The 57,671-nt window shown below is 37.9% G+C and carries 39 protein-coding genes (2 of these 39 only partly in view); 32 read left to right on the forward strand and 7 right to left on the reverse strand.

The window, feature by feature from the left end:
• Positions 1 to 456: the 5' end (the start) of an alpha-L-fucosidase gene (locus HQN83_RS12870; RefSeq protein ID WP_173090753.1), read on the reverse strand. The gene continues 957 nt to the left of window position 1, outside the view; 456 of the gene's 1,413 nt are visible here — the first part of the coding sequence; the start codon lies at positions 454 to 456; the stop codon falls past the left edge of the window.
• A gap of 164 nt (positions 457 to 620) precedes the next feature.
• Here HQN83_RS12870 and HQN83_RS12875 point away from each other — a divergent pair, with 164 nt between their 5' ends.
• The 3 genes from HQN83_RS12875 (at position 621) to HQN83_RS12885 (ending at position 3,621) form a co-directional block, all read left to right on the forward strand.
• Positions 621 to 2,051: a sensor histidine kinase gene (locus tag HQN83_RS12875; RefSeq protein WP_173090754.1), complete on the forward strand. Its 1,431-nt coding sequence runs from the start codon at positions 621 to 623 to the stop codon at positions 2,049 to 2,051.
• Between the two features lie 21 nt (positions 2,052 to 2,072).
• Positions 2,073 to 2,777 (forward strand): response regulator transcription factor, encoded by a 705-nt coding sequence (locus tag HQN83_RS12880; protein ID WP_173090755.1) that lies wholly within the window; start codon positions 2,073 to 2,075, stop codon positions 2,775 to 2,777.
• Between the two features lie 148 nt (positions 2,778 to 2,925).
• Entirely contained in the window at positions 2,926 to 3,621 is a 696-nt protein-coding gene (locus HQN83_RS12885; protein ID WP_173090756.1) for an alpha/beta hydrolase, read from the forward strand.
• A 467-nt stretch (positions 3,622 to 4,088) separates the two neighbouring features.
• On the opposite strand, the gene HQN83_RS12890 is transcribed toward HQN83_RS12885, so the two are convergent.
• The 5 genes from HQN83_RS12890 to HQN83_RS12910 all read right to left on the reverse strand — a co-directional run bounded on the left by HQN83_RS12890 (position 4,089) and on the right by HQN83_RS12910 (position 7,525).
• Positions 4,089 to 4,937 (reverse strand): helix-turn-helix domain-containing protein, encoded by an 849-nt coding sequence (locus HQN83_RS12890; RefSeq protein WP_173090757.1) that lies wholly within the window; start codon positions 4,935 to 4,937, stop codon positions 4,089 to 4,091.
• A gap of 80 nt (positions 4,938 to 5,017) precedes the next feature.
• Positions 5,018 to 5,620 carry an NADPH-dependent F420 reductase gene (locus tag HQN83_RS12895; protein WP_173090758.1) on the reverse strand — a complete coding sequence of 201 codons (603 nt, stop codon included), beginning with the start codon at positions 5,618 to 5,620 and terminating at the stop codon, positions 5,018 to 5,020.
• A 21-nt stretch (positions 5,621 to 5,641) separates the two neighbouring features.
• On the reverse strand, positions 5,642 to 6,298 hold the full coding sequence (locus HQN83_RS12900) for a hydrolase (RefSeq protein ID WP_173090759.1): 657 nt from the start codon (positions 6,296 to 6,298) through the stop codon (positions 5,642 to 5,644).
• Between the two features lie 57 nt (positions 6,299 to 6,355).
• Entirely contained in the window at positions 6,356 to 6,811 is a 456-nt protein-coding gene (locus HQN83_RS12905) for a nuclear transport factor 2 family protein (RefSeq protein WP_173090760.1), read from the reverse strand.
• 129 nt (positions 6,812 to 6,940) lie between these two features.
• Positions 6,941 to 7,525, reverse strand: coding sequence for a Crp/Fnr family transcriptional regulator (locus HQN83_RS12910; protein ID WP_173090761.1), 585 nt, complete (start codon positions 7,523 to 7,525; stop codon positions 6,941 to 6,943).
• A gap of 120 nt (positions 7,526 to 7,645) precedes the next feature.
• Here HQN83_RS12910 and HQN83_RS12915 point away from each other — a divergent pair, with 120 nt between their 5' ends.
• The 29 genes from HQN83_RS12915 to HQN83_RS13055 all read left to right on the forward strand — a co-directional run bounded on the left by HQN83_RS12915 (position 7,646) and on the right by HQN83_RS13055 (position 57,641).
• Positions 7,646 to 10,018 (forward strand): alpha-amylase family protein, encoded by a 2,373-nt coding sequence (locus HQN83_RS12915; protein WP_173090762.1) that lies wholly within the window; start codon positions 7,646 to 7,648, stop codon positions 10,016 to 10,018.
• 571 nt (positions 10,019 to 10,589) lie between these two features.
• The gene (locus HQN83_RS12920) at positions 10,590 to 13,445 is read left to right on the forward strand and encodes a SusC/RagA family TonB-linked outer membrane protein (RefSeq protein ID WP_173090763.1); all 2,856 of its coding nucleotides are present in this window, start codon (positions 10,590 to 10,592) and stop codon (positions 13,443 to 13,445) included.
• A 2-nt stretch (positions 13,446 to 13,447) separates the two neighbouring features.
• Positions 13,448 to 15,007: a RagB/SusD family nutrient uptake outer membrane protein gene (locus tag HQN83_RS12925; protein WP_246254491.1), complete on the forward strand. Its 1,560-nt coding sequence runs from the start codon at positions 13,448 to 13,450 to the stop codon at positions 15,005 to 15,007.
• Positions 15,007 to 16,119: a fasciclin domain-containing protein gene (locus tag HQN83_RS12930; RefSeq protein ID WP_173090764.1), complete on the forward strand. Its 1,113-nt coding sequence runs from the start codon at positions 15,007 to 15,009 to the stop codon at positions 16,117 to 16,119. The genes HQN83_RS12925 and HQN83_RS12930 overlap by 1 nt, the downstream gene beginning before the upstream one ends.
• Before the next feature lie 28 nt (positions 16,120 to 16,147).
• The gene (locus tag HQN83_RS12935) at positions 16,148 to 17,254 is read left to right on the forward strand and encodes a DUF5007 domain-containing protein (protein ID WP_173090765.1); all 1,107 of its coding nucleotides are present in this window, start codon (positions 16,148 to 16,150) and stop codon (positions 17,252 to 17,254) included.
• A 20-nt stretch (positions 17,255 to 17,274) separates the two neighbouring features.
• Entirely contained in the window at positions 17,275 to 20,424 is a 3,150-nt protein-coding gene (locus tag HQN83_RS12940; RefSeq protein ID WP_173090766.1) for a SusC/RagA family TonB-linked outer membrane protein, read from the forward strand.
• A gap of 11 nt (positions 20,425 to 20,435) precedes the next feature.
• Positions 20,436 to 21,974 carry a RagB/SusD family nutrient uptake outer membrane protein gene (locus tag HQN83_RS12945; protein WP_173090767.1) on the forward strand — a complete coding sequence of 513 codons (1,539 nt, stop codon included), beginning with the start codon at positions 20,436 to 20,438 and terminating at the stop codon, positions 21,972 to 21,974.
• Between the two features lie 11 nt (positions 21,975 to 21,985).
• Entirely contained in the window at positions 21,986 to 22,705 is a 720-nt protein-coding gene (locus HQN83_RS12950) for a fasciclin domain-containing protein (protein WP_173090768.1), read from the forward strand.
• 37 nt (positions 22,706 to 22,742) lie between these two features.
• Entirely contained in the window at positions 22,743 to 24,365 is a 1,623-nt protein-coding gene (locus HQN83_RS12955) for a DUF5008 domain-containing protein (protein WP_173090769.1), read from the forward strand.
• 39 nt (positions 24,366 to 24,404) lie between these two features.
• The gene (locus HQN83_RS12960) at positions 24,405 to 26,099 is read left to right on the forward strand and encodes a LamG-like jellyroll fold domain-containing protein (protein ID WP_173090770.1); all 1,695 of its coding nucleotides are present in this window, start codon (positions 24,405 to 24,407) and stop codon (positions 26,097 to 26,099) included.
• A 30-nt stretch (positions 26,100 to 26,129) separates the two neighbouring features.
• Positions 26,130 to 27,164: a hypothetical protein gene (locus HQN83_RS12965; protein ID WP_173090771.1), complete on the forward strand. Its 1,035-nt coding sequence runs from the start codon at positions 26,130 to 26,132 to the stop codon at positions 27,162 to 27,164.
• Positions 27,161 to 28,282, forward strand: coding sequence for a DUF5013 domain-containing protein (locus HQN83_RS12970; protein WP_173090772.1), 1,122 nt, complete (start codon positions 27,161 to 27,163; stop codon positions 28,280 to 28,282). The genes HQN83_RS12965 and HQN83_RS12970 overlap by 4 nt, the downstream gene beginning before the upstream one ends.
• Positions 28,283 to 28,546: 264 nt before the next feature.
• Positions 28,547 to 30,715, forward strand: coding sequence for a glycosyl hydrolase family 95 catalytic domain-containing protein (locus tag HQN83_RS12975; RefSeq protein ID WP_173090773.1), 2,169 nt, complete (start codon positions 28,547 to 28,549; stop codon positions 30,713 to 30,715).
• A gap of 285 nt (positions 30,716 to 31,000) precedes the next feature.
• Positions 31,001 to 33,556, forward strand: coding sequence for a hypothetical protein (locus HQN83_RS12980; RefSeq protein ID WP_173090774.1), 2,556 nt, complete (start codon positions 31,001 to 31,003; stop codon positions 33,554 to 33,556).
• Positions 33,556 to 34,464: an AraC family transcriptional regulator gene (locus HQN83_RS12985; protein ID WP_173090775.1), complete on the forward strand. Its 909-nt coding sequence runs from the start codon at positions 33,556 to 33,558 to the stop codon at positions 34,462 to 34,464. The genes HQN83_RS12980 and HQN83_RS12985 overlap by 1 nt, the downstream gene beginning before the upstream one ends.
• A 40-nt stretch (positions 34,465 to 34,504) precedes the next feature.
• The gene (locus tag HQN83_RS12990; protein WP_217277386.1) at positions 34,505 to 36,709 is read left to right on the forward strand and encodes an alpha-galactosidase; all 2,205 of its coding nucleotides are present in this window, start codon (positions 34,505 to 34,507) and stop codon (positions 36,707 to 36,709) included.
• Positions 36,710 to 36,719: 10 nt separating this feature from the next.
• Positions 36,720 to 39,428: a glycoside hydrolase family 38 N-terminal domain-containing protein gene (locus HQN83_RS12995; protein ID WP_173090776.1), complete on the forward strand. Its 2,709-nt coding sequence runs from the start codon at positions 36,720 to 36,722 to the stop codon at positions 39,426 to 39,428.
• A 130-nt stretch (positions 39,429 to 39,558) separates the two neighbouring features.
• On the forward strand, positions 39,559 to 40,173 hold the full coding sequence (locus HQN83_RS13000) for an RNA polymerase sigma factor (RefSeq protein ID WP_173090777.1): 615 nt from the start codon (positions 39,559 to 39,561) through the stop codon (positions 40,171 to 40,173).
• A gap of 51 nt (positions 40,174 to 40,224) precedes the next feature.
• Complete coding sequence (locus HQN83_RS13005; RefSeq protein WP_173090778.1) at positions 40,225 to 41,400, forward strand: FecR family protein; 1,176 nt, start codon at positions 40,225 to 40,227, stop codon at positions 41,398 to 41,400.
• Positions 41,401 to 41,574: 174 nt separating this feature from the next.
• Positions 41,575 to 44,898: a TonB-dependent receptor gene (locus tag HQN83_RS13010; RefSeq protein WP_173090779.1), complete on the forward strand. Its 3,324-nt coding sequence runs from the start codon at positions 41,575 to 41,577 to the stop codon at positions 44,896 to 44,898.
• A 19-nt stretch (positions 44,899 to 44,917) separates the two neighbouring features.
• A complete protein-coding gene (locus HQN83_RS13015) occupies positions 44,918 to 46,561 on the forward strand; it encodes a RagB/SusD family nutrient uptake outer membrane protein (protein WP_173090780.1) in 1,644 nt (547 codons plus the stop codon).
• 108 nt (positions 46,562 to 46,669) lie between these two features.
• Positions 46,670 to 48,097, forward strand: a complete 1,428-nt coding sequence (locus HQN83_RS13020) for an aryl-sulfate sulfotransferase (protein ID WP_173090781.1) — start codon at positions 46,670 to 46,672, stop codon at positions 48,095 to 48,097.
• 11 nt (positions 48,098 to 48,108) lie between these two features.
• On the forward strand, positions 48,109 to 50,046 hold the full coding sequence (locus HQN83_RS13025) for a glycoside hydrolase family 97 protein (protein ID WP_173090782.1): 1,938 nt from the start codon (positions 48,109 to 48,111) through the stop codon (positions 50,044 to 50,046).
• Between the two features lie 72 nt (positions 50,047 to 50,118).
• Positions 50,119 to 51,072: an Rpn family recombination-promoting nuclease/putative transposase gene (locus HQN83_RS13030; RefSeq protein ID WP_173090783.1), complete on the forward strand. Its 954-nt coding sequence runs from the start codon at positions 50,119 to 50,121 to the stop codon at positions 51,070 to 51,072.
• A gap of 159 nt (positions 51,073 to 51,231) precedes the next feature.
• On the forward strand, positions 51,232 to 53,553 hold the full coding sequence (locus tag HQN83_RS13035; RefSeq protein WP_173090784.1) for a hypothetical protein: 2,322 nt from the start codon (positions 51,232 to 51,234) through the stop codon (positions 53,551 to 53,553).
• A gap of 2 nt (positions 53,554 to 53,555) precedes the next feature.
• Complete coding sequence (locus tag HQN83_RS13040; RefSeq protein ID WP_173090785.1) at positions 53,556 to 54,446, forward strand: aldo/keto reductase; 891 nt, start codon at positions 53,556 to 53,558, stop codon at positions 54,444 to 54,446.
• Positions 54,447 to 55,619 carry an enolase C-terminal domain-like protein gene (locus HQN83_RS13045; RefSeq protein ID WP_173090786.1) on the forward strand — a complete coding sequence of 391 codons (1,173 nt, stop codon included), beginning with the start codon at positions 54,447 to 54,449 and terminating at the stop codon, positions 55,617 to 55,619.
• Positions 55,620 to 55,633: 14 nt separating this feature from the next.
• A complete protein-coding gene (locus tag HQN83_RS13050) occupies positions 55,634 to 57,202 on the forward strand; it encodes an SLC5 family protein (RefSeq protein ID WP_173090787.1) in 1,569 nt (522 codons plus the stop codon).
• Between the two features lie 7 nt (positions 57,203 to 57,209).
• Positions 57,210 to 57,641, forward strand: a complete 432-nt coding sequence (locus tag HQN83_RS13055) for an L-rhamnose mutarotase (protein ID WP_173090788.1) — start codon at positions 57,210 to 57,212, stop codon at positions 57,639 to 57,641.
• Here the strand turns inward: HQN83_RS13055 and HQN83_RS13060 are convergent.
• On the reverse strand, positions 57,631 to 57,671 hold the 3' end of the coding sequence (locus HQN83_RS13060) for an AraC family transcriptional regulator (RefSeq protein WP_173090789.1). It continues 826 nt past the right edge of the window; 41 of the gene's 867 nt are visible here — the last part of the coding sequence; the start codon falls outside the window, past its right edge; the stop codon is at positions 57,631 to 57,633. The two genes, HQN83_RS13055 and HQN83_RS13060, sit on opposite strands and share 11 nt — an antisense overlap.

Here is a 57,671-nt window from a genome sequence, read left to right on the forward strand (position 1 = left end):
AATGCCATGATGGGTATCCAAAATAGAATAGTATAGCATTACTTTTAAACCATTTTTACGGAAAGCATTGGCGTACTCTTTTACTACATCACGTCCAAAAGGGGTGTTCTTTACATTGTAAGAAGTAGTTTTTGTGTTCCATATCGGAAATCCGCTATGGTGTTTGGTAGTTAAGCAACCATAGGTCATATTTGCTGCCTTTGCAGCTTTCGCCCATTGATCTGCATCAAATTTAGGCGATTTGAAGAGAGAAAGAGCTGCATCAGGGTCCGACCAATCCTGGTTCATAAAAGTAGGCATTCCATAATGAATGAACATGCCAAACCCAAGGTCAACAAAATCCTGTTGAAGCTGAGGAAGTGCCTTGTTTGCCGCTTTTTGCTGCGCCTGTACTGATTTCAAGCTAGATAGCCCTGAAATCAATAACATGAAAACTAAAATTCTTCTAATAGTCATTTTTTCTGTTTTGATATCGATTTATTAAATAGGTACAAATACAAATCTATAGCGAATAAGGAGTAAACTTATCGAATAGAAGCATAACAGAAGCCTAACAAAAGCTTAATGGTGAGAAAAATAAAAAAACTTACCCTACTTTTAAAGCAAATTGGATTATTGAAATGACAAGTCGCCTTTATAAGAGCATAGTTTTAGTCAGCTTTTTGATCTTGATCATTGTGCAGTTGAGGTTAATTTACAATACGTACACTTTGCGGGATAGGGATTTCAACTTAAAGGAGAAAACCTTACTCAACGATGAATATGGAAGAAGCATTCCTGCTGATAAAGTGTATCCCGGGGGCGGAAAGATTATTGACGCTATCTTAAGTCGAAATATGCCCAATTTACGAGATGCTTACCTTAACGACAGGAAAGCATTTGATCAATTAGCTAAGCGGGTAAGTGATACACTTTTTACCGTTTTACGAAAAGAAAGTAATATGGATAGCGTTTTCAAATCGATCGTTGCACGGAACGCTCTCGATACGAATATGCATTATTTGCTAACTTTTCAGTCTATAGAAATAAACTTCGACAACCGTATTGGAGACATTTCCATCTTTGATAGTAAAAAGGACAGCACGTTCCTTAAAGAAAATAATCAAACTGATTATGGTGTTGTAATAGCCGGTAATCTCACTAACCCAACTCCCCAAAATAGGGTCACTAACCTTTCAGTAAGCGGGAATTTGAATTATGATTACAGGGTTACATTTAGTTTGTTTGCTGATCATCCTTACCGCATGTTAAAAGTGGCTTATCAGATGCTTCCAACATTTTCATTGGTAGCCATATGTATTCTCATTACCGTTGGCATTAATTATTATACATACATCAATTGGATGAAGCAGAAAAAGGAGGCGGAGATAAAATCTGATTTTCTAAATAGTATTAAGCATGAATTCAATACACCAATTACTACTATTTTAGTCGCTAGTAAAAGTCTGGATGATGAGAGTGTACTGAACGATAGAAATCGTGTAAAAGCGCTTGTGCATATTGTGGAAAGGCAGGCTCGCCGACTGGAATCGCACATTAATCAAATGTTGGAGATATCTGTTATCAAAAAGAAAGTGAATTTGGTAGAAACAGATTTAAACTATTCTGTTATGATACTCATAAATGATTATAGGGTAAAGCTTCAAAAAACTGACCGTATTACTTTTGATCCATATGCTGCTGAAATACTGGTTATGATTGATTCGTTTGTTTTTACAACGATGCTCAATAATATGTTGGATAACTCCTTTAAATATAACAACAGTGCGCTTAAGCATGTAGAGGTATTTATTGACGAACAGGAGGGTGATTACGTACTACATGTTGTAGATAATGGAACAGGTATTGAAGATGCTGCTAAAGAGAAAATATTCGATAAGTTCTTTCGATCAAATCAGGACAATACGATTCCCGGACTTGGGCTTGGTTTATATTACGTGAAGGAATGTTTGGATATTCACGGCTGGAGAATGGATATGAAAACAAAAATAGGTGAGGGTTCTGAATTTATGGTGTATATTCCAAAGCACTTATCAAAAACAGACCAATAATTTTTTGCTTAAGGCCTTTGTATGGTTTATGATATTGTTATAATAGAGGATGAAATAGATTTAGGAAACGTTGTTTCTGAATACCTTAAGTTAAGAGGCTTTAGTGTGCTATGGTTTAAAACTGCCAATGAGGCATTAGCCTATTATCTGTCAAATCAATTGGCCAATAAATTGATTATTATTGACGTTCAATTACCAGACCTGGATGGATTTGATTTAGCCACCGAGATCATGAAAATCAATAAGAACCAAGCCTTTTTCTTTCTAACAGCACACAACGAGAAAGATAATCGCCTCAGAGGTCTTAAGATAGGGGCAATAGATTATATTGCCAAACCCTTCGAGATTGAAGAATTGGTATTGAGAATTGGAAATATTATCGATAAATTATCAAATACTTCTCTTGATAGATCCAATGACCAGCCTGAATTTATCAATATTGCAGATATCAAATACAATAAAAAGCAATTGTATGTTCTGTTACCTGATCACACAGAGGTATCTCTCACCCTAAGAGAATCAGAGTTATTGGATTATTTGGTTGGTAACCTGAATCAGGTGGTGAAGAAAAAGGATATTCTGATGGCGCTTTGGGGAAACGACGATTATTTTAATGGAAAAAGCCTTGAAGTATTCATTTCTCGGCTTAGAAGGTTGTTTAAAACATCAAATGAGATCTCCATTGAAAATGTATATGGACTCGGTTATATGCTTAAGGTTAAGTAATAAAGTCTTACTCAAAATCAGGAATTCAATTGCAATAAGTTAAAAAGGGAAAAAATTACAACATTTTGGGAAGACATCCCATTCCCTGAGCCTACATTAAGCCCCATCTTTGTATTGTTAAATCAATCCTAAACAATTAAAAATCAAAATGATGGAAAATTTAAATGTTAAGAATGTTGTCTTGGTACATGGTGCATTCGCTGATGGTTCTGGTTATAAAGCACTTTATAACGAATTGACAAAAAAAGGATTCAATGTAGTGGTAGTGCAAAACCCACTGACCTCATTAGAGGATGATGTTCTGGCTACCCACGTTGCATTAGACAGGGTAGGTGGGCCAGCTATCCTTGCGGGCCATTCATGGGGCGGTGCAGTAATTACCCAAGCAGGTAATCATCCAAATGTGGCAGCACTAGTTTACATCGCTGCATTCCAACCTGATAATGGCGAATCTGCCTTGCAATGGTTACAAACTGCTCCTCCGGCACCGGAAAATGGTGTTTTGCCACCGGATGATAAGGGAATCGTTTACTACGACAAAGATAAATTCCATGCAGGTTTCTGTGCTGATATAGATAAAGAAGAAGCTGAGTTTATGTATGCTTCTCAAGGTGCTTTTTATGCAAAAGGTTTTGTAACCCCTATTACAGATGCGGCATGGAGACATAAACCAGCTTATGGATTAATCGCAACTGAAGACAAGAGTATTGCCCCTGAGATTCAACACGCAATGTACAGCCGTTCAAATACCATTGTTAAAGAAATTAAAGGAAGCCATGTAATATTCATGTCTCAACCAGAGCTTGTTGCAGAAATGATCATTAAGGCAGCAGAAAATATTTAAGAATAAATTTTGTATAATCGATCGTCATCCTGAATTTATTTCACTGTTGTCCGGAGAAAGTTTTATAATAAATTTTAACCGGACAGCCGACTTACAAATGGCTGCAATATTTGGCTTCTGAAATATTATTTTCCTGAATATTGCAGCTATAAAGAGTTAAGAATGCTAAAACACGAATTATAATCTAATTTTCTCCGGACAGCCGGATTTAAATAGGAATTTTAAAAATGGGAAAAACAGAGGGCTTGCTTTTTCAAAAGACAAAAAAAACACTGTTTTTAGCTTAATTTAAATGATTTAATGGTGTGTTTAGATTTTAACCGGACAACAGTGAATTTATTTCAGGACCTCGCACTAGTTAGGCTGCTTGTCTTTCGAGAGGTCCTGAAATAAATTCAGGATGACGATGAGCAGAATCAAATAGTAAATAAACCTTTTTGAGCACCCTCTTTTTTATTGCTCCCCTTTTAAAGGACTTCTTTTTTGTTTCTAAAGCCAATGGGAGAGTAAGAAGTATGTTTTTTAAAGAAATTACAGAAATAAGCAGGGTCTTCAAAGCCGAGTTCATAGGTGATTTCCTTGGCAGATTTATCTGTATAGTATAAGAGCCGCTTTGCTTCAATAATTATGCGCTCCTGAATAATCTGAATAGGGGTCTTTTGATTAAATATGGCAAAGAGATTTGAAAGTGTTTTTGGGGATTTGTTTAGCTGTTGAGCATAGAAATTCACTGAATGCTCATTGTGAAAATTACCTTCGACCAGTAAATTGAATTTACGGATAGTGTTGAACCTGTCATTCTGCATTTTGGGATCCGGGATGTATTCCGATTTGGCTAATTGGGTTACTGTAATGATAAGTCTCTTCAATAACATAACCAACATGTCGTTTTGTACATTGTCACTCGTGTTCATTTCAGAAACAAACATCTGGTGCAATAGCAATATTTTTTGCTGGGCAGTTTCACTAAGATTGATAAACAAATTACGACTTATACCAAACAGAAACCCTACACAACTTACTTCTGAATCATGATCGATAATACAGTAAAACTCCCTATTAAATTGCCAGGCTATTAGATTTGAGGTTCGCTCAAAGAAAAACGATTGATTAAACATCAAGGGTAAAATGGTCTGTGCCGGAAAATCAATTTCCTCTCCATCTATAGTTACCTTTTGTTGCTCTCCGCGGTTCCACACTATAGTGAAGTATTTATTATCGCGGTCTTTACTATAGAAAAGACGGTCAAAATTCTGCTCCCCGCTTAGGAGCAGTAAGTGTGCGCCGGAATTTGGATCGGTGAGCAGTAGTTTCATTTTTACAGCTGATTTGACCAGGATTTAATCCTGGTCTGGGTAATCATTTTAGGTAAAAATAAAGTTTAACTGATTAATTTTTACATTTTCACGAGATTTAAAGTGGCGAGGGGTCCTTTTGCCTGTTGGAGTTTACTTCCCTCATTTAAAGAACCTAAATCTATCGGAGCAAAACCAATTGAGGTTATAATGTCTGCAATTTCAGTTTTCGCTGGTTTGTCGTCCCCAGAAATAAACAAAACCCTGTTACCTCCGGCCACTTTTGGATCTGCAGCTAGTATTTTGAAGAAAATCGTATTAAAGGCCTTAACTACTCTTGCTCCAGGTAGCAATTCTGCAACTACTTCACTTGAGGCCCGGCCGCCAAGGTCTTGCACTTCAAAATCAGGTGCATAACTGATAAAGTGATTTGTTGCATCAATTACAATCCGGTTGTTCCAATCTGTAATTTTTGTAAGTGTGGGAACTTGCGACCAGGGTAATGATAACAACACAATGTTTGCTTTTACTGCTTCTTCAACTGTTGTTGCTGACGCCGCCTCACCCAAGGCGGATATGATGTCTTTTAAGGTATCAGGGCCGCTGCTGTTGCTTAGCATTACGGGGTGTCCTGCTTTTAAGAGGTGGCGGGCAACTGTTTGTCCGATGTTGCCCGCACCAATTATACCAATAGTCTTTTTCATAAATATGTTTTTAAAGATTGTTTATTCAGTTACTGGGGTAGCCAACAATTGGAATTCCCATGTTAGGCTTGTTCCCACATTTCCCATATGGTCTACCAGCATTTCAGCTAAAGCAGGTACAGTGTCGGTACGTGCCCAATCGCGTTGAAGTTCTGAGCCAAAAACAGTCCAGGTAATTGGAACGGCACCTGCCTGAACCATGCGCATTACCGCCATTTCATGTGCTTCAAGACTTACACCACCCGAGGCATCAGTAACAATATACACCTCATATCCTTCGCCAAGTGCCTGTATTACTGGCATAGCAAGGCAGATCTCTGTCCACAATGCAGCCATAACAATCTTCTTTTTTCCAGTCGCTTTTACCCAATCTACAATACGAGGGTCTTCCCAGGTGTTGATAAAAGTTCTGTCGATAGGTTTTTGGTCGGGGAATATCTCTTGTAGCTGTTTAATCAGTAGTCCACCACGTTGTTCTACCACGGTAGTGAAAAGTGTGGGTACTCCAAATACTTTTGCTGATTTGGTTAATCCAACAACATTGTTAATGATGGTTTGGGTATCGTGACTGCGCAATCCAGCGAACTGGAAAGGTTGGTGGTCAATCAATATCAATACACAGTTGTCTGGGGTCAACAGGGCATCAAGTCCTGCTTTTGGGTTTTCTTTTGCTGACATTTTCGATTTAAATTAGGGTTAATGAAATTTTTATGGAGTGATGAAAAGGAATGGCTATTAATCGTACATAGACGAGGGTGTAATGTCTTTTGGAATGTCCTGTATGATATCCCAGTGTTCGGCAATCTTGCCATCTTTGATGCGCCATATGTCCATAGACATCTTACCATGATCACCCGGAAAATCCTGTGTATAACATTGGATCCATACCAGGTCATGCTCAGCAGTAATACGTTTGATACTGACTTTAAACTCAGGAAACTTCCCAAACAGATGCTTGTTAACGGCATTAATTGTAGCCTCTACTCCTTTACCGGAATAGGGGTGATGGTTTATAAAATCAGGATGCATCATCTTTTTGGCTTTTTCAAGATCTTTATCATTGTAAAAAAGGAGAAAGAAATCGGAGACGATCTTTTTATTCTTTTCTTCCTGAACCAGGTTTCGTTTTGGTTGAGATGCGGCAACCAAAGAGCCGCCGAACAGGGTAAGTAGTAATACTAGCTTTTTCATTTTTCTTCTCTATTGGTGTTAAATTGCTGAATTGTTTATCGTAACAATCACACCTAAAGATACAGGGCAAATTCGGGGTTGAAATTGATCTGAAGTAAGAAAATGGCTTGATATAGATCAATAATTCTATTACTTTCCCAGCAAAGATTTCCGTACCCTGCTTAGGGTTTCGGGGGTGATACCGAGATAGGAGGCCAGCATGTTCTGAGGGAAACGCTTAACGAAAACTGGATTGGTTTCCATGAGATAGATAAATTTCTCTTCGGCGGTATAGCTAATTGTAGCTTCTACTCTTTTTTGCGAGGCTATAAAACTATTCTCATCTAAAATATGTGCCATCTTTAAAAACAATGGTGAACTTTCTTTAAGGGAGTTGATTTCGTCGCGCGTAGTAACCAATAAATTGGTGTCTTCAATTGCGTCAATATTATATCTGGAGGGGGTAAGGTTGGTAAAACTGCCGCGGTCACTAATCCACCATTCTTCAATTCCGAAACTAATTATGTGCTCGTTGCCTTTATCATCGATATGGTATTGCCTCATAGCTCCATTGATAATAAAGCTCATAAATTTACAAACGCTTCCCTCATGTAATAGGAATTGCTTTTTCTTTAAGGTTTTCATTTTAAAAGCCGCCTCCCCATACTTGAATTCTTCATCAGAAATGGTTGAAGAAGTGATTCTGTTGATATAATTTCTAAGTGAATGGAGCATAAGGAGCTATGATTATAAAATTAACACAAAAGTTATGTAAAATAATCCATTGTATTTGTAGAATACTCTATTGTGTTTTGAGCTATTAATTAATAGTTTAGTTACTTATTCTAAAAGTTTATGATAAGAAAAAAACAACTCTTGTTTTTTATTGCATTAATATGCTCAGTAGGAGCGTTTGCAGGGCAGGAAAGAATACATAAAATAGTTGTTCAAAAAGCAAAAGAGCAACCAGTAATCACTAATAAGTTTCTCACCATAAATTATAATGTTGCCGGAAAGAATTTAGAGGTGATCTTTAAATCGGGCAATAAGACTTTTTTGAAAAATGTTACCCCAAAAGGTATCAATGGAACAGTAACAAAGAAGGAGACGGTTAGTGCTGCATTTGGTAAAGGAAATGCATTGGTTTTTAACACATCGGATGGTGGTTCTATATCGTTTGCCTTATATCCATCTCAGCCATTCTTGTTTGTAAATCAAACTGTTAAAAATTCTGGAAATGATTTTGTTGACATTGAAAAGCTTAATCCTCTTTCATTTTCAGTTGATCTTAATAAACCTGTATCGAAATTAAAAACCCTGGGAACAGGAGGTTTACTTGATGCGGATAAAAATCCGGGTAGTTACGTGTTCTTAACTACTGTTGATCCTGCCACACGTAATGGTGTAGTAGCCGGTTGGTTAACAAATGAAAAGGGAAGTGGAGTGCTATTTTCTAGTGTTAATAATAATCTGATTGAAATAAAAGCACAAATCGATTACGGACGTTTTCGTTTAGCTGCCGGAACAACCGAAGCTACTGAAACTTTGGCTATTGGTTATTTTACTGATGCCAGGTTAGGTGAAGAGCAATTTGCAGATGCGATTGCAAAGCAACAAAATATTAAATTGAAACCGCGGACTGCTGTTTATTGTACCTGGTATTCCGAAAAAAATGGTGGAGCCGGTACCGAATCTGAAACGATTAAACTTGCCGGTTTTATAAAAGATCAATTGGAGCCTTTTGGAATGGGTGCACTTCAGATTGATGATGAATGGCAAGCCGGGGGTAAATTTAGCGGCCCTCGTAGAGGCTTTGATAGGGTAGATCCAAAGGGAGGCTATCCTAATGGTATGACAAAGACTGCCGAAGCGATAAAAAATGATGGTTTGATTGCCGGAATATGGTGGATGCCTTTTAGTCGTAATCATCAGGATCCAGAATATAAAGATCGTCAGCACTGGTTTGCGAAGCGATTAAACGGGAAACCTTATGAGACTTCATGGGGTGGAACTTCTTTGGATTTAACAAATCCTGAGGTTCAGAATCATATTTCTTATGTTGCAAAGAAGATGCAGGGTTGGGGGTATAATTATTTCAAAATGGATGGACTTTGGACAGGTACAGTTACTGAGCAGGTTTACATCAATGATGGTTATAAAAATGACAGTATAGGAAATAATAAGCCCTTGTTTAATCCAATGAAAACGCAGATTGAAGCCTATCGTGATGGATTAAGATTATTGCGACATGCTGTTGGAAATGAGGTGTTCCTTTCCGGATGTTGCGTGAGTCAGAATATGCGATCGTTTGGAGCTTCTATGGGATTAGTGAATTCGATGCGAATTGGTCCCGATTTTAACCATGATGGAGAAAGTATTCGTACCGGGGTAATCCGTGCATCCAGATTGTATTTTTTGAATGGTAGAGTTTGGTGGAATGATCCTGATCCATCTATGTTAAGAGAAAATGGTAAATCAACTGCAGATCCTGCAGCTGATGGTATTGGTAGTTTAACCAGAGCACGATTATTACCTTCATATGTAGCTGTTTCGAAACAGTTTTTTCTAAGTAGCGACTGGCTACCAGATCTACCTAACGATAGAATTGAAATCATGAAACGTAGTATGGCATCGCACACTGGAATTGCCAGGCCAGTTGATGCCTTTGATAAATCTTTACCTTCAATTTGGCTTGCAACTGACCATAAAACTAATGTTCAGAGAAATGTAATTGGCTTATTCAATTGGGCTACTACTCCTCAAAAGATAGGTAGTTCAACAAAATGGACCGGGTTAGCCGATAAAACCGTTTATTACGCTTTTGATTTTTGGGAGAATAAACCACTATCTAATATTTCTGGTTCATTTGCTATGGAGCTTCCTGCTGAGTCTTGCAAGATAATAGCCGTACGTGCTAAATCAAATCATCCAGTAGTTGTTTCAACCTCTCAGCATGTAACGCAGGGGATGATTGATTTGCTTAAAGAGGATTGGAAAGATGGAGCGCTTTCGGGTACTAGCAAATTGATTGCAGGTGATGACTATGAGCTTAGAATTGCAGGGTTAAATGATGGTGGAAAATGGAAGCTTGATAAAGCCTCACTAATTGGTGATACAGATGGAACTACAATTAAGGTTTTGCCTCAACAAGAAAACGGTTGGGTAAGGGTGCTTGTTAAATCAAACAAAAGTCAGGTAGTAAACTGGAAATTGAGGTTTGTAAAATAAGTAATTGCAAGTAAATTAATTCGTATAAGCCTACCTTTTTGGTAGGCTTTTTTTTAGTTTAATTTTCTTTTTGGATCTATACCAGAATGAAATATAAACTGACTAAGCTAGTGTTAAGATAACATCGAAAAAAGTCAAAATAGTGGTAGAGTTGGTTCTTTATGACTTTAAATTTACGACTTCTGTAAAAGATTAAACTGATTTATAAAGCCTAAAAATTGATTGCTAAAACTATTATGCATGCTTATTAAGGCAATCGATTGTTTAAAAATCGCAATAAATACTTATTGCAAAAATAACATCAAAAGTGGTCAAAATAACAAGGGTAATGTAGGGTGCTTTTCAGCAATTTGCAAATATAAGATCCAATGCATTGTTGTTACCCGTTATCTATGTTGGTGCACTTACATAGGTAAGAGAGCTTATAAATTAAACGCTTTAAAACAAACCACAAAACCAAACAAACCATGAGCAAATTTTTACTTTCATTCTCAAGCCTAGACATAGGGGCTTTCAAAGTCAGCTAAGTATTCATCAAAATTCAACAGACTAATTCTATTAATTCAATACTATGTATATTAAATTACAACTATTGTTATGTGTATCGCTATGCGTTAGTTTTTCTCATGCGTATGCGCAAGATCCGGATAGAAGTCCCTTGAAGGAATCTGTAACTGTATCGCCATCCAAACTCTCCGAGATCCCCGCTGTTTCACTGCAGCAGTATCTTAAGGGACAAGTGCCAGGACTTAATATTCAGGAACCTAGTGGGGAGCCTGGAACTGTTCAAAATATGTTTATCAGAGGGATTTCTGCCCCTTTGTTATCCCCGGCTGATGTGATGAAACAACAGCCGCTTGTTGTGCTGGATGGAATACCGCTTATCGGAGAACATCCTTTTGCTTATGATATCCAGTTAAACAATTACAACCGTATAGGTACGGCAACAAATCTGCTCACCAATATTGATATGAACAATATTGCTGAAATCAAAGTGTTGCGAGATCTTTCTGCTGTCGCTATCTATGGGCCTAATGCCGCTAACGGTGCCATCGTTTTAACGTCCAAAAAAGCGGGACCTGTTAGACAAGTTAGCTTTAACAGTTATTTCGGTTTTGCCCCTAGTCCAAAGGTAACTACTTTAAATGCTGGATATGAAAATGCATTCAGAAAGCAGTTTTACGATCGATTTACTTCAAATGGAAGGTATTCGGATGAAGATGTTTATCCTCAATATCTGAGTGATTCATCGAGTACCTTATACAATGGCCCATCCAATTGGGCAGATGATTATTATCGGAATGCGCTGGTTCATAACATCACCGCAGATCTTTCCGGTGGAAACGAGTGGGCTAATTTCAGGTTTTCCGGAGGTAATATGCGGAATCAGGGAGTCGCCGATTCTACCAGTCTGAATCGATATAATGTGATGTTTAATGTAAACATGAAACCCATGAAATGGCTTAATGTTTCATTAATGGTTAATGCCAATCGTTTGCAGCGCGATAGAAATCGAAGCTTAAGAGATCGATTTGCGCAAACAAACTATCTTCCGTCATTGGCAATGCCACTTGCTCCTAACAAGCAGGTGTACCAGCAATACCTTGCCCAATTTGGTAAAGGGTATGATGACAACATCAATACGCTTTTGGACGGCTATGGCAAGGTATCTGTCAATTTCAAAAATGTAGAAATCTCTTCCGGAATATCTGTCGACTATAACGAGGGTACAAGAGATATCTTTCATGCAAGGCCATTGATGGAAGGAAATAGTTATGCGTCAAATTATTTTGGCTATAATCAAAGACTTATTTTTGAAAATGTGATTTCCTATAACAAGCAATTTGGATCAGACCATCTGCAAATAATAGGAGGGCAAACCATCCAATGGGATCTTTCAAAATACAACTATGCTTATGCTTATAGAGGGGTAAATGATTTTATCAAGCTAAATCTTATTGATAAAGACCTCATACCAACGTCTTTTCCGGCCAATCTATTGTTTAAGTTTTTAGATAAAACAGCACATAATCTGTTTTCAGTTTATGGTAAAACGTCGTATGATTTTAGTGATAAATACAGCGTTTCGCTACTAGTAAGGGGAGATGCCTCTTCAAATGCCCAGCCTACCAGCAGATGGTTCTTTTCGCCTGTGTTATCCGCAGGTTGGAACATTAAAAACGATCTGTTATCAGCTTCTGAGAATATTTCATCATTAAGCTTGAGAGTGAGCGCTGGTCGTTTAGGTAAACTAAATACTTATGATAATTTTGGACAAGGTCCTCAGTACACTGCAGATATCGGATATACGGGGAATATAACTTTACCGGGATATAATGGCTTTGCAACACTTGCACGTCCTTACAATTTTGGTTGGGTAGGTTATGGCATACCATGGGCTTACACTGATCAGTTGAATTTTGGAATTGATTTCGGGATAAATAACAACCGTCTACAAGGTAGTTTAGATCTATACACCAAAACAGATAAGAAACAGTTATTGGCAATTCCGGCTCATGCAGAATATGGGTATAAAACATCTATTGAACCAGGCATGTCGGTAAATAATAAAGGCGCAGAACTACTATTAAGTTATGCTGCTTTTCAATCTGGTAGCGGTGGGTTTTCGTGGACGCCTTCCCTTAATATCAGTTATAATGCCAATAAATTGCTAGCACTTCCAGACGGACTTAATGAAATCATAATAGGCAATAGTCTTTTAAGAGTTGGAGAGTCTGTAGATAGGTATTGGTTGCTTACCAATGAGGGGGTGTATAATTCTGTTACTGAAATACCATCTGTAAATGGTGTGCCTATGCAATATACAGGAACCACAATGCAGGCTGGAGATCCTAAATGGAAAGATCAGAATGGTGACAACAAGATTAATAATAACGATAAAACACTATATGGTCATAATCAACCAGTAGTGGTTGGTGGTCTTAATAATGATTTCAAATACGGAAAATGGTCATTGAATATGAATCTCTACTTCAACCTGGGTCGCAGTTTGTTGAATCAACAGATGGCCAACACTCTTGATTTTATTAATCGGGACGGAGAGCAAACTTTAGAGTCAGTAAAGGAGATTACATTTTGGGAAAAGAGAGGGAACAGAAATGATTATCCGCTTTACAACCCTTGGAGCAGCGTGATTCCGTATCGTATTGATCAGAACTTGTTTCTTGAAAATGCATCCTTTCTTAAAATGCGGACACTTTCATTAGGCTACGATCTCACATCCGCACTGGGCACAGGAAAAATAAAAATCAAAAGCCTTTATGTATATGCTATGGCGACTAATCTTTTTACCATAACTGGATATAAGGGAAGGGATCCTGAACTGGTTCCATACACTGGTTATGATACTGGATATGGATTGCCTCTTCCCAGAACTTACACGCTTGGATTAAAAATGAACTTATAATCATGAAAAGAAATTTAAATCATAAGAACTATAATCCTATTAAAACTACGGTTCTGATTGCTACATCCATCTTTTTGTTGCTGACGGGTAGCTGCAAGAAAGTAGTAGATGTTAAATCTACCAGAGCGGTTGCCGAGGTCAATATGTGGAATAAACTGGAGGATACCAGGGCTGCATTATTAGGCATTTATGGATTAACACGCGCTGCAATGGTCGATAATAATGCGCACTGGATTTATGGCGACGTCAGGGGAAAACAATTTGTTAGTCCTACCAGACAAGACCTTAAGGCAGTTATCGATAATCGTCTTACTGCCTCGTATAAAACATTAGACCAGCTTTCCAATTGGCGCAGATGGTATGCGGTAATTAATGCAGCTAATATCTTCCTTGAAAGGGTGCATGATGTAAAAAAAGCAGACTTACGTTACACTGCAGGTAATATGGAAATCGATATCGCTCAGACGCGCGTTCTCAGAGCTTTTGCCTATTTCTATATGGTGCGGATATGGGGAGATGTACCACTTATCATTTCATCGCATGATGGTAGTTTCGAGAATAGAGCACAAAATAGCGGTGCTGAGGTATTGGCATGGGCCGAAAAAGAAATACTTGAAGTGGTAGATGTATTGCCAAATAAATATGGCGAAAATGATCCTAAACAGCCGGGGCTTTATTATGGAGAGAGCCTTAGCCGATGGAATGGGGCATTGGTTCGACGCATCTCTGCTTATGCAGTCTTAGCACATATTGCTGCCTGGCAGGGAGATTACATCAAGGTAGCAAATAATGCAACCAAAATAATTAATGAAGCAGGTGATGCTCAGGTCACCCTTACTGATGTGAATAGCTTAACCAGCTCCAATGGATATTTTTCATCTAAAAGACATAGCCATTTATTGGGATTCAATTTCACTTATGAACAAGGAGAGGGAGGGATGTCAGGTCACATAGAAGAACTTACACTGGCCTTCCCATTCGTAAATAAAGCGATCCCTGATATTTACATGTCGAAGGACTCAATTCTTAGCACTTTTAATGAAAAGAAGGATACGCGTTTCGGCCTGGATACGCTTGGCCGGCCAACTACCGACCGTTACTTTTACAATTTCGATGGTAGGTATCCGATCTTTAGTAAGATCAAGGTGATTATGGAAGGTTCGGCCTCAACCTCAACTACCGATGCTAAATTCAGCTTCTTTTCCAGCGTTGCACTTTTTACACGACTAGAAGATATTTATCTGCTGCGTGCCGAGGCCAGTTCAGTATTGGGTGATCGACAAAGTGCTATAAACGACTTAAATACCATCAGGTCAAGTAGAGGGCTCCCTAATTATAGTGAGGTAACCAACGGATTGGTGATTGATGCGATTTTTAAGGAACGAAAAAGAGAGCTGATGGGCGAAGGACATTACTGGTTTGATCAGGTACGCTACAACAAGATCAGGCAAAATAATAGCGCCTTTACTGAGCTGATTAAATCAGGAGGTATATACTGGCCTGTTTCCGAAGAACTACTTCAACAAAATAAATTATTAACTCAAAATCAATATTGGAAATAATGGGAATCAATCATTTTAGAAAGCAATTTTTCCTGATTGGATTGACTGCTATAAGCATCATTGCCTGCCGAAGGGATGCCGGGTTTTATGATCACGAGGCATTGAGTCAAACTGTTCCGCTAAATACCTATGATTACCTGAAAAGTAAGAAAGGCACATTTGACTCGATGGTTTTGGTTATTGACCGTTTGGGCCTAAAGCAGACACTCAATGATAGTAGTATCACTGTATTTGCTGTAACTAATAATAGTTTTCGTTTGGCAGTTAATAATCTAAACAATACGCGGAGAATCGCAGGAAAGTCGCCATTAAATTTATCAAACATGGATTATATCCAGTTGGATACCATTATTACACAATACATCATGAGAGGTAAATATCCAACTGATTCTATGGAGAATCAGGATGGAGTGCTATTAAGTGGAGTAAGGTATGGATATCAAATGAATGCGAGACTAACGACTGCTGCAACTTCTGGTTTTCAGAATGGTGGGCCTAAAGCTATTAACTACAGCGATACCAAATGGAGCCAGTTCCAACGCAATTGGGCAACCACCAGCACAAGTTCTTCGAATATTCTGACTACAAATGGTGTGGTGCATACTATCAATCAGGATCATATTGCAGGGTTTCAGGATTTCGTAAAGCGTTTCACCTTAACTTTTCCTCCTAAAAATTACATCCAAATGTATGGTGGTAAGTTAACTGTTTCAGGGGAACCAGCTGAAAACGGCTACCCAGAAGGATCTTATTTTATGGTGGATGGATCGGTAACCACGAAATTTTTAGGTTATGGCGCTATGAAAACAAAACCTTTTTGGATGAATATCGAATTTTCAGTTCCCCGCATGTGCAATGCGTATGCATTGAGTTCTGCAAATGATAATCCTGGGAGGAACCCAAAAGCCTGGAACCTTCAAGGGTCGCAGGATATGCTGAATTGGGAAATGCTAGATCAACAGAGCAATCAGAATTTTCCTGAGTTTTTTCTTCAAAAAGTCTACCGGTTTAAAAATACCACACCGTATAAATATTATCGGATGAACATTACAGAAAATAATGGAGGTGGAAACGACCTGCAAATAGCTGAATATATCCTGGGTTTTAAATAATAAACAGATCAAAAATTTAATTAAAGAAATGTGTTTCAATCATAATATTCATCGTATTCTTAAAAGGAAAGGCAATTGGTTGCTAATTGCTGTGCCTTTTGTTTTATCCTTCGCAGGTTGCAAAAAGTTATTTGAGGTACCTGCCGAAAAGGAATATATCAGTAATAATATCAGTTACGGTTCAAAACTCTATGAGCCTGTATTGGGCCGAACTGTGTTGATGGGAACTTTCAATGCAGATAACTCTACTCAGCCTTTAACCTTTAGCATTGTGAATGCACGCTTTGGTGATGGCCAACCTATAACCGACCTGTTTAAAACAAAGGAAGTATGGGTCTGGACTGCCGCCTATGACGGAAAAGAAAAAAGCCTGGAAGAAATCAATAGTAAAAGAAAAAAAGAACTCAAGCCATTATTTGAGGTTCGTACTTCCGGTCAGTTGATTTTATGGTCATCAGCTACTGATGATCTTGTTGAAGCAAGAAAAGCTGATAGCACTAACTTTCCACAGAACCGTCGCTATTTTGATGTAAAAGTTTCTAATATCGGAGGTACGGTTATCATAAAGGATTTGGAGCTTAAGCTATGGCGTGAACGACCTTATGAACCCTCTTCAGACTTTAATCCCTATACAGGTAAAATAGCAAAGAACCCGGTTGACTTCCTGGATCCTTTTAATAAGTTGGATTACATTCGTCCTTCTCGTATAGCTAATATCATCGGGAAAAATACCAGAAAAGAATTGACTTCCGGTGATGTGGCTGTATACATCAGACCATTTTCTGGTGGGAATGGGCACTCGCTGCGCTTCAAGTTTTTGAATAAAGACGCTGTGGTAATTAATCCTGCCAAGTTCAACGAAACCAAATGGGATCAATTGATACACGGATTTAATAGGGAAATGACCCAGGAGTACGTACAGTACGATGTTGCTTATCCTATCCCCTTGGTTAATATCGCTACTCAATATGCCAGTGGGGGGAAAGCTAATGTAAACTTTAGCTATTCCAGATTGGGCTTTGGAAGCACCCGACAAGTAGGAACGATAGGCCTGGACTTTAATATTTATAGGGAAGGGGACTGGGAAATTGTTTTCCAATTCCGCAACGACAATCCAAAATTTGAAGATGACTAAATCTAATACCTGATATGTATATGAGAATAAAAATAATTTTAGGGGTATTAGTTTGTATAGGACTTATATCCCCAAACCTTAAAGCACAAACTAAGAACGTTAAGCTTAAGGGGGTTGTAATTGATGAGGGAACAAAACAACCAGTCCCCTCAGTATCCCTGGTAACAGGAAATCCGGCCAAAACCGTTGGCTTTAGTGATGGGAAAGGACATTTTAGCGTGGACCTACCTGCAGGAACTACTGTTGAGTTTAGATACATTGGGTATCGTCCCCAAAAACTTAAAGTTGCTGTAGAGCAATTGAATCTTAGCATAAAACTTAAGGAACTAAATCAAACTATGGATGAGGTAGTGGTGCGAGGGTTCGTAGCTCGATCTAAAGAGCTCACCACAGGTTCTTCTTTTACGGTTAAATCAGAGGAGTTGCAAGATGTTCCCGTTGCAAATATTGAACAACTTTTACAAGGAAAGGTACCGGGACTGAATATACAAAATAATACAGGAGCTCCTGGATTTAGAGGGACTACACAGCTGCGCGGCTTAGCTACATTACAGGTGGCAAACTCAAACAATGAAACCTTCCTCCAGCCAACTTCTCCACTTTATGTTATTGATGGTATCCCTATTGATGCTGATAAAGCTTCTGAGATGGGTTTTGATTTACAGGGACCTGGTATTAGTCCGTTGTCACTTATACCTCAGGAAGATGTTGAAAGTATTGAAGTACTACGTGATGCACAAGCAACCGCTTTATATGGTTCCAGAGCGGCGTACGGAGTAATTATCATTAACACCAAAAGAGGCCATTCCAAAATTCCACGTGTCAGGTACACCAATAACTTTTTTGTGAGTACCCCTCCCGCATTAAGGAAGACGTTAGGTGGGAATGACGAACGGAAATTAAAACTGCAACAGATTTATGGCAATGCATTAAGTTTTGATGATATCATTAAAATTTCAAAAACACCAATATTATCTGACAGTTTGAATAATTATTATAACAATTCAACAAATTGGCAATCTATATTCTACCGCACTACTTACAACCAAACACACAACCTGGCAATTGATGGAGGCGATGAGAAATTCAATTACAAAGCAAATATGGGATACTTTGCGAATAAAGGTATCCTAAAGAACACTGGATTTAGCAGGTATACCCTAAACATGAATGCAGAACTGAGACCCAACGACCGTTTCAGGTTTACTACATTTCTCTCTGGTGGTATAGGAAAACAGCAAAAGGGTGATGGCCTTGGGTTTCTTCAGCGCGGAGTGGCTGCGAGTGCTCAAGCTTCATCATTACTTCCGGGGCCGTCATTTTATCAGTCTACTGGAGGAGTGGTTTCAGCTTTAGAAACAGTAAACGACAATGCCACCCGAAATATTCGGACTAGTATTGATGCCGAATACAGCTTCCTGCCAGGATTGAAGCTTGTATCAACCGTAAATTATAGTTTCTCTTCTGATATTGAAGATACTTTTACCCCCGCGGCAGCCAATAACCAATTTTCACAGGTATATGGATTTAATGGAAGAAGCACTTCATTGTACAATAGGAATATGCTTAACTATAATGTCACATTCAAGGAAAAACACAGCTTGTATGTATCGGTGGCTAACGACATCAACGAACAGAGAGGGTTAACTTCGGCGATCAGACAAGCACGTACCCCTAATGATCAGTTTCAAGGACCTCTTGGCTTTGACGCTTACAATTCAAGAGGAGGAGGTGTTTTAAGTTATAACCGCGGCAAATTAGCTTCATTTTGGGCGTCGGCTTCCTATGACTTTATGCGAAAATATATACTCGATCTTGCATATCGTATTGATGGAACATCTTCAAGTGGTTTAGATAATCCATATTCCAAAAACCCATCTATTGGTTTACGTTGGAATTTTGGTAAAGAGAACTGGATGGCTGATTTGGATTGGTTAAATAGTGGGTCAATCAGGCTTAGCTGGGGAAAGAACATTACCCCAACAGGAAGCTTACAGAGCATTTATGGCAAATATAACATCGGTAGGAATTATAATAACCAGCAGAGTATAGGTGTTGATTTTGGATCGATACCCAATCCGAATCTTAAGCCGAAATCAAGGGAGATGTATAATCTGGGCTTAGATTTTAGCTTGTTTAAAGGTAAAGCTGACCTGAACTTTGACGCTTATTTCAGTGAAATAAAGAATGAATTGTATTCACGGAATATGTCTAATACAATCGGGTTCGGAAATTTACCAAGTAACGAAACTGGAATGGTTAATTATGGATATGAAATGTATTTTGCCATCAGACCATTATCCGATAAAAGTCCTTTTAAACTTAATCTTTCCTTTAATGGTGCCTGGAATAACAACATCCTTACCCGTTTGCCGGAAGGATATAATGGACAAAATATAGTCTTTGCTGATAAGGACGGACAACATACCATTTTACGTGTAGGAAGAAATACATTGTCTAATTACCTGCTCATTAATCAGGGCGTATTTTCTCGAGATTCGGATGTTCCTGTTGACCCGGTATCAGGATTACGTTACCAAACTGAACAAACCTTCTATACTGCCGGCGATCCTAACATCAGAGATGTAAATGGTGATTATATCATGGATAAGAATGACTATCAGATTACTGGAAATTCTCAGCCTTTATTGACAGGAGGAATGTCGGCCAATCTTTCTTACAAGGGATTGGGGATTAATATTTACGCTTCTTATACGGCAAAAAGAACCATACTAAACAATGCGTTGGCTAATCGTTTGAGCATTATGAATGATCCATTTGGATCTAGCGATGCAGGGCCACAAGCAATGATCTCGCTGCCTGATGTAGACATGTGGCGTAAACCAGGCGACAATGCAAAATATCCTTATGCTTTTGATTATAACCGTTACGGTACGATCCGTCCTTTTCGTTATGATCAGGATTTGTGGGAAGAAGATGGTTCTTATCTAAAAATCAATAATGTGACGTTGTTTTATTCATTTCCAAAGGAATTTGCAAAACGATTAGGCATAAGTAACCTTAGGGTACAAATGAGTGCCAGTAACATTATTACATTTTCTGGATATTCCGGGCCAAACCCAGAGAATGTAACCGCCCTGGGAAGGGATCTTTCCGCCGGTTATCCGAATTCCAGAGATTATATTTTTGGTGTTAACCTAGACTTTTAATTGATACAAATATGAAAGCGATCAAAAGAAATATATTGGTAGTGATACTGCTGATTTGTTTTGTACTGCCCTTTGGCTGTAAAAACTACCTAGATATTAAGCCACTTACAGAGCTTACAGGTAATAATTTTTTTAAATCTAAAGAAGACGTTGAAGCCTATGTTGCCAGTATATATTTAAAATTCTTTTCGAAAATTAATGAAACCTGGGTGATTGGTGCTATAGGGGAAACTCGCTCAGGAGAAGCTTTTGCCGTTACTAATGGCAATAACTTTTCGTCTCGGAAAGTAGTGGAGGCACTCGGCAAGAATAACATCATCAGCGCGATAAATGATCCGGCCTGGAAAGACACCTATCATTTTGAACGCATCACAAATTGGACTGGTTATTACCAGACCATACAGAGTTGCAATATTCTGATTGATAAGCTGAATCAGGGAATTCCTGGGCTCTCGGAAAAGGATAAAAAGAGATATATCGGAGAGGCTGTTTTTATGCGCTGTTTCACTTACTTCTGGATGGTCAGATTATATGGAGATGTAGTTTATTATACAAAGGCCTATCAATCTGAACCATTGCCAAGAGAAGATATGGTGTCTGTAATGAAAAAATGTATTGCAGATATGGAGGGACATATTGATGATCTACCCTGGACCTATGATAATCCTGCATTACGTGGGGTAAGGGGAAGTAAAGGTGGGGCCGTGGCATTGATCATGCACATGAATATGTGGAATGCAGGATTTGACAATGCTGGTGCTAGAGGGTACTATGAAGAAACAGCCAAATTCGGAAAGGAACTTCTCGCTCAAAATGGCGTTTCTTATACCTTATTACCAATGGAAAGATGGCCGGAGGTTATCAAAGGCCGATCCGAGGAAAGCTTGTTTGAATTTTATCAGAGTGTTAATTATGGGGATAGTACTTCCTATCGTGCCCCGTTTGGGGAATCTTTTCTAAGATATCCTTATAAATTTCCAGCCTTTGATTACCAGAATTCACCAATGGCATTCAGAGGGGCGTATATGGAAAAACTGTTTCCTCCTGATGTCACTGATAGGCGAAAAGAAATATGGTACGAAGATATATATGCAAATAGTGGTCGCTTTATGATACCGAAGTTTGCAGGTAACATTTTTGCTTCGGGTGGCAATGATCAGAACCCGGATAACAGCTTTCTAATCTTTAGACTGTCTGATGCGATTCTTTTGCAGGCAGAGGCTTTAGCTGAACTTGGTAGGGATGGAGAGGCAATTGCTAACGTAAACCTGGTGCGAACAAGGGCTGGGGCCGCACCATATGAAGCTGGACAGGGGGCTTTGAAGGATTTTATATTTCTTGAACGCTGCAGAGAACTTCAGGGTGAAGGTCACGTCTGGTTTGACCTGGTAAGGACGAAAAGGATTTTGAGCCAGCGATGGGCAAATCATCCCTTGACACTTGATCAGTTTAATAGAGGTGCCTGGACCTGGCCAATTGATAAAGACTCTTTAAAAGATAACCCCCTGATGAGGTTGAACGATTATTGGACAAATAGTGAGGGAATTTAAACAAGATGAAGATGAATAAGACGAAGATTTCAATCAATATACTATTAGCTTTTGGACTGTTTTTTTGCCTTTCAAGCTGTAAACGTGACGAATATTACATGGATGGCGGTAAGGCTAAAACTGATTTTAATGGCACCATGTTGGAGTACCTGCAAGCCAAACCAGTTCCATTTGATACCATTGCAAGTATTGTTAAACTGGCGGGTATGGAAGATGTTTTTAACAAGGAGGATATTACCTTTTTTGCACCTACAGATTATGAAATTAAACAGCTGATTGGTTCTGTAAATAAACCTAATAGCTTAAATTCAATGCTATTCCGAGATGGTAAAGATACCATTAAAACGCTCGCGGATATTGAAGGAGCCATCTGGGCCAAATACTTGCAAAGGCATATTTTCAGGGGGGTAAAAAGGTTGTCCGATTATCCTCAGTATGATCCCGACCTTCCGACGGTTTATCCAGGACAGTACTATTATGCTTACAATAAAACAGCGTCAAAAATCGGAGTCGTATATGGTGATGTGAATGGCGTTAAGTATATCGGGTACAGGCAACTTACCATTACCTATATCAGTGATTTATCTAAGCCTGATCAGTCATTTAGTATCTATAGGGTTGCTTCATCAGATATTAAACCAAAAAATGGTGTAATTCACGTTTTACAGCTTTATGGTCAAGCTTTTGGTTTGGGATCCAATGATATGATGACGGACATTTTGATTCGATAGGTGTATAATAAAATAACGGAATAATCAGAGTAATGAAATGAACATACAACAAATAAATAGATCAATATTAAAGGGCTTGTTTTTACTGCTGGCTTTAAGTTCCTGCAAAAAAGCAGTCGATCAGTTCTCAGAACCTTATCCTGTAAATACACAAGATTTAGGAATTAAAATGGACCGTGTTAAGGCACCTCAACCTTCAGATGGTGGGCCTGGAACAGAGGTGACTATAGAGGCCACAGGTATGATTCCTTATAAGGACCAGCTCTTATTCATGTTTAATGGAGAGAAGGCGGAAATATTAGAGATTACAGAAAGCCATATTAAAGTGAAAGTTCCGGAGTCTGCCAGTACCGGCGTACTTTCTGTTGCGGTGGGGGATGCAATTGTTTTCGGACCCACATTTAAAGTAAATGGATTAGTTAATCCTGACCCTACATTTAAAGTGCCCAATGGAGCAAATGGAGCGGTCACACAAATACTTGATCTTATAGATGGCAAACGATTGATAGTAGGTGCTTTCACCAACTATAATAACAAAGGCGCAATTAGGCCAATCAATCGCATTGCCAGCGTTTTTGGCGATTTTTCTTATGATCCTTCTTTACGTAGTGGTAAAGGTGCAAATGGAGTAATCAGTTCCATCATTGAATACAAAGGGAAATACCTGATTGCCGGTAGTTTTAGTGGTTATGATCAACGCACAGATAATATTAGTAACCTCACTATGCTGAATAAAAATGGGTCAATTGATACCATGGGGATACATACTTTTAGAAGACCGGATCAACTTGATACGGTTAAGTACTTTCCAAGATTGAATGCCGGCACAGATGGAGCTATTTATCAGGTCTATAAACAGCCTGATGATAAGATAGTGGTTGCCGGAGGATTCCAGTTTTTTATCAGTCGCCGATACGATCAGTCAAACAGACGAAGGGAAAAAGATTCTGTGCTTCTGGATAGTATCAGGATGCCTCAGGTTTTAAGGCTTAACACTGATGGTACACTGGATAAAACCTATCGGTTTAACGTGTCTGAAAATGAGGGGTTAAAAGCGGCAAATGGACCTGCGAACAGTATTATTCATACCGATGCTAAAAATCTCGGTAAGGTATTGATGTATGGAAGGTTCAATAGTTTTGATGGAAATTCCGCGGCGAATATCATCAGGCTTAATGCGGATGGAACTATTGACGAAACTTTTAAACCGGGATTAGGACCAGACAATTTTGTGTACTCTGCAACTTATAACAGTCTGCTTGACCGCTATGTGATTACCGGACTGTTTAGGACTTATAATGGTAAACCATGTGAATATCTGGCATTGTTAAAATCAGATGGATCTTTAGATGAGAGTTTTGTTCCTAAGAAATTTAGTGGGCCGGGAGTGAGTTTTGCAAAACAGCTTAATGATGGTTTAATCGTCGCAAGCGGATATTTTAATACTTACAATGAGGTCGCCAGAAATGGATTTATGATCCTAAACAGTAAAGGGGAATTGGCTCCGGGCTATAATGCTACAGGATTATTCCAGGGATCACTTAATGATGTCATTGAGACCAAATCTGACGACAATAAAAGGGCATTGTTGCTTATCGGCTTTATTTACAGATTCAATAATGAACCTGTCAATAATATTATTCGGGTTGTACTGGAGTAACCTGGTCAGCTGCATCTAAACGCTATAAAAGTATAAAAAATGAAAACAAGATATCATAATACTAAAATCATGAAGTTATGCTGGGTCTGCATAGGTCTTCTAACTATACTGGGAGCTTGCAATTCTCCTTTTGACCGAATGATCCCGGAAAGGGAATATACAGATTCTGCTAATGTTGCTTATAGTAAACCTAAAGTGCTCTACATTATTGTCGACGGAGCAAGGGGCACTTCCGTACGCAACGCACAGGCAGCAAACATTAATAGTTTATTACCTACCTCCATTTATACATGGAATGGGTTTTCTGATGTTGATGCAACTACCAATGCAGCGAGTTATGCTACTATGTTAACGGGAGTTAAAGCAGCGAAACATGGTGTAAAGTCAGACGATTTTTCTGCCAATCACTTATCAGAGTATCCTGTATTGTTCAAGCGGATTAAAGAGATGGATCCTGCATTAAGAACTACCCTATATACCAGTTCGTTATTACTCCATTCAAAGCTCTCTGCTGATGCAACTTCTAGTTTACAGCTGAGTGATGATGCTGCTGTTAAATCAGCAGTGGTAAATGATCTCGAAAAAGAAGAATCGAGCCTTGTAATTGGGCAATTTTCCGGGGTAGATGACGCTGGAAAGACCTCAGGCTATGATTTGTCTTTTCCTGCGTACAAAGCAGCCATTCTGAAATTTGATGGGTATGTTGGCGAAATGCTTGAGGCGTTAAAAAGCCGACCGAATTATAAATCGGAGAAATGGCTCGTTGTTATTTCATCAAATAAAGGAGGGATGTTTCATTTGCCGGATAGTGAAAATGACAATACTGTTTTTAGCAATACGGAAATAAATACTTTTACCATTTTCAATACTTCGGAATATAAAACGAAGATTTTGACTAAGCCTTATCTCGGTAATAAATTTCCGGGAAACTTTGTGAAGTTCTCAGGAAATCTAAAGGCACTAAATACTAATGCTGACAACTCGCTTTATAATTTTGGTGATTCAGAATTTACAATAGAGTTAAAGGTGAGAAAGAACGTGCTTAATTTCTACTATCCAAGTATGATTGGAAAACGAAGGGACTGGACCCATGGCGATATTGGATGGAACATTTTTTTAGAGGGACCTTATTGGATGCTAAATGCAAGAGGTAGTAAAAATGTAACCCGACAAGTAAAAGGAGCCGATATGCCTATGGGCACCTGGAACTCTATAGCACTGGTTTGCGTAAATAAAAATGGAAAACGTTATATCCGAACTTTTACCAATGGAAAGTTTAATACGGAATCAGAAATTACGGATTTAGGAAGCTTTGATAATAATTTTCCGCTAACTCTAGGGAAATTTTCTAGTAATGGATCTATGGACGGTAACATATCTGATGTTAAAATCTGGAAAGTCGCCATTCCTGATGATAAGATTCAACAGTTTGCCTGTGATACCTACGTCGATCCTGGTCATCCTTATTATGATTATTTGATTAGTTATTGGCCTATGACGGACGCTTCAGGAAATCGTTTTAAAGACGAAGGTCTTGCAAAAAATGACCTTATCCTTCAAGATGGAACTGTAGCCTGGCAAAATCTTACTGATCTGATTTGCTCCCCACCAGCTACAGATTTATCAAAATTAGTACCTGGTACGGTTGATATTCCAGCTCAAATTTATACTTGGTTAAGGATACCAAGGCAGGAGAGTTGGTCATTGGACGGACGCATATGGCAGGATCAATAAATGAATGTAGGATATATTAAATATAAGATAATGAAGAAACAAAACAGCAATATTTATAAATGCCTGGTTCTAATATCAATCATCTTTTTACAATCTTGTAAACAGGATGAGCTGGAGAACTTTGCAAGTAAGAAAGGGGCTTCAACAAATGTTTCTATAAAGGGGCAAACCGGACAAATAAAAAAAGATTCAGAGATTGTGAGGATTCCGGTTGAGGTTCAGCTTTCGGCTAGCGCAGCTCAGGCTTTTGATGCACATTTAGAACTGGATGCGGATGCAATTACCAATGCAATCGCAGGAGGTTTACTGCCAAATACTTTGGCCATGCCGGTAAAATCAATAGTTATCCCGGAAACGGTGGTCATACCTTTCGGCTCAACTAGTGCCGTATTTGATGTATTGGTAAGTGTCTCTGACTTGGAGAAATTTTATTTTACCAGTAAAAAAGTAGCTTTTGCGTTGAAATTAAGTGAGGTTACCAAAGGTAATGCCATCAACGAGGAAAAAAGCATTGGGATCATTTCTATAGATCCAAGGGAAATTATTGCAGCCAACGAAATGCATGCAATCTCAATTGCAAATGGAGGTGGGGGCAAATTGGAAGTTTCGGGGACAAGTAATTATTTGCCAAGTGTAGCCTCAATCAATATTCCTCTGGATGTATCTCTGTCGGGTGTACCTTCGCGATCTTTTACCGTGGATGTAGCTATTAATAGTGATACTGTTGCAGTCCTGAAATCAAAAGGGATTATTCCTCAAAATGCAGTAATGATGAAGACAGGAGAGTTTGAAATACCAACCCTGGTAACAGTGGATCAAATCAGTAGTACAGGTAAATTAGACCTCACCATTCCTTCAGAAACATTGTTGAAATACAAAAATAATAAAATCGTATTGGTGGTTCAGTTAACCGGTAGTAGCAAGCATGTTGTGGATCCGGTTAATAGAACCGTTGTCTTGTTGATTGATCCTGCCAGTATTATTGCTGCAAACAAATATGCAGTATGGTTACCCTTACTTAATAAATCACAGTTTAATATACTAAATAGAAAATTCAACTCATGAGAAAGAAAAATAGTATGAACAAACTTTTTATGTTACTATTGGGCACAATTATTTTCACTTCTTGTGTTAAAAATATGGACATAGTACCTGGACCGGCCGAAGGAAATCCGCCACTTGTTGATTTTGAAGTCGTTCCGGGGGATGATGCATTCACCTTTGATTTTAAGAATAACTCAAAGAATTATAAGAGCCTTGAATGGCACTTTGGAGATGATAGTGTTTCTGCTGAAGTTGCGCCAACTCATGTATTTGCTAAGGCAGACACATTTGAGGTTAACCTTACAGCAATAGCTAAAGATGGAACAATAGCAAAAAAAGTAGTGATGGTTAAAATCAACCCTGATAATGCCTTAAGTTTTATAGCTGAAGGTCAAGGTAGCAATAAGGTTAGATTTAGTGTGAACTCTGTAAATGTAAAGGTGAAAAGTTTGATTTGGAATTTTGGAGATAAATCAGATTCATCTACAGTAGCAACTCCAATTAAAGAGTATGATGCCGGTAAGTTATATACCGCTAAGCTCACTGTAACAACAGAAAAAGGTTCGGTATTTACAGTAAATAAATTGGTAACAAGTAATGGAACAGTGGTTGATGTAACTTCTAAGTATTTGCTTAACGTTGGGCCTAAATTTATCGCTGCAGAGAGATTCGGAAGTAGATGGGGCGTCGTTGCTGATTGGAGAGTGAATGCTGCTGTGAGGCAACGGGATGGCGGCATGGGAAGCTGGGATGAATGGGAAGGAAATAGTATGTCGATGGAATCTTGGGGTGGAGAACCCGATATCATAAATGGTAAGATACAACAAACTGCTTTGCTTCCACTTCCTGTAGGTGAGTATTTTTATACGCTCTTATTCCATGATTATCAACTAAAGGATAAGTTTTATACCGTTATTGTAAAAGGGAATGAAATACCTGATGTCGATAAAGTGGAGAACAATCCAGACGTTTTAGGTTATACCAAATCTACGGGGAATGGTCCACTTAATTTTAGTACCAGTTTTAAAGTGGCGACACCATCTAATGTAACTTTTGGTTTTGTATCTACAATGATTCAGAGTGATCAAACCTTTAAGCTTACCTATATCAAACTTTACAAATTGGATAAGAAGGAATAGATAAGATAACAATTGTAAAATAGTCCATTCTTTTTGGATAATCCTCTATTGAAAACTTGGTAATTAGCTACTAGCTTTACTACTAATTCAGTTTGATTATTTTTTTAACATGTCATTACCAGGAAATCAATTCATATAGGCTACCCGTAAATATAAAAACGGCGCATTTATGCTAATTTCTTACAAGTAATGGTTGGTAGATTTAGGTTCAAGGCCTACCTAAAGGTAGGCCTTTTTTTATAAATTTATTTTTTTGATTTATACATGAACAAAACAATTAATATTAGTTTCTTCCTGGTCATATGCTACTTAAATGTGTGGTCTCAGAACAAACAGCCTTTAAATAGCGAAAGTGCATCATTTAAGAATATCTGGACAAAACCACCTGCGCATATCCCAAATGATGTTTCAGTTGATGCTCCCTTAATGGGGAACGGGGATTTAACAATGAGTGTTGGTTTTAAAGGATATCAGCTTAGGTATTACCTATCTAAGAATGATTTTTGGAGGCTGCGATCACAGGCTGATGGGTTATCAGGTCCTCGGGTGGTCGGTTTTGTCGATATAAAAGTTAATGGTTTTAATGAGGGCGATTTTTCTGCAGAACAGTCTCTTGGGAATGGTGTTACGACCAGTTTGCTACAAAAGAATACACAAAAGGTGACTGCTAGATCATGGGTCTCGGCAACGGAAAACCTGGTCTTTATTGAACTAAGTGTAGTAGGAGCAGCAACAAAAGTTTCTATTCGTTTAACTGCTCCTGAAAATAGACATGCAAACTTAAAAAGCGGTAAAGCCAACAATGTTTATTGGCTTACGCGTTCGTTCACTGATAGTGTAGATATTCCTACAGAAGTGTCTGTTGCTTTAAAAACGTTTAATTATAAAGACAGCACTGTTTTATTACAGCCGGGGAAAAAGGTAATTGTTGGGCTTTCAATTGAAAGCAAGTTTAAAAAAAAGAAACCTCTGGATGCTGTATTGAACACGGTAAGTAAGCTTGATGAAAAATCGGTTACAGCCTTAATGAACAAACATAATAATTGGTGGAAATTGTATTGGAGTAAATCAAATATTACTGTCGAAGATCCGGTATTGATGAAAGCCTACTATCAGGGGTTATATAAGATGGCTGCCTGCAGTCGTGATCCAAATTTTCCTCCCGGGATATTTGGTTGGACTACTACCGATAAACCGGCATGGAATGGTGATTATCATTTGAATTATAACTTTCAGGCTCCTTTTTATGGTTTATACGCAGCTAATCGTTTGAAACAGGGAGAGCCCCATGATGCTCCATTACTTGATTTTATGCGAAGGGGCGAATGGTATGCAAGTAATGTGACGAAGACAAGAGGTATTCTTTATCCTGTCGGGATCGGGCCGTTAGGAATAGAGGTTACTCGTAACTTTCCGGCTTATGAAAAAGAATCCGGAGGATTGTTCTTTGGTCAACGTTCTAATGCTGCATATGGATTACTCAATATGACACAGCAGTGGCGCTGTACTTATGATGAAAAGTATGGCAAAAAGATATATCCTTATGCTTTGGCAGTGGCAAACTTCTGGGAGGATTACTTGAAACTTGAAAACGGCCGATATGTTATTTACGGTGATGCAATTCATGAAGGTTCCGGGAAAGATAAAAATCCAATTTTATCACTTGGATTGGTTCGGAATGCCTTTGACCTCATTCTTGATTTAAGTTCTACTTTGAATATTGATAAAGAGAGACAATCAAAGTGGAAGGATATTCTAAATAAGCTTAGTGATTTTCCTGTTCAAACACGAAATAACAGACAAGTATTTCGGTACACTGAAAAAGGTGTCGATTGGTGGGCAGATAATGGATTAGGAATACAACATATTTATCCTTCTAATGCGATTAATCTGGATAGTAAGGCCGAATTATTGGCGCTTTCCCGCAATACGATTGACGAAATGAAACGCTGGAAGGATAACAATACCAGTAGTAGCTTTTTTATGGCTGCAATTAGGGTAGGATACGATCCCTCTGTTGTGTTAGATGAATTGCATAAATATGCCTTACGCACTTATCCAAATGGTTTTCAGTTAAATAATCCACACGGGATAGAGAACAGTTGTACTATAGCTAATGCACTTAATGAAATGCTTTGCATGAGCGCTGGCAATGTAATCCGTTTATTCAATGGGTTACCAAAAGGTCAAAATGCAAGTTTTGAAAGTATTAGGGGCTGGGGTGCTTTTCTGGTGTCTGCCAGCCTGAATAATGAGATCATTAATGATGTTAAAATAGTAAGTGAAAAAGGAAGACTTTGTACACTCATAAATCCATGGCCTGATAAAAAGGTGCTCTTGATTAGAAATGGGAAGAAATCTGAGACCATCAGTGGAGACAGGATTTCCTTTAAAACAACAACGAATGAAACTATAAAATTACAAGCTATTTAAAATAAAATTTACAGTAAACTGTAGCAATCCGGTTGGACTTAGTTCAACCGGATTTTTCTAGTTAATGACTTGCATAGCTTTTTTTAATAGGCAAAAAAAGCATCGATATTGATCAATATAATACCACTTTTATAGCCCTTAAAATATTTAATTTTACCATTTAACAGGCTGATCGGCAGTGTTGTCCTAAATGTTTTTTTTGAGAATAGCCCGGCGACCAGTTTGTACACACAAACACATGAAACCAAGCGAAAATTCGCATAAGACCACACACACACAAACACTATGAATAATTTTAGCATTGTCATGTTCAGGGTATTAGTTGCCTGGATAATGATGCTCAGTTACAGTAGCCTATGCTACGGGCAGACTATCAATTTAAAAACCCGATATTCATCTATCAGTATAGATAATAAAGGTTTTATTACATCAATTAAAGATGTTAAAACTAATAAAGAGTATAATCCTAAAGGGCTTTCATCCGCATTGATGAGCCTTTCAAATCACAAAGACTATATTCATCCGGTAAAAGCTTCTTACAATCCAAATCGTAATGAAATTTCCCTTAGTTTTAGTAATGGTACAGTTGCAATAATTAAAGCAGAACAAAAAAAAGAGTATTTCAAATTCCAGCTACTTTCTCTAACCAAGAAAGAGCAGGTTGATAACATTATATGGGGACCTTATAAAACCAATATATCCAAAACCATTGGAGACGTACTTGGTGTGGTAAGAGATGATAATTTTGCCATTGGTATGTTGGGGTTAAATGACAATACAACAGGAGGTCCACCAACAGATGGTGATATGTCTTTCATGTATTATTTCATTCACTCACCTGATCCTGCAAAGTTTCCACTTCCCTCAAACCTTAAAGAAGGACAGGTGTTTACAATTGGAGGAGATGGCATCAGTGATGTGGCATTTTATTCGCATCCCGAAGAGTATTACAGGATGAATTATGGGAATGGTGCTGTTCTGGAACCAGCATTCGGATCTTCAATTTCCATGCATTCTCGCGACAGGAAGAAAGAACAAATGATACGTTTTCCTGTATTGCCTGATAACTTAGACGGAAAGGCAAACTCTGCTCGCTACCAGCTTGTACTTCCCACAGATGCCGGATTTATCGGTTCTGCAATGGCATTGTATGCCTGCCCCGATTCTCTGGGATTAAAAACAATAGAAAAAATAGTTTTAGCCGAAGGACTTCCTCACCCGGAAATAGATGGCAAATGGATTAAAGACCCAAAAGCTTATCGTCCTGATATTGCATGGAGTGGTGATCATGATAGCCTTGTAAATTATGCTCAACGTTTAGGACTTAAATCGGTTCAGGATGAGGGGATGGGCGAATATTATCCGAACAGGCAAAACAGATGGGGAGGAAAAAAGGTTAATTTTAAATCTGCACCTGCAATGACTGTACCCGAATACGGTGCATTGATGAAAGCAAAAGGTATACGTTGGGGCCTACATACCCTTTGTGAATTCTTGCAGCCCGATAATAATAGTGATGTTGCACCTGTTCCTAATGATAGCCTTGCCATTATGCAACGTACAGTGATTACCAAACAGCTTTCTCCTCAGGATACAGTTATTACAGTGGCTGACCGGGCTTATTTTAATGAATTTGGAGGCTGGGAAGGAAATCATACCAATGTGCTCAAGATAGGTAAAGAACTTATCGAGTATAATGGCATAACAGAAACAAAACCTTATACCTTTTTAAATGTTAAAAGAGGGTTTCATGGAACTACCAGAGGATCTTTTGCCTCCGGAACAACCATTGTTAAACTTCAACCTAATTGTTATCATGGTTTCGCACCAGATATGAATTTGCAGGAGGTTTATGCTGATTTTTATGGCAAATGGTTGGTTGATGGTGGAATGGATTATATCGATTTTGACGGACTTGAAAGCTGTATTTATCAAGGGCATGGACAGTATTCCTTTAAACGTTTCTTCAGTAAGCTTTTCGAAAGTTATAAGAAAAATGGGGGTAAATATTTGCGTGTAATGGGTAGTGCTGTTGGCGAAGGAAGCTGGCACTATATGAGTGTATGCAATGTAGGAGGTGGAGATCATATGTTTAGTCCGGTAAACAATAAATGGGGAATAGAAGGGAAAGACATGCGTTACGTTTTTGAAAGCAGCTATCTTCCGGCAACATTTGGCATCATTAGCCTGGAGAGTGACTGGACTATGTACGATGCTGAAAACCTACAAGCTAAATCAATTGGATGGGGTGCTACCTATATGTTAGGTTTAAGTGAACGGGCTGTAGAGAATTGCAGTGAAAAGGATGCGATCTTTAAAGCTTATCGCACCTGGGAAAACTTAAGAGACGAAAAAGATTTTTCAAAGGAATTAAAAGAAAAATTGAAAGACCTGAACTATAAGTTCCACTTGGAACAGACAGGGAAAAAAGCATTCATCTTATATCCGGTACGTGAAAATCGCTTCAAAAACCAACCTTATACACCGGAAGGGAAATCGTATCAGGTAAACAATGAATTTGAGAGCCAACCACTTGAATTTGCAATTCGTATTCATACACCAAAAGGTGAACAGGCAAATGGTATCAAAATAACCTTACAAAACCGAAAACAGCTTTTAATTGACAGGAAGCTTGCTGATGGAGAGTTCATCATATTTAAAGGGAATTCATTATACGTAGCAGATAGGTCCAGAAAAAAACGTGAAGAGATATTGAATGAACGAAACTTAATCCTATCAAATGGCCAATCAGATATTGCTGTTGCAGCAATGCATGAAGGTAACCAGAAGATTAAGATTGATTTGATAGTGAATACTATAGGTAAAGGTGAAAAAATCTAATGGACTCGAAAGATAATATCCCAAAGAACTATTGGAAGGGTGAGGGAAGGAAGATCATTTCAATACCTCAACAGGTATTGAAGAAGCAGGGACTAAATAATGCATTGCTGAATGGACTATTTATTAAAGATTTAGGATATTACCCTTTTGCAGCTAAGCACCATACTCACCGAAAGAATGGGAGTGCACATAATATTTTAATTTACTGTGTTGCAGGATCAGGTTGGGTAAAAAATGCAAAAGGAATTCAAAAGGTAACTGAAAATAGTTTTTTTATTCTTCCTCAAAATATTGAGCATGAATATGGTTCGTCTGAGGATGACCCATGGACAATCTACTGGATAGAATTTGGAGGTAACATGCTAGCCAATATAAACGATATGTCGTTTACCAAAGATTGCTTTAATCCTAAGCACTTCCCTTATAAAAACGATGCAATACAATTGTTTAATGAAATCTTTAATGTATTGGAACAAGGATATGATAAAGAGTACCTTGCTTATGTGAATATGAAGTTGATTAACTGTCTAACCCTGTTCCTTTTTCAGCGAGGTTCGGTTGTCAAAAAAAATAGAGAGAATACTCACGATGATATTTTTCAGAAAGCAAAGGCATATATGCAATCCAACCTTCATAAATCAATCCTTCTACCTGATTTATCAGCAGCTGCTGGATGTTCAGACTCAAAGATTTCAACCATTTTTAAGAATATTACAGGTCATTCGCCTATAAATTATTTTAATCAGTTAAAAATACAAAAGGCTTGTCAATTGTTTTATGGAACCAATGGTTTAGTAAAAGAAGTTGCTGCTCAGCTAGGTTATCATGACCCTTATTACTTTTCAAGATTATTTACCCAATTAATGGGAACTTCTCCGAATGCGTACAAAAGCAGGAATTCAAAATAATCTTTTATACTTTAGGCACACACAAATCAAAATAAACCAAATGAAACTTCAAAAGCTACAAATTCTATTAACAATTCCCCTAATGCTTAGTGGTGCACTCGGGGCATTTGCTCAGGCAACTTCCGTCCAGGATTGGCTAATCAAACCAGTTACAGCGAAAGCTCAGGTTATCAAAAGTACTGATGGAAAGGATCTTGTTTTACAGAATGGCTTACTAAAAAGGGTGTTTAGGATTTCACCTAATGTTGCCTGTATAGATTATACAAATTTAAGTACCGGACAGCAGCTGTTGCGCTCTATAAGAGAAGAGGCAAGATTAATCATAAATGGCAAAACTTATAACATAGGTGGACTTCAGGGGCAAAAGGAAAAGGCCTATTTGCTACCAGAATGGGTTGATGGATTTACTGCGGGTGCTACTGATTTTAAATATGTTTCTTACGATGTTAAACCTATTACACCTCGTTTAAAATGGAATGATACCAAATATTGGGCTTTACATACTAAACCGGCAACAGGTAAAACCGTTTCTTTTCTGTACAAACCTCAGGTGGCAGAACTTAGTGGATTAGAGGTAAGTGTAGTTTATGAACTCTATGATGGAATTCCTTTAATTGTGAAGTCATTAAGTGTGGTGAACAAAGGAAGTCAATTGTTTAAAATAGATCAGGTTGTGAATGAGGTTTTGGGCATGGTTGAAGAGGAAAGTTCTGTAGAAGGAAGTTTCCAAATCATGAAAAAACCAAGTGGAATATATTTTGAAACCAATTACGCATTTAATAATTCAATGAATTATGCGAATAGCGATCAGACTACGCACTGGAAGCCAGATTCTACCTATACTTCTCAGGTTCATTACCGATATCAAACTCCAGTGCTTTTAGAGGTTTATCCTGAAAAGGCTAAAGGAATTGAATTAAAGAATGGAGAAACACTAAACTCGGTACGTACGCATGAATTGTTAATGAATAAAGATGATAGGGAAAGCCGTGGATTAGCCATTAGAAAGATGTATCGTACAGTAGTACCATGGACGTCAGCAAATCCAACATTTATGCACCTGGTGGCCAAAAATCCAGAGCAGGTTCGCACTGCTATAGATCAATGTGCTGCAACAGGTTATGAAGCCATGATCATTAGTTTTGGTAGCTATCTGAATATGGAAGATACTACCCAGGTAAATATTAAAAGATGGAAAGAACTTGCAGATTATGCACACAGTAAAAACATAAAGATAGGTGGCTATTCTTTATATAGCTCTAGAAGTATAAGCCCTGAAGACGATGTAATTGATCCGAAAACAGGTAAACCGGGAGGAGCCTTTTTTAATAATGCTCCTTGTTTTGGTAGTAAATGGGGACTTTGGTATAGAAACACCATCAAGGATTTTTATACAAAAACCGGTTTTGATATTTGGGAAAATGACGGGCCTTATCCTGGAGATGTATGCGCATCAACAACACACCCTGGTCATAAAGGTTTAGATGATTCACAATGGAAACAAATGGAGATCCAAAAAGAATTGTATACCTGGCTTAACGAAAAGGGAGTTTACATTAATGCCCCTGATTGGTATTTTTTAGATGGCACCAATAAAATTGCATTGGGCTATAGAGAGGTGAATTTCTCCTTACCTAGAGATCATCAAAAAGTACTGAACCGTCAGAATATTTATGATGCTACCTGGGCTAAAACTCCTTCAATGGGTTGGGGCTTTGTGCCACTTACGGAATATCAGGGAGGCGGTAGCGCAGCAACACTAGAGCCTTTATCTGACCACCTAAAAGATTATGAGCAGTTAATGATGCAGTATTATGGCGCAGGAGTACAAGCTTGTTACCGCGGACCAAGACTCTATGATACTGAGGAAACCAAACAGACGGTTATAAAAGTTATTAATTGGTACAAAAAGTACAGAAACATATTGAACTCAGATGTGATCCATTTGCGCAGAGCCGATGGTCGCGACTGGGATGGAATACTGCATGTTAATCCAGAACAAAAAGAAAAAGGTTTAATGATGCTGTATAATCCTACAAAAGAGAAAATTGTTAGAACCATTAAAGTCCCATTGTACTATACCGGATTAACAGATATCGCAAGGGTTAAAGAAAAAGAAGGAGCCTTAAAAAACTATAAACTAAACAGAGATTATACAATTGATCTGACCGTTAGTATCGCTCCGGAAAGCTATACCTGGTTTGTAATTGAAGGACTAACTAATAACAAACTTTCTGCCTTATAATGCCCTTGTAATGAAAAAAATTAAAGCTTTATTTCTCGTTATTTCACTAACTGCCACAGTAGCGGTTGCTCAACAGCAAAAAAAGAAAAATTCGGGTACACCGAAAGTAACTGATGTGTGGGTAGTATTTAAAACCCACTTTGATTTAGGTTTTACCGATTTACCTGAGAATGTTTTTGCGCGGTATCGTGGTGAGATGATGGATAAGGCTTTAGGTGTTATAGAGAAAAATGCAACCTTACCTAATAACCAGCACTTCGCATGGACAGTGCCGGGATGGCCTCTTTATGCACAGATTTTAGGCCCTCAGCAAGATCCTGAACGTAAAAAAAGAATAGAGAAGGCAGTTAGAGACGGTTCAATTGTACCTCATGGATTGGCATTTACTACTCATACCGAGTCTCTTGATTACGAAGATTTGGTTCGCGGACTTGGTTATTCTTCTAAAGTTGCCCGTGCTTACGGGCAACCATTACCAATAAGCGCAAAAATGACAGATGTACCCAGCCACTCATGGGTTATGCCAACGCTATTGAATAATGCAGGGATCAGGTTTTTGCAATTGGGATGCAATCCGGCAAGTCAGAGCCCAAGGTTTCCTCAAATGTTTTGGTGGGAGGGAGCTGATGGTTCTAAAATCTTATGTCAATACACATCTGATTACGGATCCGGAATAAAAGCACCATCAGATTGGCCATCCAGGAATTACCTGGCTATGATTATGACCGGCGACAATCACGGGCCGCCAAATAAAGACGAAGTTGAAGTTATAATTGCCCAGATAAATAAAGAAATGCCTGATGCAAAAGTACATCTTGGCACTCTTGATGACTTTGCAAAAGCAGTTTTGGCCGAAAAACCTGATTTGCCAACTGTCAAAGGCGATACCCCTGACTCATGGATTCATGGTTTACTTTCAAATCCTGTAGAGGCGAAAATCGGACGTAACATCCGTCCTTTGGAATCAGCTCTTGACGGGTTAAATACACAGATGGGAACATGGGGAGTACCTGTTAAAAGCATTTCGGCTAAACTGGATAAAGCTTATGAGCAGAGTCTTTTATATGCCGAACATACATGGGGCATGAATGCAGAGTATGGCCCACGTTATAGCTATGGCGACGATTGGAAAAAATGGTTAGCTGAAGCTGCTGCAGAACCTGAACCTGAAAATGGTGATTTTTCTAAGCTTAAAAACAGCGATGCACATAATACAAGTACAGGAAGTAAAAAGAAATGGCTGCATTCTTATGATGTAAAACGACAATATATCCATAACACAAATGATATCATAAATACTGGCTTAAATACAGATCTTGATTTATTGGCTAAATCAGTAAAAGTACCAGGGAAACGTTTGGTGGTATATAATCCATTACCATGGAAAAGATCGGGAATTGTTGAGAATCCATGGAAAAAGGGAAGCTATTTTTACGTTAATGAAATTGCGCCATCCGGCTATGTTACCTATTCTCAAAATGAGATAAAGGAATCGGCCATTACAACTGATCGTCAATCGGAATTCAATACACCTTATTTCAAAATAATCTTTGATTTAAAAAGGGGAGGAATATCCTCTTTAGTAGAAAAGAAAACGAATCGTGAATTGGTTGATAGAACCTCTAAATATGTGGTGGGTCAGTTCTTACACGAGCGTTTCAGTACAAAGGTAGTCGACCAATGGTTTAATGTTTACAGCAGGATAAAAACAGGCTGGGGCCTAAATGATTTAGGGAAACCTGGTATGCTTGGTGCCGATAAAGCGCCATATATGGCATTTACGCCTAACGATTGGGAAATCTTTGTTGCTCATACTGGTGTTGCAGATGTTGCAACACTAACTGCTATTGATACCAAAGGGCTTGCCAAAAAATATACTTTAGTATTCTCATTTCCTAAAAATTCTGCCTATGTAGATGTGGAATGGTTTGTGGATGACAAAACACCCGACAAGCAGCCCGAAGGCGGCTGGTTATGTTTCCCTTTTGCGGCAACCGACCCTAAATTTATAGTTGGCCGTTTGGGAGGCCCGATAAACCCTGCAACCGATCTTATTTCAGGTAGTAATAAGTATTTGATGGCGGTTAGTTCAGGTGTTTCAATTACCCAAAAAGACAAATCAGGAATGGGACTAACACCCAGGGATTCTCCTTTAATTTCATTGGGTGAACCTGGATTGTGGAAGTTTTCTTTAGATTATGTTCCAAAAATACCTGCTGTGTTTGTTAATGTTTATAACAACATGTGGAATACCAATTTCCCTTTATGGCAGCAGGGCTCATGGAGTGAGGCAGTGCGTATCTGGCCTATTGATAATAGTACGGAAACTGTGGCTAACCTGACAGAAAAATCCTGGGAAACTCGTTTGCCATTGCTAACCGGAGTTTCGGATGGTGAAGCCGGACAATTACCTGCAAAAAATGAAGGCATTTCTATTTCCAGAAAAGGAGTTTTAGTAACTGCCTTTGGCGAAAATCCAGATGGCAAAGGAATAGTTTTACGCTTATGGGAGCAGAGTGGTATTTCCAATAATGTTATCGTTAAATTACCTAATGGATCAAAATATAATAAAGCTATTCCAGTTAATCTTCGGGGAGAGGTAATAGGTAAATCAATAAATATTATTGCAGGCAAACTGTCTTTCCAACTTAAAGCATTTGCGCCTGCTAGTTTTGTTTTGAGTACCAATGCTTTAGTGAAAAAAGTTGGGGGAGCTTAAGGTTATGATAAGGAATTAATAGAAAAGATAAGTATCTATTTTAGATTCGATGATAATTGATTGAACAGTTGATTAAAATATTTATATTAGAGATGTTGTATCTCTGGACAAATTTAGGGCTTTATGGTATATGTTACGATTGGATAAGCAAAATGCTATTGAAGACAATTTACTGTTAGCGCAGATTTTTGCCGGTGATGAACGGGCATTTAATCAAATGTACTATCAGACCAATAAAAACATTTATAATGCTGTAATGGCTTATGTGAAAAATGAGCACATAGCTATTGAACTTGTGCAACGAGTTTATGTTAAATTCTGGAACAATCGTCAGAAATTAAAAGATGTAAATAGTTTAAAGGATTATCTTTTTATTATCGCCAAAAATTTAACGCTTGATCATTTTAAGAAAATGACTAAAGAAACTAAGTTTTTTGCTGAACTAACCCTAAGAGAAAGTGATGCTATAAATACAACTGATGAAAAGATCGAACAAATAGAGTACGATAAATTATTGCAGAATGCGATAGGACAACTACCTCCCCAGCAAAAGGAAGCATGGCTTTTGGTTAATGAACAAGAACTTAGTTATGCCGAAACTGCTGTAAAAATGAATATCTCTAAATTAACCGTAAAACGGCATTTAGAGCTAAGTCGCAAAAGTGTACGCGATTATTTTAAATCACACATTGATACCGTCATAAGTATCTCCTTTCTTGCCGTTTTAATTATTTTTTTTTCCTGATTGGGCCATTTGCATTTTTGAATCGTCTTTAGTTAAAATACGATTACAATAATGAACAGAGCCCGTTTTCATATCCTATTACAATACTTTAAAGAAAATCTCATTTCTGAGGAAGAATGGCATGAACTGCTGACGATGATAAAAACCGGTCGTTATGACAACCAGTTGGAAGATGATATCCTAATTTCTCTAGACAGCATGGGAAAGAGAAATAACTGGACAACAGATATTGAACAAAAAATATGGGCTGGTATTCAAAACGAAATAAAAACACCTTCCAAAAGTTCTAATTACAAATTATGGATGGCTGCGGCAGCCATTCTTCTGATGATGCTTGCTGCAGGATTAATTTTCTTTAAATCCGAACATTTACAGTCTATTAAAGCAATTACTGCTTTCAAGAAACAGGATATCCTGCCTGGAGGAAATAAGGCCATTCTTACATTACCAAATGGTGAGCGTGTAGTATTAACTGACTCAACCATTAATCAACTTGCAAATCAAAATGGAGGGTCAATAATAAAAGCCGCTAACGGTATCCTTATTTATAAGGCAAATGCTTTAGCCGGAAATTCTGAAACAGGAGAAGCGACCTTTAGTACCATAAGTACACCTCGAGGAGGGCAATACCAGATAGTCTTACCAGATGGTACTCATGTATGGTTAAATGCAGCATCATCACTTAAATTCCCTGCTGCTTTTAAAGGGAAAAAGCGTTTGGTAGAACTTAATGGAGAGGCTTATTTTGAAGTAGCAAAAAACAAAGAGATGCCATTTATAGTTCATACTGAAAATCAGGAAGTAGAAGTATTAGGTACTCATTTTAACATCAATAGCTATGCTGATGAAGCATCCACAAAAACAACTTTACTGGAAGGTTCAGTTAAGGTAACAGCTCAGGGCAACCAAAAAGTGCTTACTCCGGGCGATCAGGCTCAGATTAACAAAAATACTAGAGAGATTAAAGTTATGCCGGTTAGTCTGGAAGAAGCCGTTGCATGGAAAAATGGTTATTTCGTATTTAATGATGAAAAATTGGAAAGCATAATGCATCGCGTGTCCAGATGGTACGACGTGGATTATGAATTTGAAGGCAAGCAAGGGAATTTATCCTTTTTAGGTGTAATAGAAAGAACAAAAAATATATCATCCTTATTAAAAGTGTTAGAATCAACAGGGAATGTTCACTTTAAAATAGAAGGGAGGAAAATTATCGTTATGCCATAACAAATACAGAACTAACGGTAGTTTAAACAAAGTCAGGGATGCTCGAACACCCCCGACCGATGTTTGGATATGCCATGATAAAAATTCAGCTCAACAACTAATCAATTTATCGACGAGACTTTCTCTATTAAAAGAGGAAAGAATTTCGTTGTGCCACCAAAACAAACCAAATGTATGAAATTTTACGATCAATTCAGATTTAAGCTGCTTGCTTTAAATTCTGGACAAATTATACGTATAATGAGGCTAACCATTCTCATATTAGTAACATGCTTACTCCAGGTAAGTGCTTCAACCAAAGCACAAAAGATATCCCTGAGCGAAAAAAATGCTTCGCTGGAAACCATTATCCGGAAAATCAGAAGCCAAACCAGTTATTATTTTATTGGCAATACAGATCTAATCAGAAAAGCTAATCTTATAAACATTAATGTAAAGAATGCATCAATTGAAGATGCGCTTAATCAATGTTTTTTAAATCAGTCTCTGGCTTATTCTATTGTTGATAAGACTGTTGTAATTAAAACAAGGAATATACTTTCCCTGTCGCAATTAATTGGACAGAAAATACTGATAAAAGGTAAAGTCACGGATGAAAACGGTAATTCACTTACAGGAGCTTCTGTGAAAGTAGAAGGTACTGAGATTGCAGCGACAACCAACCCAAATGGCGAATTTCAAGTAGATGTTCCGGATAACGGTGCTATCTTACTGGTTTCCTATGTAGGATATGAAGTTATGCGTTTAAAAGTGCAAGAAGGTACGGTTATGAATATCCGACTTAAGCCTCAGTTGCGCGATTTAACTGAAGTCGTAGTAATCGGTTACGGAAGCAAGCGTAAAACAGAAATTACTAGTTCAATTGCATCTGTAAATGTAAACGAACTTAGCGCAAATGCTTCTAACAACGTAACTGATGCACTTCAGGGACGTGTTGCCGGTGTATTAATAGAATCAAGTACTGGTGCACCCGGTTCAAAGTCAAACATCACAATTCGTGGAACAGGAACTCTAGGTTCCAATGGCCCATTGGTTGTTATTGATGGAATGCCTTTTGGTAGTTTGGATGGATTAAATCCTTCTGATATACAGAATATTGAGGTATTGAAAGATGCTGCGGCTGCCAGTATTTACGGATCAAGAGCTGCAGGTGGAGTTATCTTAGTTACTACAAAATTGGGCAGAAAGAATACAGAGCCTAAAGTTCAATTTAATGCAGTTTACAGTAGTCAATCTATTGCTAAGCGTATGGACGTGCTTAATGGTGAGCAATGGACTAAATTATTAAATTCTGTTGGAGGAAGTTTCCCTGCTTATAATGGCACGAATACCAATTGGCAGGATGAAATTTTTAGAAATGCTCCAATTTACAAAGCCAATGCTGACGTTACCGGAGGATCAGAACATTTTCAATATAGCTTATCTGGAAGCTATCTGAACCAAAAAGGTACGATCATAAAAACTGATTTCAACAGCGCTAATTTCAGAGCGAAATCGGTATATGAAAAAGGTCGGATAAGAATTGGGGAGACCTTTATTTACAATAAAACCGGCGAACGTACGCTACCTCCGGGAGGAGATCAATCTCACAGTAATATATTGAGTGCATTGATTGTACCGCCAACTGTTCCTGTTTATAATGCTGCAAACCAGCCAGGTGGTTGGGGTGGGGTAAACTCAGGCATGAAGAATCTATCAAATCCAGTAGCTATTTTGAATTCTAGTGATTATAGAAACAACAACAGCTCAGTAACTGCTGACGTCTTTGCAGAAATTAGATTGATTGATCAATTGAAGTATAAAATCAATGGTGCAATCTCAGAAAGCAGAGGCTTTGGTAATAATTATGACTATGCATATAATGATGGTAATGTAATACTTGCCAAACCAAGACTAAGTCAAAGTAGCGGAGTTTCTAGTTCATGGTTATTAGAACATACCCTTAGTTATGATAAAAAGCTTGGATTGCATAATATTTCAGTGCTTGCCGGTTTTACCGCTCAAAAGGATACGAGCAATAATTTTAGTGCAAATGGAAATAACCTCCCAAATGGAGTTTATTCATTTGGATCTGAGAAATCAAACCAATCAGTAGGAGGAGATTTAGCAGATGTAAGAAGGGAATCTCTTATTGGAAGGGTTTCTTATTCTTATGATTCAAGGTACATGATCAGTGGATCAATTCGTAGAGATGGATCTTCTAAGTTTGGCGAAGGTTACTATTACGGGGTGTTTCCGGCAGTATCTGCAGGTTGGAATATCAGCAATGAAAAGTTTTATGGTAATTCAGGGATTTCCGCATTTATGAACTCATTGAAAATTAGAGGTAGTGTTGGTTTGCTGGGAAATGATCAGATACCAAACTATTCTACAATTAATGGGATTAGTAACAACTTAAACTTTGCTACCAATGGAGGTGTGATAGTAGGATCTATTCCTAGTGGAAATGCTTCTCCACGAAATTTAAGATGGGAAGAATCAAAATCAGTTGATGCAGGTCTTGATGCAACATTTCTTAACGGAAAAATGTCATTGGTGTTCGACTGGTATAATAAAACAGCTAGCGGCGTATTGTTAAAAGTTCCAATACCTCTTAGTACAGGGATTACTGGTGATCCACCAACAGTTAATGCAGGTACAATTAATAACAAAGGAATAGAGTTGGCTTTGGATTACTCAGATGTAGCCGGTGAATTTTCTTATAAAATAGGCTGGAATATGACTACCATGCGCAACAGAATGACCGCCATTACTATAGGAAGTGGTAATCAGGAATTTGGCGATTTAGAACGCGCTAAGGTTGGCAATCCGATAGGAAGTTTCTTCTTGATCAAAACAGACGGCATATTTAAATCACAAGCAGAGATTGATGCGTATAAAGGTTCAAACGGTCAAAAAATACAACCTAATGCTGCACCTGGCGATATAAAATTCGTTGATTTCGACAATAATGGTAAAATTGATAACAATGATCAACAATATACCGGAAGTCCTATTCCAACTCTTGAAACAGGAATTGCGGCTACATTGGGCTGGAGGAATTTTGATTTTAATTTATTGGTGCAAGGGGTTTTTGGAAATAAAATCTATAATGGTGGCAGAATCTGGACAGAGCAAATGACAGCTTATACCAATTTATCTACCTCTGTTTTAAATGCCTGGACTCCTGATAACAGCGGTTCAAATTTCCCAAGATTCACACTTGCAGATGTAAATTTAAATTCTCGTGGAAATAGTGATCGTTGGTTAGAAAACGGTGCTTATGTTAGGGTAAAAAGGCTTGAATTAGGGTATACAGTAGCTGAAGATATTGCAAAACGTTTAAACGTTGGGAAAATCAGAGCATATCTTTCAGGTCAAAATTTGTTTACTTTTTCAAAATACAAAGGGTATAATCCGGATTTAGGAAATGATGGTGATCCACTTAAACGAGGTTTCGATAGCGGAGGATACCCACTGCAACGAATTGTTTCTGTAGGCTTAAACGTATCTTTTTAACTGAATAATTAAAGGAATTATGAATAAAAATATAATTAAAACAATGGCAGTGGCACTTCCGCTTGCGTTGTTAACGATATATGGTTGTAAAAAAGATTTTCTTAAAACAACGAATCCAAATAAAATTACTGAAGAAAAATTCTGGAAAACCGAAGCTGATTTAAAGTCGGCAGTAGCTTCCGTTTATAGTCTTTTACGTCAGCCTTTGTACGGCTATTGGGGAGCATTTACGGGTATCCAAAATATAAATTCATTGGGCGATGATGTGCTTACATTTCCGGGTGGAGAAGCCGCTACTACTAACATCGCTTTATTTACAAATGAAGCTACAAATTCAGATGCAGCTTCTACTTTTTCATCACTTTATAAATCAATTTATCGCGCTAATTTGGTGTTGGCCAATGCCGATAAGGTGGGGATCAGCGATGATTTGAAAAAGTCATATATTGCTGAAACCAAATTTCTACGTGGACTTTGTTACTTTACATTGGCCTCTAATTTCGGAGATGTACCACTTATTCTTACCCCGGCAAAAACTGCCGATGATCAATTTAAGCCAAGTAACCCTGTGTCGGAGGTTTATGCACAGGTAATTTTGGATCTTACAGATGCTATGAATGGCTTGCCTCCCACAAGGCCTTCTGCAGATTTGGGGAGAGCCACAAGTGGTGCTGCAGTTGCTTATTTAGGTAAAGCCTATCTGTATACCAAAGATTATCAAAAAGCCCAGACTACTTTAGCCTTGCTAAATACAGCCCCATATTCTTATGATTTGATCTCAGATTATTCGGAAAATTTTACCGATAAAAATGAGTTCAACAAGGAAGCTGTATTTCAGTGGGTATATGGTCCGTTTGGTGATCCGTATGGCCCATGGGGTGTAGAAGGTTCAAACTCACCTATGTATAATTATTTACCTCAGCTGATTGGTCCTCCTGCCGGAGGTGGTTGGTTTAAATATGTGCCAACCAATTATTTAACTGATCAATTTATGTTGGAAAAAAGACCTGCCGGCTCAGATACTAAATTCGACAAAAGGATGTATTATACCTTATCATGGAAACACTCGAATTTCGGAGAAGCGGATGTGAAATGGTATGGAGGCACTAAAACTTTTGATGACCTTTGGACATCTGCTCAGGCTAATATATCCAAAATCGACCCTAAATCATTGTTGGATATCTCCGGTACTAACCAGTTCTTAATTAATAAATTTACCAATGGTTGGAGCGGTAAAGAGAGTGCAGATAATTATTGGTCTGCAACGCCTTCAACTGCTAATAATGTTATTATGCGTTATGCAGAGGTATTATTGATGCATGCCGAAGCTGCTGCCCAAAATGGGGATTTAGCTAAAGCAATAGCCGATATTAACAGAATTAGAGTAAGAGCCGGCCTGCCGGAAAAAACGAGCGCAAATCTTCCTGATTTAACCAGTGTAATGAATGAACTTAGTCATCAAAAATTGTTAGAAATGTTTTTTGAACAAAATAGATGGCAAGATTTAAAACGTTGGTATAACCCTGCTCAGTTAAAAGCACATTTTACGGGAACAAATAAGCAAGGTGCCCAATATTTACAGCCTAGGAACTATATTTTCCCAATTCCGACAGGTGAGTTACAAACTAATAACAAAATTGAACAGAATCCTTTGTGGAGATAGTTCTTTAATTAATTAGGCGCTCAAAAAGGTAGGTCGTCATTATGAATTTGTTTCAGAATGACGACCTTATCTTTAAATCCACAGATTTATAATCAAATATTATACTAAATGTTTTCAACAATAAATCACTCAAGAATATTTGCTATTGGAATGATGATCATTGCAATCTGTGTCAATTCATGTACTGAGGGTGCATTTAGTACTTTCAAAAATATCTCATTAAATGAAACAGCTGATGGAAACTCATTAAGAGTTGCTGTTCAGTTTTCTTGTGCTAAGTCCGAAGATGCCTATATTGAATATTGGATTAATGGGCAAAAAGATAAATTAAATACAACTCCCGTTTCTACTCAAAGAAGCGACTTTAAAATAGTGCTAACCAATCTGAAATTTAATTCAACTTATCAATACCGCATTGTATCAGGAAATGGGGGCGTAAGATTTGAATCTGACATATATACTTTTAAAACAAAAGATGTTCCCGACCAATTACTTGGCTTGTATCATGTAAATCTACAAAATGAGCAGAAACTACCAACTGAATTTAAAGACGGTAGTATGCTGGTTTATAACAGAGAAACACCAGGCTTTATTGGCATGATGGATTTTCAAGGTACCTTAAGGTGGTATCAGAGATTTAACAATACAGGGGTTAAAGTAGCTCATTTTACCCAAAACAAAACCATTCTTTCAATTTTAGCCCCAATGGATTATCCAACGAGCTATGGAAATGAAATTTTAGAATTATCGCTAACCGGCGATACCATTTTTCATTTGAAAAAAGGGGTGATGGATTTTAAACAAACAATTCATCATGAAATATTACTTAACGCCAAAAATCAATACGTGACTTTAAGCGCAGAAGAAAAACTTGTCGATTTAAGGGCAGTAGGTGGTAAAGAGGCCGATACTGTTAAAGGAGACGGTATTTTGATCTTAGATAAATCCGGAAAAAAAATATGGAGCTGGAGTGTTTTTGATGCCCTTGATCCATTAAAAGAAAAAAATATTTTAAAAGAGGCAAAAGATTGGATGCATGCGAACAGCCTTTTTATTGACACGGATGGAAACTACATCATTTCATTTTATAACAATGGCCAGATTTGGAAAGTTAATGCAACAAACAAAAAAGTAATGTGGAAATTCGGAAAGGGAGGAGATTTTGCATTACCTAAAGGTGCTGAGTTTGATCAGGGGCATGCTGTTCATATAAATAAACAACACAACCTCATGTTGTTTGATAATGGAACCAGTAAAAAACGTTCTCAGATATTAGCCTTTGATTTAAATCCGGTATCCAAGCAGGTATCTTTAAAATTGCAGACACAATTACAGGAAGGAACCTTCACAGATAGAATGGGAAGTGCTTATCTGATTAATGATGATACTATTTTAACCTGTGTTTCAAAACAAAATCAGGTGTTTCTTACCGATAAAAATGGCAAGGTACTCTGGAGTATGATGTGTGCCAATACCCCTTATCGTGTAGAGTTTATTCCATTTAGTAAATCAAAACCTTACGTAGGAGCATTGTAAATGCAGTTTTAATGAGGGAATTAGGTTATACCATTAATTCAATCACAAAAGGAAATATGAATAAGTTGCTTTTAGTCCTGTGTTTTATAAGTAATGCTCTTTTGCTTGAGGCAAAAGATGTAAAAGTGTTGAGCCCGGATAAAAAAACGGTGTTAATCATCACTGCCAGTTTAGGAAATGAGAATACTTTAAGTTATTCCATTTCCTATAAAGGCAGTCCGGTTATCGCTAACTCACCTTTAGGACTTGAATTTGAAAATGAAAGTCCATTGTCGGAAAACCTTGCAATTGTTTCCGTAAAACGAAACCTTGTAAATGAAAAATGGAAACCGGTATATGGAGAGAAAAACAGTTATACAGATCATTATAATGAAGTAACCATTCAATTTAAAGAGCGTAAAGAGCCTTATCGCTTGTTTTCCATTACTTCAAGAGTTTACAATGAAGGTGCTGCATTTAAGTATAATGTAGTTACCGATAAGCAAATTGCCATTACCCGTGAGCTTACCGGTTTTAAATTTACTAAAGATTACACCTCATGGATTGCGGGTGCTGCACAGGCAAAATATAGCAAAGGCAGCATCAGCAAAACTGTGAACGGAACAGAGCGTCCATATGTAATTGAAATGGGTCAAAATCGTTTCATCGCCCTTGGTGAGGCAGCATTGGTGGATCATGCACGAATGAAATTTAACCGATCCCCAAAAGATAGTTTAATGCTTGTTGCTACTCTTGATGGCAAGTCAGTTTACAATGCCAATTTTTCAACTCCATGGAGATTTGTAATGATTGCAGAGTCAGCGGGCAAACTTTTAGAAAACAATCATTTTATTCTGAATCTTAATCATCCCTCTGCCTTAGCAGATGCATCATGGATAAAACCAGGCAAAGTAATTCGTGAAGTAACATTGACCACAACAGGTGGTAAAGCAAGTATAGATTTTGCAGCCAAACACAATTTGCAGTACATAGAATTTGATGCCGGCTGGTATGGTCATGAGTATGATAATGCATCAAGTGCATTGGCCGTAAATGTTGATCCTTCGAGATCTACCGGGCCTTTGGCACTGCAGGAAATCATCGATTACGGAAAGCTTAAAGGTGTTGGTGTGATACTTTATGTAAATCAGCGGGCATTATCACGACAGTTAGATTCGATACTACCTTTGTTTAAATCATGGGGTGTAAAAGGGATGAAATACGGTTTTGTTAATGTAGGATCGCAACAAAATACTTCCTGGCTGCATGAAGCGGTTAGAAAAGCTGCCGACAATCAGTTAATGGTTGATATTCACGATGAATACAGACCAACAGGATATTCGAGAACTTATCCGAATTTATTAACTCAGGAAGGAATACGCGGCGAAGAGGAGAGCCCTGATAACTATCAGGTATTAATTACCATGTTTACCCGTATGGTTGCAGGAGCAGGTGATTTTACCAATTGCTATTTTGCACCCAGGGTAAATGATATGGGCTCGCATGCTTCTCAAATGGCAAAAGCAATTTGTATTTATAGCCCATGGCAGTTTGTATATTGGTACGACCGTCCTGCTGATTCTCCAAGACAAAAAGGTGGGGCAGGAGCCACAGCGTCGGCTATCAGTGAAATCCCTGATCTTAGTTTTTATGATGCATTGCCAACTGTTTGGGAAGATACAAAAGTAATTGAAGGCAAAATAGGGGAGTTTGGAACCATCGCACGTAAAAACGGCGACGATTGGTATGTTGGAACCTTAACGGATAAAGCAAGAAACTTTGTGTTGCCTCTCAATTTTTTAAGTAAAAATAAACGGTATGAAGCCACAATTTATGCTGATGATGCTTCACTTTCAACGCCAACTAAACTTGCCATAAAGAAAATGAATGTAAATGCATTAACTGTTTTAAATATTCAGTTGCTGACAAAGAATGGGCAGGCAATAATCATCAGACCTATAAAAAATTAAAATATGAAATAATAGTTTTTGTTTGCCTTGTTTATATAGTAAGAACCTATATATGTTTGTTCCAAATGACAGATGGCTAAGCAACTAAATAATATTACTCAATCTTCAAAGTTTTCAGCGTTTATACAAACTTCAAGGTACGTTGATCCCAAAACTGATTTTTCATTCAAACATTTTTTCGGTAAAGAGCCTCATAAAGATTTGTTAATGGATTTTTTGAATGGACTTTTTAAAGGCCGAAAGGTGATAAAAGAGTTAAGTTATAGCAATATTGAACATCAGGGGGTGTTGCCTGTATATCGTAAAACTGTGCTCGATCTTTATTGTACGGGCGATAAAGGTGAAAAGTTTGTGGTAGAAATACAGCAGGCAGGTCGTGATTTTTTTAAGGATAGGATTATATTTTATACGGCAAACCTTATTCAAGAGCAGGGAACATCGGTTAATGCAAAATGGAATTACGAGCTTCCTGAAGTTTATTTTGTTGCTATCATGGACTTTTGTTTTGACAATAGTCATCCCGATCATTATGTGCATGATGTTCGATTATTGGAAGTAAACACCAATACGCAGTTTTATGATAAGTTGGGATATTTGTTTGTAGAATTACCTAAATTTAATAAAACAGCAATTGAACTTGAAACAAAGGAGGATAATTGGTTGTTTTCGTTACGTAATATGAACAAGTTGAAAGAAATTCCGGTATCTTTGAGAGAGAATGAGATTTTTAAGAAATTGTTCGATATCGCCGAGGTCGGTAATTTAAATCATGAAGAGATGAATGCATACCAGGAAAGTTTAAAAGTACAGCGTGACAATTACAGTTTGATAGAAACTGTTGAAAAACGTGCTGAACAACGTGGCAGAGTAGCGGGTGAAAAGCTTGGTGAACAACGAGAACGCACCAAAGCTCTTGAAGAAAAAAGGATTATTGCTATTAAACTAAAAACAAAAGGAATGTCTGTTCCTGAAGTAGCAGAATTGACTAGCCTTTCGGTTGAAGAAATCGAGGCTTTAACGATCTAAAAAGGTGTCTTATCCTATTTTATTATCATCAAATTGTGTAGGATACAACCTTTGCTACAACACATTGCAAAAAAAACATTACTAATAGTCAAATTACGGCTGGTTTTAAGTTGTCTATAATTTAATCTTTACGTTAAATTACTAGAATAAACTATGGGAATGAAGAACTTAAGGGTTACTTTGATTGGCTTTCTATGCTTAAGCAATGGAATGGTGTCGTTAGCACAGGAGCCGGGAGAATCCCTTAATAAGTTATTAAGAGATATAAATGGTTCATTAAGATTGTCTGTTAAAGAATTTAATGGAACAGACTTATTATCTGAGCAGATATTTAATAAAGAATTATTGCAAACCAAAACAGGCAACTGGGGTATGCAGTTTAAAGCCAGTCAGGTTTCGGGGCATCCCGAAGTTATGGATGTTTCCACATCATTTCGCCTCAACAGCGGTATTGCTAAATCATCAGCAGTTTCAGTTTCCTTTGATTTTAGTAAATGGAATCCAGAAAACTATGTGCTTGTACCTGCTTCTGTTTACAATGGAAACCGTTACAGAGCAATTGGAAACAGTTATAGTCCACAATATCCAAAGGATATGTATTACAATCCTTCAGTGCCACTTACTATTTCTAACAATCCACGACTTGCTATTGAACCAAATAAAGCCGCTCTTATAGAGCTAACAACCGGAAATGTGGCTACCCCTGCAATGTGTTTTTTCTCAAAAAAAGAACAGAAAGGATTTATTGTACTTACCGAGCAAATGACCAGGCTGGGCAGCAGCGGATTAACTATTGCAGAGAATGCAGCTAAGGACAGCTGTTCTTTCAGTATTTCTGCACCTGCAGTTCGCAAAATGGCAACAGGATTTGGCGATTTTCATTTGAGTGGTGATAAAGCACCCGATTGGAAATCCGGTGATGAAGTAGCATTAGGTTTTAAGGTATACGTTTTTAATGCATCAAGCATTCCTGATCTTTTAAAGAAATTTATGCTGGTTCGTAAAGAACTTTCAGGCTTAAACCATCCTCGTAATATTTTACCGATGAGTAAATTGTTCCAAGTTGCTACAGATATATGTAGAGGTAACTTTGTAGAGGTCCCGGCAGGGTCTTTTTATAGGCCTGAAAATAATAAGGATTTTCAGCTTGGATGGGTTAGTGGGATGATGAATACTTACCCAATGCTAGCGCTTAATGATAAAAAAGAGAGAGAAAGGGTTATTGCCGAACTGGATTTTGTAGTCAATAAATTGCAGGGAAAAAGCGGATATTTTTATGGAGGGATTAGAGCCAGCGGCGAAATCATCCCTGAAAAGATGTCTCCTGATTTTAAGCCTGTTCAGGCAATGGTAAGGAAAAATGCTGATGCATTGCTATGGCTTATAAAACATCTGCAACTGCTAAAAGCTCAGGGGTATGGAAAAAGTGTTAAGCCAGAGTGGGAAAATGCGGCTAAAAAGCTTGCTGCTGCCTTTGCAAATACCTGGAATAAAGATGGAGAATTTGGTCAGTACATTGCCCCCGAAACAGGAGAAATAGCCGTCTATAATTCAACAGCAGGTGCTATTGTTCCGGCAGGTTTAGCAATGGCATCCAATTATTTTCACAATAAGGAATGGATGAAAGTTGCTCAGGATGCAGCTAGGTTTTATTACCATCGTGATGTTGAAAAGCAAGGATTAACCGGAGGTCACTGTGGAGATATATCTCAAGACGCGGATGCCGAATCTGCATTTGGGTTTTTAGAGTCGTTAATGGCTTTGTACTATTATACAGGGCAAAAAGAATGGTTAAATAAGGCAGAAGTTCAAGCTGCATTAGGTGCTACATGGACGTTTTCTTACGACCCTGTTTTTCCTGCGAATAGTGAAATTGGAAAGCTTAAAAGCAATATGGCCGGTGCTATTTGGGCCAGTATCCAAAATAAACATGCTGCCCCAGGTATTTGTACAGCGTCAGGAGATTATGTTTTTAAGTTGTTCAGGGCTACCGGTAACCAGCTTTATGCTGATTTGATAAGAGATATTCAGCATGCACATGCCGAAGCAGTAAATATGCCGGGACATTTAACTACCAACAACCTGATCGGTTCTTCGATGGAAAGAATTCAGCTAAGTGATGCTGAAGGAAAAGGGAGTATTGGTAATTTTATAAACACGCGTAACTCGTGGACAGAAACAAATGGGGTGTTAATGGCTTTGGAAATTCCAGGCATTTATGTTAATATCGATCGTAAGAAATTATATGTTTTTGATCATGTTAAGGCTCAGCTGTTGTCAAGTGATAAATCGGGGGTTACTATTGAGCTTACAAATACAACCGGGTACGATGCAAATGTGTCGGTAATGGCCGAAACTGAAAAGCAAACAATAAAGCCATTAAGCTATACTGCATTTTTAGGATGGCCTAAAGTAAAGGTTAAAACCGGAGAAACCATAAAAATAAAAGTTAACCCCGCTAATGGCGTAACTAAGTTGTAATTATGTTAACAGAGATAAATAAATTGGTTTTGGGCACTGCCGGACTAGGCGGGATTTGGAGAGAGATAGATCCTGAGGAATCTATAATGACAGTTTTAAGCGCCCTTAAACAAGGAGTTAAAGCTATAGACACTGCCCCTGCATATGGGGATGCGGAAGAGTTAATAGGAGCAGCTTTAAAGCAATGGACTGGTAAAAGACCATTAATTAGCACTAAAGTAGGCCGTTTGAAAGGCTATAAGGTTGATGAAGCGCATTACGATTACACCTCAGATGGAATGAAAAGGAGTGTCGAAAACAGCTTGAAAACACTAAATATTCCGATTATAGATGTTCTTTTTCTACACGATCCTGGGGCCATTCCTCAATCGGATGTGGAACGGATATTAAAGCAAATGGAATTTTTTAGGCAGCAGGGCTATGCAAAAAAAATAGGCCTGGGTGGAAATGCGCCCAAATGGTTTGAACCTTATCTTAAAACTAACCTATTCAATGTAATTATGGAGTATAACAGGCTTAATGCTTGTTGTATTGATGGATTGGATACTACAATTCCTGTTTGCAAAGAAAATGATCAGGAATATTATGCTGCGAGTCCTTTAAATATGGGATTGTTGGGTTGCAATTTTTCTGAATTCAGCAACACGCCTCCCAACTGGCTCGATTTAAAAAGTATAGAACAGGCAAAAAGGGTTAATTCTATAGCATATGAACATAATATTTCGTTGCAGGTACTTGCGCATCGATTCCTTTTGACCATTCCGGCCCAGTTTAAAATTGTAATTGGTGCTGCCGATAGGATGCAGCTAACAGGGACTCTTGATGCAATGAAATTGGGTGAATTGCCCTCAGAGATTTATAATGAAATACTACAAACGCTTAATGAACAATAGATGTACAATATAGATAATGAGATTTTTAATATAAAAAGAATTAGAATACGGGTTTTAGAACAGGTTGCTGCGGTAACTCCTTTTCAGGATGCCACAATGGGGCCTTTTCCTAACTTCGGAATATCAATTATTACAATAGAGGATGAAGATGGGAATTTGGGAGAAGCTCCGGTTTATAACAGCTATATGAACATTCTGGAAACCTGCCTTTTTCCAATACTTTTTCATAGCTACGCTGTTCCGTATAAAGAGTTTTACCCAAGATTATATTGGGCAATTAGAAATGAAGGATTTAAAGGCCCCGCTGGCGCCATATTGGGGCAAGTGGATATGGCTTTGTATGATTTAGCAGCCAGACGTAAAATGGTACCCTTGTACAAGTATATTGGCGGTACTCTAAATGATGTAAAAATGTATGGTAGCGGGGGAGGAACCAATTACACACTAAAGGAATTGGAAACTGAAGTTACTTTGTTGATGGATAAAGGTGTTGATTGTTACAAAATGAAGGTTGGTAAAAATTTTGGTACAAAAATAAATGAAGACATCGAAAGAGTAAAATTTGTAAAGCAATTGGTTGGTGATAAAATGAAGATTGCGGCAGATGCCAATCAGATTTGGAACAGCAATGATGTATTTAAATTTCTTGATGCCGTTGGTGAGGAGAATTTGTGCTGGTTAGAAGAGCCCATACACTCAGCTTCTTACGATCAAATTGAACAGCTTTGTAAAAAAATATCAATTTCAGTAGCCTATGGAGAATCGGAGCGGACCTCAAAAATTTTCCCTACTCTGGTTAATTCCGGGGTTAGTCATTTGCAACCGGTTCCTACTCAATTGGGCGGAATGAAAGAGTGGATGGACATAAGAGACCTCTGCGAAAATCACGATCTGCAGTTCTCTTCTGGAGGATATTCGCTATATTCAGCCTTTCTCATGACATCTGCAAATAGGGATTGTATGATTGAATATTTGTATCCTCTTATGTACGGTTTAGAAAAATATTTTTCAGTCAGACCTACATGGGAAAATGGTAGATTCTATTTGTCTGAAATAGAAGGATTACCGGTAAGGATTGATTGGGATTACTGTTATAAAGAAAATAAAGTAGTACGAGAGAAGTTATGGGGAAAACAAGATGTTCCAATATATAACCCTGTCGTATCTATGTAACCAATAGACCGACTTTGAGCTTATCATTCAATTATATAGATTACATAATTTTGGGGCTATACGCTTCAGCATTAATTTTTATTGGCTTTCGTTCCGGTAAAAAGGAGAAAAATCAGGAAGATATATTTTTGGGTGGAAGGACTTTAAAGTGGTGGCAAATTGGTTTCTCTATGTTTAGTGCCAATGCCGGGCCTATTATGTTAATCGGTTTTGCAGGGGTGGGCTTTTCGCATGGTATTGTTGGCAGTAATTTCGAATTGCTGGCCTGGATATTTTTAATGCTGCTGGGGATGGTTTTTTTACCCTATTACTTAAAAGCCAAAATAAGTACTATCCCACAGTTTTTGTTGATTCGCTTTGGTAAACGATCCTATAATTTTCTGGTTATATACAGTCTGATTTCAATTTTGGTGGTATGGTTAGGGAGTGCCTTGTACGCTGGTGGGCTTTTAATTTCCGGAATATTTGGTTGTTCTTTGTTTACAGCACTCATCATTATTGCTTTAATTGCAACTAGTTTTACAGCCATTGGAGGACTAAAAGCTGTAGTTCGTACCGGAGTTTTTCAGTCTATCATTATTATAGTTTCTTCGATACTGCTTACTTTTTTGGGATTTCAGAAAATTGGTGGTTTAGATTCGTTGGTTAGCCAAACGCCCGCCTCTTATTGGAAGTTGTTTTTGCCGGCGTCAAACCCGGAGTATTCCTGGCTGGCTATTGTTTTAGGTTATCCGGTTGTGGCCATTTATTATTGGTGTGCCGATCAAACTATTGTGCAAAAAGTACTAGCGGCAGAGAACTTAAAAGAAGGGCAATATGGAGCGTTGTTTCTTGGAGTACTTAAAATCATAATGCCGTTAATATTTATTGTACCGGGTATAATGTGCTACGTTTTGTTTAAAGATATAGCACAACCTGATAATGCCTACATAACCATGATTAAAGAATTAATGCCTCATGGTTTGCTAGGCTTAAGCATTGCTGCATTAATAGCGTCATTGATTGATACAGTATCTTCCAGTTTAAATTCTTTTTGTACCGTATTTACATTGGATGTTGTTCCGCAGGTTAAAGAGCTTAACCAAAAACAACAAGTAAAAATGGGAAGATGGATTACCATTATTGCAGCAATAATGGGGGTAGGTATTGCGATGGCTTTCTCTTATTCTGGAAAAAACTTTTTTGAATTAAGTCAAGGTTTGGTTTCTATACTTGCGCCACCATTATCTGTTGTTTTCCTTGCAGGAATTATGTGGAAACGTGTGAATAGCATTTCGGTAGAAATAGTTCTTTATGGTGGTGGGTTGGTTTGCTTAATACTTGGTGCATGTCATGTATTAAACTATCCTTACAAAGGCTATTGGCCGCATTTCCTTTTGCTCTCATTTTATATTTTCGTAGCGTTAAGTATTTTAATTGTAGTAGTCACATTAGTGACAAAACCTGCCGTAAACCCGGTAATACCTTCACTTCTTGAGTCGAAAAATAAGCCAGTAGAGGAAGAACATAATTCCAGACCTATTTGGTTAGCCTGGTTAGGATTGGCATCCGTAATGATTTTAATTTATTTACTTTTTAACTAATATTTTGATGAAAAAAATATTCCTACAACTTGCATTAATAATTTTTACGTGTTCTTTTATGATGTGTAGCCCTGCTAATTCTGATCATAAGGAACCAGAACTTGTACAAAAAGTATTTGTGGTAAATACTGTGGACAATGATAAAAAACTGAATGAATATTTAGCGTACCATAAGCAAATTTGGCCTGAAGTAGAAGCTGGATTTAAAAAGGCAGGCTATAAAAGTATCACGCTTTATCGTTTCAACGACCTTATAGTTATGGCTATTATGGTGCCTAAAGATGCGGATTTAAATGAAATGGGAAAGTTGGCTGAGTCTTATAGCCCTCGCTGTGTGGAATGGAATAAATTAATGAATACTTACCAAAAAGGAGTTAATGGTACTTCTGAAGGACAAAAGTGGGTTGAGGTAACTCCTTTTTACAGTTTTAAGCAGTAATTTTATATTGCTTAATAAAGTCTCTTGGAG

Source organism: Pedobacter foliorum (assembly GCF_013266735.1).
GTDB lineage: Bacteria > Bacteroidota > Bacteroidia > Sphingobacteriales > Sphingobacteriaceae > Pedobacter > Pedobacter foliorum.

What these genes read in the sequence shown, in the direction of transcription:
- HQN83_RS12875 (WP_173090754.1), top strand. Translation starts at nt 621, where the DNA reads ATGACAAGTCGCCTTTATAAGAGCATAGTTTTAGTCAGCTTTTTGATC.
- HQN83_RS12880 (WP_173090755.1), top strand. Translation starts at nt 2,073, where the DNA reads ATGGTTTATGATATTGTTATAATAGAGGATGAAATAGATTTAGGAAAC.
- HQN83_RS12885 (WP_173090756.1), top strand. Translation starts at nt 2,926, where the DNA reads ATGATGGAAAATTTAAATGTTAAGAATGTTGTCTTGGTACATGGTGCA.
- HQN83_RS12890 (WP_173090757.1), bottom strand. Translation starts at nt 4,937, where the DNA reads ATGAAACTACTGCTCACCGATCCAAATTCCGGCGCACACTTACTGCTC.
- HQN83_RS12895 (WP_173090758.1), bottom strand. Translation starts at nt 5,620, where the DNA reads ATGAAAAAGACTATTGGTATAATTGGTGCGGGCAACATCGGACAAACA.
- HQN83_RS12900 (WP_173090759.1), bottom strand. Translation starts at nt 6,298, where the DNA reads ATGTCAGCAAAAGAAAACCCAAAAGCAGGACTTGATGCCCTGTTGACC.
- HQN83_RS12905 (WP_173090760.1), bottom strand. Translation starts at nt 6,811, where the DNA reads ATGAAAAAGCTAGTATTACTACTTACCCTGTTCGGCGGCTCTTTGGTT.
- HQN83_RS12910 (WP_173090761.1), bottom strand. Translation starts at nt 7,525, where the DNA reads ATGCTCCATTCACTTAGAAATTATATCAACAGAATCACTTCTTCAACC.
- HQN83_RS12915 (WP_173090762.1), top strand. Translation starts at nt 7,646, where the DNA reads ATGATAAGAAAAAAACAACTCTTGTTTTTTATTGCATTAATATGCTCA.
- HQN83_RS12920 (WP_173090763.1), top strand. Translation starts at nt 10,590, where the DNA reads ATGTATATTAAATTACAACTATTGTTATGTGTATCGCTATGCGTTAGT.
- HQN83_RS12925 (WP_246254491.1), top strand. Translation starts at nt 13,448, where the DNA reads ATGAAAAGAAATTTAAATCATAAGAACTATAATCCTATTAAAACTACG.
- HQN83_RS12930 (WP_173090764.1), top strand. Translation starts at nt 15,007, where the DNA reads ATGGGAATCAATCATTTTAGAAAGCAATTTTTCCTGATTGGATTGACT.
- HQN83_RS12935 (WP_173090765.1), top strand. Translation starts at nt 16,148, where the DNA reads ATGTGTTTCAATCATAATATTCATCGTATTCTTAAAAGGAAAGGCAAT.
- HQN83_RS12940 (WP_173090766.1), top strand. Translation starts at nt 17,275, where the DNA reads ATGAGAATAAAAATAATTTTAGGGGTATTAGTTTGTATAGGACTTATA.
- HQN83_RS12945 (WP_173090767.1), top strand. Translation starts at nt 20,436, where the DNA reads ATGAAAGCGATCAAAAGAAATATATTGGTAGTGATACTGCTGATTTGT.
- HQN83_RS12950 (WP_173090768.1), top strand. Translation starts at nt 21,986, where the DNA reads ATGAATAAGACGAAGATTTCAATCAATATACTATTAGCTTTTGGACTG.
- HQN83_RS12955 (WP_173090769.1), top strand. Translation starts at nt 22,743, where the DNA reads ATGAACATACAACAAATAAATAGATCAATATTAAAGGGCTTGTTTTTA.
- HQN83_RS12960 (WP_173090770.1), top strand. Translation starts at nt 24,405, where the DNA reads ATGAAAACAAGATATCATAATACTAAAATCATGAAGTTATGCTGGGTC.
- HQN83_RS12965 (WP_173090771.1), top strand. Translation starts at nt 26,130, where the DNA reads ATGAAGAAACAAAACAGCAATATTTATAAATGCCTGGTTCTAATATCA.
- HQN83_RS12970 (WP_173090772.1), top strand. Translation starts at nt 27,161, where the DNA reads ATGAGAAAGAAAAATAGTATGAACAAACTTTTTATGTTACTATTGGGC.
- HQN83_RS12975 (WP_173090773.1), top strand. Translation starts at nt 28,547, where the DNA reads ATGAACAAAACAATTAATATTAGTTTCTTCCTGGTCATATGCTACTTA.
- HQN83_RS12980 (WP_173090774.1), top strand. Translation starts at nt 31,001, where the DNA reads ATGAATAATTTTAGCATTGTCATGTTCAGGGTATTAGTTGCCTGGATA.
- HQN83_RS12985 (WP_173090775.1), top strand. Translation starts at nt 33,556, where the DNA reads ATGGACTCGAAAGATAATATCCCAAAGAACTATTGGAAGGGTGAGGGA.
- HQN83_RS12990 (WP_217277386.1), top strand. Translation starts at nt 34,505, where the DNA reads ATGAAACTTCAAAAGCTACAAATTCTATTAACAATTCCCCTAATGCTT.
- HQN83_RS12995 (WP_173090776.1), top strand. Translation starts at nt 36,720, where the DNA reads ATGAAAAAAATTAAAGCTTTATTTCTCGTTATTTCACTAACTGCCACA.
- HQN83_RS13000 (WP_173090777.1), top strand. Translation starts at nt 39,559, where the DNA reads ATGTTACGATTGGATAAGCAAAATGCTATTGAAGACAATTTACTGTTA.
- HQN83_RS13005 (WP_173090778.1), top strand. Translation starts at nt 40,225, where the DNA reads ATGAACAGAGCCCGTTTTCATATCCTATTACAATACTTTAAAGAAAAT.
- HQN83_RS13010 (WP_173090779.1), top strand. Translation starts at nt 41,575, where the DNA reads ATGAAATTTTACGATCAATTCAGATTTAAGCTGCTTGCTTTAAATTCT.
- HQN83_RS13015 (WP_173090780.1), top strand. Translation starts at nt 44,918, where the DNA reads ATGAATAAAAATATAATTAAAACAATGGCAGTGGCACTTCCGCTTGCG.
- HQN83_RS13020 (WP_173090781.1), top strand. Translation starts at nt 46,670, where the DNA reads ATGTTTTCAACAATAAATCACTCAAGAATATTTGCTATTGGAATGATG.
- HQN83_RS13025 (WP_173090782.1), top strand. Translation starts at nt 48,109, where the DNA reads ATGAGGGAATTAGGTTATACCATTAATTCAATCACAAAAGGAAATATG.
- HQN83_RS13030 (WP_173090783.1), top strand. Translation starts at nt 50,119, where the DNA reads ATGGCTAAGCAACTAAATAATATTACTCAATCTTCAAAGTTTTCAGCG.
- HQN83_RS13035 (WP_173090784.1), top strand. Translation starts at nt 51,232, where the DNA reads ATGAAGAACTTAAGGGTTACTTTGATTGGCTTTCTATGCTTAAGCAAT.
- HQN83_RS13040 (WP_173090785.1), top strand. Translation starts at nt 53,556, where the DNA reads ATGTTAACAGAGATAAATAAATTGGTTTTGGGCACTGCCGGACTAGGC.
- HQN83_RS13045 (WP_173090786.1), top strand. Translation starts at nt 54,447, where the DNA reads ATGTACAATATAGATAATGAGATTTTTAATATAAAAAGAATTAGAATA.
- HQN83_RS13055 (WP_173090788.1), top strand. Translation starts at nt 57,210, where the DNA reads ATGAAAAAAATATTCCTACAACTTGCATTAATAATTTTTACGTGTTCT.